This window comes from Lelliottia sp. AC1, assembly GCF_023278595.1.
Taxonomy (GTDB): domain Bacteria; phylum Pseudomonadota; class Gammaproteobacteria; order Enterobacterales; family Enterobacteriaceae; genus Enterobacter; species Enterobacter nimipressuralis.
The window spans coordinates 1821992-1876901 of the sequence record NZ_CP025699.1 but is presented as its reverse complement, the minus strand read 5'-3'; the positions used below and the strand labels follow the sequence as shown (position 1 = coordinate 1876901).

Sequence of the window (54910 nt, the reverse complement as noted above, 5' to 3'; positions counted from 1 at the left end):
CGATATACTTTTAAACTGCCCCTTTAAACTCATGCGGTCAATAAAACCACTCGTCGGCGCTTTCCCAAATCTCTTGGAGTATCTCTTCAACTTCTATCTTGTCTCCTCCAAAAACGGTAAGTCCATCATTGCTGGCGCGCCTAATAGTCAGCTTACAATCTGAAAACTGTTTGGTGAGGCGTCCCAGTAATTCTGTCTCAAAAGCTGGTATAGCTCCATCAGGAAGATTCTTTGTACGATCAATGGTTAACTCAACTTTCATAATTTACCTCGCGCCACATCACTGTATGTTTATACAGTGCATTTATAACCCTATCGCCCAGTTTTTGCAACGATTTAAAGGCACAAAATGTACATCAAGTCATTTAAACAGGTAGGTTGCTTTTTTGATAAAAGTCTTTAGCAGTGGATATTTATATCTTGCCTGCTCAAGGTATTTGAATGTAGTCACAAATTGCCAAGCCAAATTGTTAGAAATTTCCGCAATGATCACGTTATGTCAGTGGGCGATATCCCCTCCTCCGCGCTTATCACAACCAGACGGAGAGAACGAAATACTGTCTAGCGTAACCTCCGGTATGGTAATAACAATAATCAATGTTTTCCTTTGAACTGTGCCCAGCGTGCAGCTAAGCGAGCTTTATCTAAGCGATATCGTAATGGCGTGATCACAATTCCCTCATATTCTTCCCATTCAATGCCTGACGCAAAATGCACAGTCATAGATTCCGGATTTATGCCCATGAGATGGCGGTCATACAACTTATGAAAGGTAGGCGACAAGAGCACGCCATTGCTAGCGTTATAGCAGCCGTCTACAGCCGCACCTTCAATGTGCGCTGCCTCAAGTACGCCGCCTAAACGCTTACGTGACACCGCACAGCGCTCCCCAAAATTCTCTAATACCAGTTTACGGAAAACAGCTTGTGCACGGGGATCACGCAAGAATATTTCGGCCACGCGACCACTAGCCTTTAATTCAATGTCAATAAGATCCTGTTCTTCTTCCTGGATAGCGGTGATTTGTTGTGGCCGTTTGTTTTTCAGTTCAAAACGGTATTGCTCGCCCTCATATGTCCAAATTGCCTCCCCTTTAACCTTGATCTCACGACGGAAACGGCGGGCATCGGCATCTTCACCTATTGCGAGCGACTCCATTGCATGCCAGGTGCTGCGGTATTCGGTACCGTTCACGATCACTGGGTCAATAATATGCTGCGGGTCACTCTGATATCGGGCTTCTCGCGCCGCGTCTTGCGCTTTGTCGCGAGCATTCTGCTTCTCTTCTTTCGACCAGGTTCGTTTGACCGGTTCAGGGACAACCACTGCAGGAATTTTATCCGAATTCACATTACTAACATCAGGGAAGATAGCTGGATCATTGGCCGGATCTTGCGTAGCAACTGCCGGAGCAAATTGCTTCATAAAAATTTTTGCCTGTTCGAGTGCGTTCAGCCCATTGTCTTTATGATGGATATGATACTTAAGAAAATCAGCGTAACGCACTCCCACAAGCGCCCGCGCATCAGCAAGGCGAACCGTATTTATCCCTCTAGCATTATTGGGCATGTTCGGCAAATCATATGTACGTGGATTCTCGGTGCTGGTGGATGGTTTGCCACCCAGTAACCGTGCGCTTACCGTTCCCTTATATTGCAGCGGCTTGTCTGTCACACTTACCGTTTTGGGATGTTTGGTTTCAGGAATAGCTGGCGGGGTGTAGCTTCTTCCATTCTTCTCAGCCAGATACTTTAAGACGTCACGCATATCAACCCGCGTACGCAAGCGCTCCTCATGCTTTTCTGCAGCAATACGTTCGTGTTCTTCGCGGATTTCGCGGGTTCGGCTGCGGGACTCTTGAACTACAGGATGATCCTGCAACCGCTCAAGAATTTGAGTACTGGTATATTCGAGTTTAGCGAATCCTTTTGCCATATCCCAGATTTCAGTTCCTCGATGTTGCCTATGAGTAATGTTAAGCAAGTTAAAGGCTTTATTCGCTTCATTCATGCGCCGAGCATGTAGTCTTTGCTCCGTCAGTTTCTGTTGTATCTTCGCTTCCCCTTGGCGCGCCTCTTCCAAAAGGTTGCTATCTCTCACAGAGCTTTGAGTTTGTTCAAAACTTAAGCCTGCGCGAAGCTGGCGTAATATCAGATCATATATTACCCCTCCTTTGTAATGCCCCATCGTGAGATTTAAAGAAGACATAACTTTTTGAGCTTTCGCTCGTTCTTCCATCCGCGCAGCTTTCGCCAATAGGTTCTTTTTAGATTTACTTTTCTTTGCCATTACAGTTTCTTCGTACAAAGGTTTAAACGGTGCTATAGAGCAAACTGCATAATGGCACCACCACCATAAACTTTAAAAAGGATCGTAAGCACAGCCTAGATACATTCCGAAATATCATCCAGTGAAGAAAACACTTTCATAAATACGCTTTCCGGCTGGAAACATTATATTCGTCTCCCACCTAAAAGGCATCCGGTTGTAACTCTACAGCCTATACAAAAGAGATAGGTTTTCTTTAGCAACTCTTTGCAGGCTTAGCAAGAGTTACTGCGGTTTCTAAGAATTTTTCATGCGCTCATACTTCGCTTTAAGCAGCTCAGCTGGCGTTGGCCCTTTCGGGGTCAGTGGCGCTGCCAACGCGCGCCGTACCGGTGGGATTGGCTTACCTTCCAGCACACGCTTTTCCCACATATCCAGAATGTCACTGGCTTCGCGCTCAAGCTCTTTGTGACACAGCTGCCCATCAGTTCCGCGGCGCCGCAGCTCGAGGCAAATGTGGTAGTAAACCAGCTTCGGCCAAGGATACTGCTCGCTGCTCGGGTACCGAAACACCAGCTTGCGCCACTTCCAGTACTCAGCCATAACGTCAGCAGTGGTGATCCCCAGCACACAGTGCCCTTCCCTGCACCACTTGATAAACTGGCCAGGCGATGGCAGGAATGGTCGCTCCTGGCGCCGCACGATGCGCATGCCCGCTTCAACCTGTTCCAGGGTGGTGATCCCGTTTTCTTTGAAGGCCAGCACCCACTGTCGGCGGATCTCGTTCACATCCTCCTGGCTGCGATTAACCAGGCTTGCGGGGAACGCGGCCGCCAGCTGTACGAACAGCCCGTTGATAATCTGCGCCACCTGCTGCGTTTGTTCTCGCTCGGTGTACTGCTCAGGCATGTTGTGTGCCATGCGGCGGGCCTGTTCGCGGTCAAAATTGCGAATACCCTCGGCAAGGTTTTTCATTCCAGCACCCCGCAAATCCAGTCGGTGTTATGCAGGTCGATGCTGCCCCGGGATGGTTTTGCCGCTCCGGTTGCGCGCAGTCGTTTGGTGGTGAGCTGATCCCACTGCTTGCGCAAACTCGAAGGGCTCAGGATGTTGTCTTTCCAAAACTCGTCTCTGTTGGCCCACTGGAACAGGTCGCAGATTTCGTAGTGGGTACGATTGTCCTGGACACGCATCAGCCTGATGGTGTTTGCCCATTCAGCCCAGTTTGGTTCGGATAACGAGGCGTTAACGGTGAGAAGCTTGTCGTAAATCCAGTGACTGGCCTTGAGGTCGTCAGCCGTTCCCCATGATTTACCTGCCGGAGTGTATATCCCATCGGCAGCTTCAGGGTGGCGAGAGAGAAACTCTTGAGTTTTCTGGTTTCGGGATTCTTCAGAATTCCGAGACGAGGATCTTTTACTACTGTTCTTGTTATAGTCTTGGGTGTCTACCGTTTCCGGGAAGATTTTTCCCGTTTTCGGTAACATTTTTCCCGATTTCGGGAAGACTTTTCCCGTTTTCGGTTTGTCCAAAATCCAGGCGGAAAGGTCAGTATTTATACCGACAATTTTCATCATACCCTGCTTTTGACTGAAGATAATTTTGCGTTCTGCAAGCGATTTAAGCGCATCAGAAACATGGGAATCACTCAGCCCTGTAAGCTCGGCGATCACCGTGTTCGTAACTCGGTCCTGTTTCTTATTCCAGCCGTAGGTAAGCCAGATCACCGCTTCAAAACACTGCCACTCCCGGCCTGACATTCTCAGACGAGGCTTAAGCTGTTGGATCTCGTTAGCGACCTTGGTATACCCGTTCGACAGGTCGGCCATACGACCTCCCGGTTGTTCGGTTCTGTGGGGGAAATTGATAATTTCAGCTGTGTTTGACATACTTAGCTCCGCAATTACACTCCGTTTTTGCACCTGAAAGCCGTTGGTGTTCGAGCACCGCGGCTTTCGCCTTTTCTGAAGTCTTCACATTGCACCCAACATGGTGGTGACCATCGCCAGCAGCGGCGCCGTAAGGTCCGGATCGACACGGAACATTTCAAAAATCCCCTCGCCTAACTCCTTCAGTTTTTCCTTCTTCGGTGCATCGAGCATCAGAGCTTGCTTCACCTCACTTACTTCCTTTTCCAACCTGGCCATGCGGTAGGCAAACGAGTCGTTCTTTACAACACGATCGCGGTATCGAAGCGGTAATACGGACATGATCGCTGGCACCAGCCGTTCGACGTTCTTTCGGTACGATGCGGAGTCTTCTTTGTTGTCGAGCCAGCGGAACAGCTTCACGTTCCAGACATCGGCTTGGCCTGAGAAATCCACTCCATCAAGTTGAAATTCTTCCGCCGCTTTTTGAATCTGAAGTGCAACAACCACGCGCCCTTCTGCTGCTGCCCACGCCCGAACCGCAGAGCAGATATCGCGATGCTCTATCGTCCGATAAGTAGGCTCGCTTTCATGACATGGGAATATCAGTGGATTAGAGCAAGCTCTGCTACTCTGTTGAAATGAAACAGTTTGCATTGTTAAGGCTCCTGTTTAGGTAAACCGTCGGTGGGGTTTGGGTAGAGATCTGGGCGTAGTTCATGCGGAGTTACACCCGTCATTTTATAAATGAGAAATATGTAGCTTGGCGGAACGATTCCTTGGTCGCGATTCTTCCAATGACTTATCGACATACTCGTTACGCCAAGTGCAATGCTGAGTTTTCTAGCTGAACCAGCGACTTTAATTGCTTTATCTAGTGCGGACATGTATTTCTCCTACTTATCATCAATAAAAGTAAACCACAGATTTACATTTAATGCAAACCTTGGGTTTATTGTGTGTGTAAACCAAGTATTTACAATGACTATATGAGAAAAGAAGAACCCAACCTTGTTTTGGTAGAACGCCTAACTGAGATCAACAAGCGCGGCGTTACTAAAGCAGACATGGCACGCATAGCTGGAGTCACCCCTCAAGCCGTTAACGGCTGGTTCAAAAAAGGAGTGATTAGTAAAAAATCAGCACTGGCCATAGCCGACGCAGTTGGCATTTCTGTCGCCTGGCTACTAGGGGAAGGCGTTAGTGAAACAGACGGACTCAAGGCGAACGAACAACGCTTACTGGAGCTCTATCGACAATTCCCAGAAGATGAACAACAGAACATGCTACGGATTTTTGCCCTTCGCTTGAAAGAACTTGATGAAATGTATGAAAAATATATGAGCAAGCGAAACAAAGGTAGTGATTGAGGCTCGATATGGAGCACTACGACGCAACATTGTCTGCGCTTCTCTTGCCTAAGTCCTACAACAAGGATTGATATTCCTTTAGTTGTCACAATATGTAATTCATAACAATTATCCAAACTTGCTTTAACAAGCGTTCATACAGTAATGAGGATCCACATGTCAGAAAAAATGTCTCGACTGCCAAGAACAGAGTCTTTTCAGGAACATAGTGCTGAGTTCGGTAATATCATCCCCCATCCTGTCAACAAAGATATTGTCAGTATTCAATTTATGACTACAAGAGCTATACCTGTGATAAAAAGTGTAAACGACAAAAATCAAGGTAGTGTGCAAGTTGAGGTGGCCATGGAGACTGAACTTCAACACTCTTGTTCAGTAAATATGCACAAAAGTCAACTTGAAGGCCTTATACAAAACATTGAAGAGTTTTTAGAAAATCATAAAGCATAGGTAATACTATGGATCAAGAATGCAAAACTCTTCATGGCACTATTCGTCTGAGTTACTCGGAAGGTCAGGATGATAAGCCACTTACAGTGGTCATGCCTGAGTCAGACCGCGAAACCTTTATGATGGTTGCTCAGCAGGTATATAGTGTCACAGAACGAAATGCCAAAAAGAAAATGGGAGCAAGTGACGATTCTCGTGTAGACTCAAGTGGTGAAATACTCTATATCGATGTCCCAAGTGATGAAGATACCCAAGATGAGTCTTACATTGTCCCACAAGGAGAAAAGGAAGCTCCTCAAAAGGAGGCAATTACTATGTCTGGAATGAGCCGTGAAGAACTACAGGCACATTTGGATAAAAACAAGGCCGAAGTTTCCGCCATTGCTTCTGATCTGCGTAGCGAAATGGAAAAATGGAGTAAAGATAACTCCGAAAAAATTTCTCAGCTTACCATCTCTATCAACGCCCTGAATGCCAACATAGAAGGTAAAGCGGAAGCTACAAACGGAAGATTAGAAGGTGTTCAAAGCCAAATGAATGGCATGAACACTGCTATCGCAGGAGTAAGTACAGCTATATCTGGTATCCAGTCGGGGTTATCAACAAAACTGACGATATTTGGTGTAATCATAACTGTAGTCATAGCGCTGGTAGGATTTGGTGCCAACCTTATGTCTGGTAATACGTCGAAAGTGCAGCCGGATGCCCCGCAGCCTATAGTAATCCAAGTACCGCAGAGCATCTCGCCACCTGCACCTGCACCTGCACCTGCACCTGCACCTGCACCTGCACCTCAAACGAATACACAGCCCCATTCCAATTGAAATAACAAATTAAAACCGGCCTGTGTGCCGGTTTTTTTATAACTGCTCACAATCCACTCTATCTCCATCCTTCCTCCCCGCTAACCACTCTCTGATGCTTTAAAAAGTTACTTTTTTTGCCTACGTTTCGCTGGACACGTCGCTAAATCAGCTTTGTAAGCCATCGATTTACAACCAAACAAAACCCATGATTGACATAAATATAAACCAGTGATTTAATCATTATCACCAAGACGCACTACGAACCACTAAGGCAGGACGCCCACGAAGTAGCCGCCGACGGCATATGAAGAGTCGGATGAGGTGGAGAGATTAACGCGCATCAGGTGTAAACGTTCCGCTGGCCGGCGATAAGGCATAAGAAAAGCGCCCAGCAGGACGCTTCGCTCTTTAAAAATCTGGGTATCCCTGAATGTTAGCTAATCCAGCTGGCATCAAGAGTGTAGTTAGAGGTATTCATCGAGTAAGAGGCATTACAATTATGGCAAAAAGATTGGTGAAAATAGCATCTGGCATGAGCGTTATAGTACGGCTCTCCAGTAGGCTGAAGTATCGATACTATTCTCTTTGTAAAACACTGTGGGCAAAGATGCACTGTTACCTTCTTTTCACCCACAATCTGCTCCTTCGAATACACAAACGTACCAGATTCAAGTTGATTGAAAACATAACCTTCAGTCTGGGATTGAAAATCTTCGTACTCTGCAATTTTTGCTTTGAGAAGCATTGCTTCTTCTTCACGTTGACGGATCACATCACCGAGAGAGAAGCACTCCGCCTGAAGTGTAATTAACCTGTTCTGAAGTTCAATCGTGGCAGCTTTAACTTCCGCATCAGTTTTTGCGTCGTTGATGACTTTGGCTAAACCTGCGGTCTCTTTTATGGCGGCCATGGCAGCTGATAGTTCGGCAATCACTACGAATACTCTTCTTGTTGCTGGGGATATCCAGATTAAACGAATCCTTGTTGTTGGGGAATAGCAGGATCCACCGAGCCTGATGTGGTCAAAAGACAGGCATTACAAGGAGATCAAAGTGACTGATTACGCACGTAAGCCATCACGGCAACAGGCAGTAAAGCTGAATTTCTTCGAGGTGATTCTTCGCCGCCTGTGCTACCTGCTGGCGCAAAAGGGGAATCCAGATGTGTAACTCAACGAAATGCGGGTACTGCAGCAAGCCGGTTGAACCGGAGGAAGTAGTCAAAAGTACCCTTCTCTATCGCAACGGCGCACAGCTGGCGCGAAAAGAAAAAGAGTATTGCTCTGAACGCTGTGCTTCGTACGACCAGATGGCCCACGAAAGCTAACGTAAAAGCCGCGCAAGGCGGCCCGTACGTCCGGTGACACCGACCAAAGTTCCACCGGAAAACTACACAAAACCAAAGTTAACCCAATGGGCGCTATCTCTGGCCCGGGGATCTTACATCCAAAAAAGAGGATCTCACATGGAATTTTTCTATGTAGTTAAGGCTACGCAGAAATCCGGCAAAGAAGACGCAGTGATTTGGTTCACTGCTAAATCAGAAGCCCGTGCAAACCTGCAGCTCGATGTTGAGCTGGAAGATGCCGGTATTGAAACCGGACGCGGTAAGGATTACGCCAAACCGGTTCGCACCGATTTCCCGGTGTATAACGACCTCACGGAAGAAAGTACCGTGGATTACACCTGGTGCAAACGCTACGAACTGCAGGACGATGGACGCACTTGGTTGCCAAAGGCTGGTGCTGAGTCTACTGGACCCGTGGACAACTTTGCCGCACCGGAAACTACCGTTAAAGTCGAAACTACCGTCGAGAGTGTCCCGCTTGAAAACCGCACTCCAGCGGTTCGTTATGCCGTCCACCTGACCAGCGACAAATACCAGTCACACATCACTAAAGAGCAGCAGCTGGCTGCCAGCGAAATGTCACTGGATGAAGGCAACACTTATCTCCAGAACCTGCTGCTGGCGAAGAACGACATCCCTGAAATTGCCGAGCTCAGCCTGAACGCTGAGTGGAAACTCGTTCAGGCGATAAAGCAGGTCTTCGCGCCAGATGAAGCGCACGAAACTGAAATTATCGCTGCATTCATGGCTGACTGGGCGAGAGCAGATGCCGGCGACCGCAATCAGTTAGTTGAAGAGTGGAGAAGCGGCAAGCTTGCTCTTCTCAAATCAGAAAGCACCAGCGACGCCGACGTTACAACTGGTCATGATCTCAAACCTGATAACGGTATCCAGATTGACGAGAATGATGACGAAACCACACGTTATCCAGTCGTTCGTATGCCCTTCCGCAAGCAGCTACTCGCCCAGTTTACCGCCGACGAACTGCGCCACCACTTAACTCGCGAAGAATACGAAGGTATCAGCGCGCTGGAGATGGACACTGACAACGGCTACGTCCAGAACCTGCTGCTGGCGGCAGAAAACTGCGAAGAGGTTAAGGGTTACGATACCAAAGACCTGTGGCGCTATACCGATGCTATTCGCAAAGTGTTCAGCAAGGATAAGCGTCACGAACTCGCTTTGGTTCTCCGTTTCACCAGAATCTGGGCGGCGACTGATTATATCGATCGCGGCATTCTCGTTCGCGAATGGGGTACCGGTAATCGCATCAGTAATGTTCAGCGCACTGATTCTGGGACCAATGCAGACGGTAGCTATGTAACGGATCGCGGCGAAGGCGCGCATCACACTCTGGACACCCTCGATCTTGAGATCGCATGCGCCCTACTGCCTATGGACTTCCACCACTTCGAAATTCCTTCGAGCGTGTTACGACGTGCCAAAGAAATCGTGGCGAAGAAAGAAGAACCATGGAAATCATGGAGCGCCATCCTGCGTAATCAGCCCGGCATACTAGCGGTGAACCGTGCGGCAATCTTCAACCTGATCCGCATCGCGCCAGAAAACATCCACCACACGCCAGCGGCTCATCTTGAGTTTGTGAATAAAACCATGACGGCTGAATTTAACTCTGCTGTCGAGTTGCTGCCGCTTACTGCGCCAGTTATTGACCCTGATGTGCCTGTAAAACAGCCGCATGTTGAAAAGCTCGGCGATGGTATGTTCACCATCGATGGCTTGATGAACGAAAAACGACCAGAAAAAGATGGCCGTTCATCGGTTAACCTGGAGACCACCAGCAGTGTGCAGATGGAAAAGACTGAGCCAGAGAAAGTCGAAGTTATTGATGCGATATCACCAGGCGAAGGCGCTGATGCGGCTGATCAACAAACAAATACCGTAGCACCAACTGATATTCTGGCCGCCGCGGCCCCAAGCCTCGCGAGCGACACCGCATCAGAAATCAAGCTGGACGCGCCGGAGGTAGACCCCAGACAGCCAGAAGCGCAGCAGGATGAACCCACTGTCGAATACCCGGCATTCTTCGAGCCAGGTCGTTATGAAGGTCTGCCAAACAACGTTTACCACGCCGCGAACGGGATCAGCAGCACGCAGGTAAAAGATGCCCGTGTGAGCCTGATGTATTTCAACGCGCGCCACGTCGCCAAGACTATCCAGCGCGCGCCGTCAAAAGTACTGGATATGGGTAACCTGGTTCATGCTCTGGCGCTACAACCTGAAAATCTCGAAGAAGAATTCAGCGTGGAGCCGGAGATCCCAGCAGGTGCGTTCACTACCGCCTCTACTCTGCGTGAGTTTATCGATGCGCATAATGCCAGTCTTCCAGCATTGCTGAGTGCTGACGATATCAAAGTGCTGCTGGAAGAACATAACGCAACTCTACCCGCTCAGCTGCCGTTGGGCGCAAGCCTGGAGGAAACCGCACAGAGCTACATGGCGCTGCCGGCTGAGTTCCAGCGCATTGAACCTGAACAGAAGCAGACTGCAGCAGCGATGAAGGCCTGTATCAAAGAATACAACGCCACCCTACCTGCGCCGGTAAAAACCAGCGGTAGTCGCGATGCACTACTCGAGCAACTGGCACTGGTCAATCCCGATCTGGTTGCGCTGGAAGCACAGAAGCCTGTTCCGTTGAAAGTATCCGGTACCAAAGCCGACATGATCCAGGCGGTGAAATCCGTCAAACCCGATGCCGTATTCGCTGACGAACTGCTCGATGCATGGCGGGATAATCCGGGTGACAAAATCCTGGTTACGCGCCAGCAACTGGCAACCGCACTGGCTATTCAATCTTCGCTGCTGGCGCACCCGACCGCAGGAATGCTGCTCCAACACCCGAGCCGTGCCGTTGAGGTGAGCTACTTCGGCTTTGACGAGGAGACCGGTCTGGAAGTTCGTGTGCGCCCTGACCTCGAGATCGACCTGGACGGAGTGCGTATCGGTGCCGATCTGAAAACCATCAGCATGTGGAACGTTAAGCAGGAAGGTCTGCGTGCCAAACTTCATCGGGAAATCATCGAGCGCGATTACCACCTGAGCGCGGCCATGTACTGCGAAACCGCGGCGCTGGACCAGTTCTTCTGGATTTTCGTCAACAAAGACGAGAACTACCACTGGATCGCCATTATCGAGGCATCCGCAGAACTGTTGGAATTAGGCATGCTCGAGTATCGCAAAGCGATGCGAGCTATCGCCACCGGTTTCGACACTGGCGAGTGGCCAGCGCCGATCACTACCGATTACACCGACGAACTGAACGACTTCGATCTGCGTCGCCTTGAAGCGCTGCGTACTCAGGCATAAGGGGGAACTATGCAAAACACTAACGTGACCGTTACCGACCAGAATTCCGTTGTTAACTCCAACGTGGCCCTTTTCGACTCACAGTACCTTACCGCCATCAGTTCATTCGCGCAGATTATGGCTCAGGGTGCCGCGACGGTTCCCAAGCACCTGCAGGGCAATCAGGCTGATTGCATGGCTGTAGCGATGCAGGCGGCGCAGTGGCAAATGAATCCTTTCGCTGTAGCGCAGAAGACCCACCTGATTAACGGTGTCCTCGGATATGAAGCGCAACTTGTTAATGCCGTCATTTCGCGTAGTGGCGTGCTCACAAGCCGCTTTGAATATGAGTGGTACGGGCCATGGGAAAAAGTTGTTGGAAAATTCCATATCCGTAAAGGCGACAAAGGCGAGTACCGCGTCCCGGGCTGGACCATGGCTGATGAAGCTGGGATCGGCATCATTATCCGCGCAACCCTGAAAGGTGAAGATAAGCCTAGAGAACTTGATTTACTTCTGGCTCAGGCCCGTACCCGAAACTCCACCCTTTGGGCTGATGATCCTCGACAACAACTCGCGTATCTGGCCGTCAAGCGTTGGGCGAGACTGTTCTGCCCTGATGTAATCCTCGGTGTGTATACGCCTGATGAACTGGACGATCGCCGCGTTGAGCGCGAAGTAAATCCGGCCCCGGCCCAGCACGTAACCCTTGCTGATATCTCAGGTGACAACGTAACAACCACTCAAAGCGCGCAGGTGTCGGCTTCCAACATCGATACTCTAGCCGATGATTTCCGGGATCGCATCGAAGCAGCTCAGGATGTCGATAGTGCAAAAGCTCTTCGTGCCGACATCGAGAACGTAAAAGCAACACTGGGATCTGCCCTGTTCACCGAGCTGAAAAACAAAGCCGTGAAGCGTTACTACCTTGTGGATGCTCGCAATAAGGTTGAAGCGGCGATCAACTCCCTGCCCCAGCCCGACGAGCCGAATGCAGCAGAGCGGTTCGCGGAAGCCGAGCATGTCCTGGCATCTTCAAAGCGTCACCTGGGCGACGAACTGCATGACCAGTTCAGCATCACCCTGGCGGATATGAAACCGGAATACGTGGCCTAACGAGACTGGGAGGGGGCAACCCTCCCCTTAAGGAGACTACATGCGACTGATCAATCGAGGCAGTAAGCAATCCCCTTTAGCTCGCCAGGCATGTGACATCGCACTCGCCGCCCACCAGCAAAGGTACGGCAACTATGGGCGCAGCAAGATGAAAGAGACTTACACGGTGAAAGTTGAAGGCGTGAAGGTCTGGGTTGAGGTGGTGAATCGCAAGACGAGCTATGTGGCCACAGCAATGACCGGCATGCGTCGGCTCCGTTCCTTACCCGGTCAGGCCTCCTGATATCGGAATATCAATTATTTTTAACCGGCATCTTTATACTGATGCCGGTTACCTGAGGTGAACTATGTCACAGGTAATTTTTAACGAAGAGTGGATTGTTGAGGCCAAACTCACCGAAAGAACTGGGCTCTCAAGTGGGCAAATCAAGAGCTACCGTCTTAAATCATGGGTCAACGGCATCCATTTTAAATACGTTACCGCCGATGGCAGAACAGAGTCCGAGAAAGGACTTGCCTGGTACAACTACCCCAAAATAAACCATTTCATTAAGGACGCGTAATGGCAGGCTTTCCTACCGGTGTTGAAATCCACAACGGTAAACTGAGGATATCATTCAAGTATAAGAATATTCGCTGCAGGGAAGTTTTGCAGGGTTGGGCAGTGAACAATTCCAACATCAAAAAGGCCGGCAATCTTAGAGCACTGATATGCGCTGAAATTCAGCTGGGTACATTCAAATACGAAGAGCGTTTTCCGGAGAGCAAAGCACTTAAGAAGTTTTCGGCGCCCGTTAAGAGCGTCTTAACCTTTGGAGAGCTGTGCGATGCATATCACGCAGTGAAAGAGGTGGAGATCAACCCGGCAACGATGATGATTACTCGCTCGGTCAGTACTCTCTTCACGAAAATTATCGGAGAAAGCACTTCTCTTGAAGAAATTCAGCTAAACGATATGTTGTTGTACAGGAAGAAATTACTTGAAGGGGAATTTAAGGCCAGATCCGATGGGCAACGCACCGTCAGAACTGTTAACGCCTTCATGGGGCAATTATGCAGAATGCTCAGCTTCGCTCACCAGAGTAACTACATCCAGCACAAGCCGTTTGAGAACATAAAGAGTCTGAAGACATCTGAACTTGATCCAGACCCATTGCTGAAAGAAGAATTTCAGGAGCTATCTAAGCACTGGCAGGGTCAGCATTTAAACCTTTGGTCGTTTGCCGTCTATACCGGCCTACGTCATGGTGAATTGACCGGTCTGGCTTGGGAGGATGTCGATCTAAAAAATGGCGAGGTCCATGTTAAGCGTACAATGACGCTCACAAAGAAGTTTGGTCCACCGAAGACAAACGCCGGGGTGAGGACCGTAAAGCTGTTAAAACCGGCGCTGGAAGCGTTAACGAGGCAATTCGAACTTACTGGCAATAAGGTGCCCGCAGAGATCGACTTTTACCACCGCGAACGTGGGAAAATTGAAAAGCAAAGCCTGAGATTCTGCTTCGTGCCCAACCATGATGAAGGGGAAATGAGCAGACATTATTCACAGAGCACGATAAACCTGACATGGCCGGGCGCCATGAGAAAATCAGGCGTAAGGTATCGTAGTCCCTACCACACCCGGCATACATATGCCTGCTGGTTACTATCAGCTGGCGCAAATCCATCGTTCATTGCCAGCCAGATGGGGCATAAAAATGCGCGTATGGTTTACACCGTATATTCAAAATGGATCGTGCGGATGAACGATGACCAGATAGACATGTTAAACGGGAAAATTTAGCGGAGTGCCCCCACGGTGCCCCCGGCGTTATGCCAAATTGAATAATATTCAATTATTACAAAGAGTTCAGCGACTCGCCTTTAATAGTAGCCAGATAAATACGGGCGCGCCCAGTGTTGCGGTCACGACCCCAATCGGCAGCTCGGCGGCACTCATGGCCAGACGGGCAATAATATCGGCAATCAGCAGCGTTGCCGCGCCTGCAATGGCGGCGGCGGGCAGTAAAGTACGATGATCGGTAATCCCACCGAGGCGCAGCATATGGGGAATCACCAGGCCAATAAAACCTATGGCCCCGGCCAGCGCGACGCTGACACCAACCATCCAGCCGATAGCGACCACCAGCACATTGCGCCACAGGCCGATCGACAGGCCCAGCTGGCGGGCAGAGATCTCACCCAGCGCCAGCATGTTTAGCGGTTTCGCCTGGAAAGCGGCCCACAGAATCGCCGGCATCAGTATCGCCATCAGCCAGCCCTGCCGCCAGTCCACGCCGCCAAAACCGCCCATCATCCAGTACATCAGCTGGCGCAGGTCGAATGAGGTGGAGAAATAGACCGCCCAGGTCATTAAGGCGCTGCAGATAATCCCCAGCGCGACGCCGGCCAGCAGCAGACGGCTGGTCGATAAATGCCGTCTGGCGAAGCGCAGTAAAATCACGGTGATAAGCAGCGCACCGGCGATGGCGCTAAGGCTCACGCCCCAGCCAGAAAGGCTTCCACTGCCCAGCATCGTCGCGGCGATAAGGCCGACGCCTGCGCCATTGGAGACGCCGAGCAGCCCCGGTTCCGCCAGTGGGTTTTCAAATAAGGCCTGCATGATGGTGCCACACAGCCCCAGCGCCGCACCGACCAGCACGACAGCTACTGTGCGCGGCAGGCGAATTTGCCAGACAAACAGTTTGCCCTGATCGCTCAACCAGTGTTCTGGCCCGATCCACTGCTCTCCGGCGCACAGACTCACGGCAAAAATGGCGAGCAGAATTGTCATCAGTGCCAGCAGCCAGCGCAGATCGGAACGGTGTTGTTGACGGGCAAAATCGAGCATGGGTTCGGTTTTCGTGTGAGTGATGATGTTGATTTTACGGTGGGTATGCCTTCGCGCAAAGAAAAAAGGCCGCGATTGCGGCCTTTTTGGGTTAGTTCATATTACTCTGCTTTGGGCGTTGCGTTTTCGACACGGCTTTTTAACTTCTGGCCGGGTCTGAAGGTCACCACGCGGCGGGCTGTAATGGGAATATCTTCCCCCGTCTTCGGGTTACGACCCGGACGTTGGTTTTTGTCTCGCAAATCAAAATTGCCAAAACCGGAGAGTTTTACCTGCTCACCATTTTCCAGAGCACGACGGATCTCTTCGAAAAATAGCTCTACCAGCTCTTTGGCATCCCGTTTGCTAAGCCCAAGCTTATCAAACAGATATTCTGACATTTCAGCTTTTGTAAGCGCCATAGGTTCAATCCCTCAATGATGCCTGGAATCGCTCTTTTAATGCCTCTACACATCTGGCAACGGTAGCGGCAATCTCCTCTTCTTCGAGTGTACGGCTGGTATCCTGAAGGATAAGGCTAATAGCAAGGCTCTTAGAACCTTCTGCTACGCCCTTGCCGCGGTACACGTCAAATAAGTTTACGCCAACTACCTGATTTACGCCAACTTTCTTACATTCGGCCAAAATATCTGCTGCGGGCACATTTTCAGCGACCACAACGGCGATATCGCGGCGATTCGCCGGGAAGCGCGAAACGTCCTGAGCCTGAGGAACCACGCGGTCTGCGACCTTATTCCACTCCAGCTCAAACACCATGGTGCGGCCATTCAAGTCGAGTTTGCGTTCCAGCTCAGGATGAACAACACCAACGAAACCAACGCGTTCACCGTGTAAATAAATGGCAGCGCTCTGGCCCGGATGCAGGGCTGGAATGGCTTCTGCGCGGAACTCAATTTCAGAAAGTTTACCGGTCAGTTCGAGAACTGACTCCAGATCGCCTTTCACATCGTAGTAATCAACGCTGTTTTTGGTCAGATCCCAGTGCTCTTCATAGCGGTTGCCGCAGATAGCGCCAGCCAGCATCAGATCCTGACGGATACCAAGATTTGCCTGGGTATCAGGCACAAAGCGCAGACCAGTTTCGAAGATGCGCACGCGGCTTTGCTGACGATTCTGGTTATACACGATGGTGCCAAGCAGACCGGTCCACAGGGAGAGGCGCATCGCGGACATTTCGCTGGAGATCGGGCTTGGCAGAATCAGGGCTTCCTGGCCTGGGTGGATCAGCTGCTGCAGTTTCGGATCCACGAAGCTGTAGGTGATCACTTCCTGATAGCCTTTGTCATTCAGCATGGTTTTCACACGCTTCAGGGACAGATCGGCTTCGCGATGGGTGCCCATCATCAGGCCGGCCTGTACTGGCTCGTCAGGGATGTTGTTGTAGCCGTAAATACGAGCCACTTCTTCCACCAGGTCTTCTTCGATTTCCATATCGAAACGCCAGCTTGGTGCAACGGCCTGCCACTGGTCCTGGCCTTCGGTAACCTCACAGCCCAGACGGCGCAGGATATCGCTCACCTGCGCATCCGCAATGTGATGGCCAATCAGACGATCCAGCTTGCTACGACGCAGCGTGATGGTCGCACGCTGAGGCAGCGCAGACTCATTGGTCACATCAATCACTGGACCTGCTTCACCGCCGCAGATATCGATCAGCAGGCGAGTCGCACGTTCCATCGCTTTGTACTGCAGTGCCGGATCAACACCGCGCTCGTAGCGGTGAGAAGCGTCCGTATGCAGACCGTGGCGGCGTGCGCGGCCGGTAATAGACAGCGGGCTGAAGAATGCACACTCCAGCAGAACATTTTGCGTGTCGTCGTTAACGCCTGAGTGCTCGCCACCGAAGATGCCGCCCATGGCCAGCGCTTTGGTGTGGTCAGCAATGACCAGCGTATCGGCATTCAGTTTGGCTTCGCTGCCGTCCAGCAGAACCAGCGTTTCACCCTCTTTCGCCATACGCACGACGATCCCGCCTTCGATACGATCTTTATCGAATGCATGCATCGGCTGGCCGAGTTCAAGCAGAACGTAGTTGGTTACGTCAACCACCGCATCGATAGAACGAATTCCGCAGCGACGCAGTTTTTCTTTCATCCACAGCGGGGTTGGCGCTTTGACGTTAATGCCTTTAACCACACGACCAAGGTAGCGCGGGCAGGCGTCAGCGGCTTCGACCTGAATCGGCAGCGTGTCGGTAATGGTTGCCGCAACGGGTGCGATCTCCGGCACGTTCAGTTCGGTCTGGTTCAGCACCGCAACGTCGCGCGCCACGCCGATAATCCCTAAGCAATCGGCACGGTTTGGCGTCACGCTGATTTCAATGGTGTTGTCATCCAGCTTCAGGTATTCGCGGATGTCAGTGCCAATCGGCGCATCAACGGGCAGTTCGATAATGCCGTTGTGATCGTCGGAAATACCCAGCTCGGAGAACGAGCACAGCATGCCTTCTGACGGCTCGCCGCGCAGTTTGGCTGCTTTAATTTTGAAATCGCCCGGCAGAACCGCGCCGACAGTGGCGACAGCCACTTTCAGACCTTGTCGGCAGTTTGGTGCGCCGCAGACGATATCGAGCAGACGCTCGCCGCCAACGTTCACTTTTGTCACGCGCAGTTTGTCGGCGTTCGGGTGCTGGCCGCACTCGACCACTTCACCGACAACCACGCCGTTGAATGCGCCGGAAACCGGCTCAACGCCGTCCACTTCAAGGCCAGCCATGGTAATTTGGTTAGAGAGCGCTTCGCTGTCGAGCGTGGTGTTCACCCATTCGCGTAACCACAGTTCACTGAATTTCATTGTTCTGTCCTGCCCTTATTTAAACTGTTTGAGGAAACGCAGATCGTTTTCGAAGAATGCGCGCAAATCGGTCACGCCGTAACGCAGCATGGTCAGACGCTCCATGCCCATACCGAAGGCGAAGCCGGAATAGACTTCCGGATCGATACCGACATTACGCAGGACGTTTGGATGGACCATGCCGCAGCCAAGCACTTCGAGCCATTTGCCGTTTTTACCCATCACGTCCACTTCAGCAGAAGGTTCGGTGAACGGGAAGTAGGACGGACGGAAACGAATCTGCAGATCTTCTTCAAAGAAGTTACGCAGGAAGTCGTGCAGCGTGCCTTTCAGGTTGGTAAAGCTGATGTTCTTATCAACGATCAAGCCTTCCATCTGATGGAACATCGGGGTGTGCGTCTGGTCGTAATCGTTACGATAGACGCGGCCCGGCGCGATGATGCGGATCGGCGGCTCTTGCTCTTTCATCGTGCGGATCTGCACGCCAGAGGTCTGGGTGCGCAGCAGACGGGTGGCATCAAACCAGAAAGTGTCGTGGTCAGCACGTGCCGGATGATGACCAGGAATGTTCAGGGCATCGAAGTTATGGTAATCATCTTCGATTTCCGGGCCAGTCGCCACGGTAAAGCCGAGCTCACCGAAGAAACTTTCAATGCGGTCGATGGTACGCGTGACCGGGTGCAGACCGCCATTCTCAATGCGACGCCCCGGCAGGGAGACGTCAATGGTCTCTTCGGCCAGACGGGCATTCAGCGCGGCGCTTTCTAAATCGTATTTGCGCGCATTCAGTGCCTGTTGAACCTGCTCTTTGGCTTCGTTAATCACCGCACCCGCTGCCGGGCGCTCTTCTGGCGGCAATTCACGCAGGGTTGTCATTTGCAGGGTCAGATGCCCTTTCTTGCCCAGATATTCGACGCGTACATTGTCTAATGCGGCAACATCTGAGGCCTGATTAATGGCTGCCGTTGCACTGGCAACCAGCTCTGCGAGATGTGACATGGTTTTCCTCGTTATGTGGCGATATTCATAAGCGGTAGAAACAAAAAAAGCCTCCATCAGGAGGCTTTCTGGCGCTGTTTTTCGTTTCATCTTTCACGCGCAAGCCCCCTGAATTCAGGTGCTAAAGTAAAAGAAGAAGCGGAAAATAGCAGCATTCATGCTTGCGTTACCTTGTGTGTTCATTCATCCCGAAGGGGGTGGAAATGAAAGAGGGAGCAAAGCCCCCTCTCTCAACTGGCTTATGCCAGTGCTGCTTTCGCTTTTTCGACCAGAGCGGTGAACGCTAATTTGTCGAATACTGCGATGTCAGCCAGGATCTTACGGTCGATTTCAACAGAGGCTTTTTTCAGGCCGTTGATGAATTTGCTGTAAGAAATACCGTTCTGACGTGCTGCTGCGTTGATACGCGCAATCCACAGTTGACGGAACTGACGCTTACGTTGACGACGGTCACGGTAAGCATACTGACCAGCTTTGATAACAGCCTGGAAGGCAACGCGGTATACGCGAGAACGCGCACCGTAGTAGCCTTTAGCTTGTTTCAAAATTTTCTTGTGACGTGCACGGGCAACTACACCACGTTTTACGCGAGCCATATGTGCTCTCCTGTATCTATTCTAAGTTAAAAAAGGTTAATAAACGTTTACGACTTATGCGTACGGCAGGCACGCGATTACCAGGCCCAGATCGCCTTTGGAAACCATGGCTTTAGGACGCAGGTGACGTTTACGCTTGGTAGCTTTTTTAGTCAGAATGTGACGCAGGTTAGCGTGCTTGTGCTTAAAACCACCTTTACCGGTTTTTTTGAAGCGCTTAGCAGCACCGCGTACGGTCTTAATTTTTGGCATTTTAATAACTTCCACTTCGCATTGTTAATAAACGAAACATAGGCGAACAAAACCTGCGAAGCCCGTAGGCTCCACAGGAATTGCTACTTGAAGGCCTTACTGTTTCTTCTTAGGAGCGAGCACCATGATCATCTGGCGGCCTTCGATCTTCGATGGGAAGGATTCGACCACTGCCAGTTCACTCAGATCGTCACGGACGCGATTAAGCACTTCCATACCGATCTGCTGGTGAGCCATCTCACGACCGCGGAAACGCAGCGTGATCTTAGCTTTATCACCCTCTTCCAGAAAGCGTACCAGGCTGCGGAGTTTTACCTGGTAATCGCCATCGTCGGTGCCAGGTCGGAATTTAATTTCCTTAACCTGAATAACTTTTTGCTTTTTCTTCTGTTCCTTAGAAGACTTGCTCTTTTCATAGAGGAATTTGCCGTAATCCATAATACGACAAACTGGCGGCTCGGCGTTAGGGCTGATTTCGACCAAGTCTACTCCGGATTCTTCAGCTTTTTCCAGAGCTTCTCTCAGACTCACAATACCAAGCTGCTCGCCTTCCAGACCTGTTAAGCGAACTTCTTGCGCGCGAATTTCGCTGTTGATACGATTCGGGCGCGCCGTTTGAACTCGTTTTCCGCCTTTAATACCTTATTCCTCCAGTTGTTGAAGACTGCGGCTGCGAATCTCTTGTCGCAGCTTCTCAATCACTTCACTTACGTCCAGGCTACCCAGGTCTTTACCACGGCGGGTGCGAACGGCAACTTTGCCTGCTTCCACCTCTTTATCACCACAGACCAACATGTAAGGTACCCGACGTAAAGTGTGCTCGCGGATTTTAAAGCCAATCTTCTCATTTCTCAAGTCCGCTTTTACGCGAATGCCCGCATTTTGCAGTTTCTGCGTCAATTCTTTAACGTAATCGGCCTGAGAATCGGTGATATTCATGACCACGACCTGCACCGGCGCGAGCCAGGTTGGGAAGAAGCCTGCAAACTCTTCAGTCAGAATGCCGATAAAGCGTTCGATAGACCCAAGAATTGCACGGTGAATCATTACCGGCACCTGACGCTCGTTGTCTTCGCCCACATAGGAGGCGCTTAAACGCTGCGGCAAGGAGAAGTCCAGCTGGACTGTTCCGCACTGCCATGCGCGATCGAGGCAGTCATACAGTGTAAATTCAATTTTCGGACCGTAGAATGCGCCTTCACCCACCTGATACTCAAACGGGATATTGTTCTCTTCCAGCGCAACTGCCAGATCCGCCTCTGCACGATCCCAGGTCTCGTCGCTACCGATACGTTTTTCCGGACGAGTTGAGAGCTTGACGACGATTTTCTCGAAGCCAAAGGTGCTATACATATCGTAGACCATACGAATACAGGCGTTGACTTCATCACGCACCTGATCTTCGGTACAGAAAATGTGCGCATCATCCTGAGTAAAGCCACGAACACGCATCAGACCATGCAGTGCGCCTGATGGCTCATTACGATGGCAGCTACCGAACTCCGCCATACGCAGCGGCAGATCGCGGTAGGATTTCAGACCCTGGTTGAAGATCTGAACGTGGCCTGGGCAGTTCATTGGCTTGATGCAGTATTCACGGTTCTCAGAAGAGGTGGTGAACATCGCATCTTTGTAGTTGTCCCAGTGGCCTGTTTTTTCCCACAGTACACGGTCCATCATGAACGGGCCTTTCACTTCCTGATACTGGTACTCTTTCAGCTTGGAGCGCACGAAAGTTTCCAGTTCACGGAAGATAGTCCAGCCGTCGTTATGCCAGAAGACCATACCCGGCGCCTCTTCCTGCATATGATACAGGTCGAGCTGCTTACCGATTTTACGGTGGTCGCGTTTTGCGGCCTCTTCTAGACGCTGCAGGTAGGCGCTCAGGGCCTTCTTATCTGCCCACGCGGTACCATAAATACGCTGCAACATCTTGTTGTTGCTGTCGCCGCGCCAGTAAGCGCCAGCGGTTTTCATCAGTTTGAAGTGATGACAGAAACGCATGTTCGGCACGTGCGGTCCACGGCACATGTCGACGTATTCTTCGTGATGATACAAGCCAGGCTTGTCATCATGCGCGATGTTCTCATCAAGAATAGAAACTTTATAGTTCTCGCCACGCTTCACGAAGGTTTCACGCGCTTCGTGCCAGCTGACTTTTTTCTTGATGACATCGTAGTTGGTCTCGGCGAGCTCGTGCATACGTTTTTCGAGCGCGTCGATATCTTCCTGGGTCAGGGTGTGGTCAAGGTCAACGTCATAATAGAAGCCGTTGTCGATCACCGGGCCGATCGCCATTTTGGTGTTTGGCCAGAGCTGTTTGATGGCATGGCCTAACAGGTGCGCACAAGAGTGACGAATGATCTCAAGACCTTCATCGTTCTTCGCGGTAATGATGGAAAGCTGAGCGTCGTTTTCAATCAGATCGGAGGCATCAACCAGTTCACCATTAACACGGCCAGCGATGGTCGCTTTTGCGAGTCCAGGACCAATGTCCAGGGCAACATCCATCGGGCTAACGGCGTGGTCGTAATGGCGTTGGCTGCCATCAGGAAGAGTAATTACAGGCATTTTATATCCTTATTTGCAGTGATGCCCCACACATAAGAGCATATACAAAGAAAATAATCGTATTTTATCAATAGATTGCAACACCATCTGACCAACAATCGTCAAATTGGCTCGCAGTCTGGAACAGTGACGAATCAGACAAAGGCTGATTTACGTTCTGCACCCTGATGGTAACACTAAAAAAAGGGTGAATGCACCCTCTGCGACCAGATTGATGTCTCTCATACATTTGTATGAGTTTTAGGGGGTAGCGCTCGCAATCCCATTTTGCTGAGCTAATCTTGAACTGGTCCTGACAACGTAAGGGGCGTTACATGAATGTTTCCAGTAGAACTGTAGTGGTACTGAATATTGTTTCAGCAGCGGCGCTGGTCATGATCCTGGCTGATAAGTTTCACTGGTTTTGACCCCCAAGGCTGACACTGCATAACAGCTTTTGATAGACTCACGTTATCAACTGACGAGGGAACGGGTTATGCCAACAAAACGCTTTGCACAAAAACACTGGAAAATGGTGGTGGTATTACTCGCCATCTGCGGTGCGATGCTTTTATTACGCTGGGCAGCAATGATCTGGGGCGTGTAGTGTGCTGGGGTATTAATTCACGTTTATGACGTGTAGTGAGTAACATGCAGTGGTGCGGCATTTATTAATATGACAGCAATATTGTCCATTCGCCTGTAAGCGCTGTTTCCGACATAAAATAATTTTCAGGTTCGCATAATGCGAAAAACCGGTACATCATCATCCGGTTTTTTCACTGCTGGTGTGATCCAATAATATTAAGACCACTCACCCGCAACCAGTTTGTGCACATCAAAGGCGTCATTCATTGACTGACCGGTAGACTGAGAGCCCGGCGCGATGTTAGAACCCGCTTCAACATCAGAAGCGCGGGTGATACCGATTTGATTGGTGGTGTCACTGGCAGGTTGGGTTACTGAATCAGCAGCAAATACACCAAATGACAGTGCGGAAAGCACCATTGCTGCTGCAGCATTTTTGATTTTATTCATAATGATTCTTCTCTATATCTGAATTAATGCAGTACAACGTGAGGCAATTAATGCCTGTACTCACAGTGTAGATCTGGATCACACTTTTGCCTAGTCAATTTATTTATCAAATCGTGTCAAATAAATTGAATGTATATCGCCGAGGGGAATTATGAAGAAATTATGGAGAATAACGCGGAGGTATTAATTTAAAACGCTGTTCAATATTTAATAGCACGCTTTGTTAAAATAAAAATACGGGCCGATAATATATCGGCCCGCGAATATTACATTTTATAGCCTAAAGAAACGGTCGTTCTGCGATCGGTATGTTCTGGTGCGGAAGCCGGTGGCTCCGAGTTCCAGGTCACGTTGTACGCCACTTTTAAACCAAAGTGTTCGTTGATCGCCACGTTCAGCGCGGTTTCAGAGTTCAGTGTCGTATCATCAGCCCCAAACACGGAGACGCCCTGGGTAAATTTAGCGTTATCGGTGAACTGCCAGGCATAAGTGCCGGATGCATAACCCAGCGGCTGCGTTTTGGTATCGCCGTCAGTGTACTCGTCGTAACGTACACCCGGACCGAATTCAAAACGGAAGCTGTGGACCGGGCCATTCAGGAACTGACGACCATAACCCGCAGTGAAGACGTCACGCTGGCGATAGCCATTGTAGCGGTCAGTTAACCAGCTTGCCTGGCCGAAAAGATAGTCATAATCCGTCATGTTGTAACGGCTACGGCCACCCACTGCATATTTCTCAGAGGAGCGCTCGTCATTAGATGAGGTGTTACTGGCGTTACCCCACAGGGACCAGGCGGTGGTATTGCCGTACCAGGTCATTGTGGTGTCTGCGGTCAGGGAGGAGCTTTTGGTGTTACCTGATTGCGCCAGATAGCCCGCGTTAAGGTTACCTTCAAACGGTTTCTGCGCAGTGGATGGGTCATCCATGACAGTAAAAACGGTATCGTCAGCGGCTGCGTACATCGAGGCAAACACGCCACCCGCCAGCATCAATGCGGCAGGTACTGTCTTCAAGAGCTTCATTTATAAAGGAGTCCGTACAACAAAAAAAGAGACCATCACGGTCTCGGAAACTTTCTTGAGGATCAATGACAAGGCATCCATAGAAAGGTAACAAATTATAAAAAGGCTCATATAACATAGCAATGATTTCTTATTTCATTTTTTGAATAAGAACGATCTCAAATCGTTAATTAATTCATATTAAAAACGCACAGAACGTCTAAACATTTATATTTAAAATCATACTGTTATTTACTTTCCCTTCTCGCCTTTTGTGCCATGCTTACCTGAGCCAATGCTAAAAGGAGGTCACAATGGTCAAGATTTATACACTGACGCTCTCCCCTTCCCTCGACAGCGCCACCCTCACGCCGCAGATTTATCCTGAAGGTAAACTCCGCTGTAGCACGCCCGTCTTCGAGCCTGGCGGCGGGGGGATTAATGTGGCGCGCGCCATTACCCATCTTGGTGGTCAAGCCACGGCGATCTTCCCGGCGGGCGGTGCCACCGGTGAACATCTGGTGGCGCTGCTGGCGGATGAACAGGTGGCTGTCGATACCGTCGACGCAAAAGACTGGACGCGCCAGAACCTGCATGTCCACGTCGAATCCAGCGGCGAGCAGTACCGTTTCGTCATGCCCGGCGCCATGCTGGATGACGATGAATTCCGCCAGCTGGAACAGAAAGTGCTCGCCATTGAAAGCGGTGCCCTGCTGGTGATTAGCGGCAGCCTGCCCCCTGGCGTGCAATGTGAAAAACTGACCCAGCTGATTCGCGCGGCGAAAGACAAAGGCCTGCGCTGCATCGTCGACAGTTCGGGCGATGCGCTGACTGCCGCTCTGGAATCCGGCGGTCTGGAACTGATCAAACCGAACCAAAAAGAGTTGAGCGCGCTGGTCAAGCGCCCGTTAACGCAGCCCGATGATGTTCGCTCCGCCGCCCAGGAGCTGGTGCGCAGCGGGAAAGCGCATCGCGTGGTGGTCTCATTGGGGCCGCAGGGTGCCCTCGCCGTCGATGAAACCGGTTCGGTGCAGGTCGTTCCACCGCCGATGAAAAGCCAGAGCACCGTCGGTGCCGGTGACAGTATGGTCGGTGCGATGACCTTAAAACTGGCGCAAGGCGCATCGCTGCTGGAGATGACGCGCTACGGCGTCGCGGCGGGTAGCGCGGCCACCATTAATCACGGCACGCGCCTGTGCTCCCTCGAAGACACGCAAAAAATCGTGAATTACCTTTCCCAGAGCTAAAAATGGCTTCCCTCCATAACGGAGGGAAGCGCATTAAGTCGCCAAACTGGCGCGATCGGCTATGCTAAGAAAACTTTCAAGATAACAAAGAGGTGAAATATGAGCAGTGGTGACATCACCCGCTACGTCGTGACCATCAAATTTCATGAAGACTCGCTGACAGAACTCAACGAGATCACTAACCACCTGACGCGTGGCGGCTTCCTGCTGACGCTGACGGATGACGAAGGCAACGTCCACGATCTGGGCACGAATACATTCGGGCTGATCAGTCCCCTCAGCGTTGATGAAGTGAAAGCGCTGGCAAGTGGTCTGATTGAGAGTTCGATCGCTAAACAAGCAGATATTGACGTGAAAACCTGGGAAGAGTGGCAAAAAAGAGAACAATAAATGCCCTAAAGTGATCCTGACGGCTCAGGTGTGCGTTAGCTCGTATTATTGAACAGCGTTTATGCGCTAACTTTATGATCTGGCGGACAACATGGGAGAATCATCATGTGGCAGGCTATCAGTCATCTTTTAAACGAGCAACTGGGCGGCGGGGAGATCGAGCAGCGTAACGAGCTGCCAGGCGGTGAGATCCACGCTGCATGGCATCTGCGCTTCGCGGGACGCGATTTCTTCGTGAAATGTGATGAACGGGAATTGCTTCCCATCTTCACCGCCGAAGCCGATCAGCTGGAATTACTGTCGCGCAGCAAAACCGTCTCCGTGCCGCAGGTCTGGGCGCTGGGCAGCGATCGCGATTACAGCTTTCTGGTGATGGATTATCTCCCTGCCCGTCCGCTGGACGCGCACAACGCCTTTTTATTAGGCCAGCAGATTGCCCGCCTGCATCAGTGGAGCGATCAGCCACAGTTTGGTCTCGATTTTGACAACGACCTGTCGACGACCCCTCAGCCCAACGCCTGGCAGCGTCGCTGGTCCACCTTCTTTGCCGAGCAGCGCATCGGCTGGCAGCTGGAGCTTGCGGCGGAGAAAGGGCTAGAGTTTGGCAATATTGATGCGATTGTGGAGCATGTCCAGCAGCGCCTGGCTTCTCACCAGCCGCAACCGTCGCTGTTACATGGCGATCTGTGGTCAGAAAACTGTGCGCTGGGGCCGAACGGGCCTTATATCTTTGATCCTGCCTGCTACTGGGGCGACCGCGAATGCGATCTGGCTATGCTGCCGCTGCATCCGGAACAGCCTCCGCAAATCTACGATGGCTATCAGTCCGTTTCGCCCCTGCCGTCAGGCTTCCTCGAAAGACAGCCCCTTTACCAGCTCTATACCCTGCTGAACCGTGCGATATTGTTTGGCGGCGAACATCTGGTGAATGCGCAACGTGCGCTGGAGCGTGTTTTAGCGGCGTAACAGCGTAAACGGGTGGCCAAGGCCACCCGCAGCGCGTTACAGAAAACCGAGTAACGAGAAGAAGAAGTAACCGCAGACGATGATAATCACCGGCAGTACGTATAGCGGGAAAATCTGCAGCAAAATGGTGTGATGCGGAACCACGATTCGCGATTCAATCTGCTCGCGGGTCAGCCCTTCAGTGCCCTTCGCCTGTTCCAGTATCAGCTGATCTTCCACCCCTTCACGCAGAAAACGCGTTTGACGGCTCATTCGCGCGCCGGATGCCTGCAGAGCGAGCGCGATAAAGATCAGCGCAAAGATTATCCAGAACGCGATGTTCAGGCTTTGGTGAAAATTGGGCGTCGGCGAGTTGTACCAGAAGAAGTTAAGAAATGGCGTGTTAAAGCGCATCATCTCAATCATAACATGAGCAAAATCAAGCATAACCGCATTGATACCTGCCTGCTTTTCGCTGTGCTCATACATGAATTTCAGCACGGAGATTAGCGTGGAAATCACCGCCGGAATAAAAATTACCCATCCGGCAATACGTTTTAGCACCGCGATGCGTCCAGCTTGTTGATACGTCATCAGTTCCCCTTCAGTAAGACGCTCACTTAGAGCCTAAGTTTACCTTCTGCTTACGAATTTCGCCCGTTCTTTAAGGCCAATTATGCTAAATTGCTGCTTAACTTTAGAGTGACTTTATGCTGAAAACGTATGAATGGAGATAGCGTTATGACGACCCCGCGCCAGATTGTTGCTGCCATTTTCGATATGGATGGATTGTTAATCGATTCCGAACCGCTTTGGGATCGTGCCGAACTGGATGTTATGGCCAGCATTGGCGTGGATATTAGCCGCCGTAACGAGCTGCCGGATACGCTGGGGCTGCGCATTGATATGGTTGTTGAGCTGTGGTTTGCCCACCAGCCGTGGAATGGCCCAAGCCGTCAGGACGTCACCGACCGCATTATCACCCGCGCCATCACCCTCGTTGAAGAGAGCCGCCCCCTGCTGCCGGGCGCGCGCGAAGCCGTCGCATTGTGTAAAGCTCAGGGGCTGAAAGTGGGCCTGGCGTCCGCATCACCGCTGCACATGCTGGAAAAAGTGCTGGAGATGTTCGACCTGCGCGAAAGCTTCGACGCGCTGGCCTCGGCGGAAAAACTGCCCTACAGCAAGCCCCATCCGCAGGTTTATATGGACTGCGCTGCAAAACTGGGCGTCGACACACTCGCGTGCGTGGCGCTGGAAGATTCTGTTAACGGCATGATTGCCTCGAAAGCAGCCCGTATGCGCTCCATTGTGGTCCCTGCCGAAGAAGGCCAGCACGATCCACGCTTTGCACTGGCGGACGTCAAACTGGCCACCCTTGCCGATTTGACCGCAGAGCATCTGCGCGGGTAATCCCTCTGGTTCGGGCAACGCCCTGTTGCCCGAAAACATGACCACCATAATATTTTTGAAACATCATTTCATTTTTATTTGTAATTCCTGCCAGCGGCTCCTATTCTTATCTTCAGAATGACAATAACCCTACACTCTGAGGTTGATATGATACTGGATGCCTTTAATCTGGCGGGAAAAGTAGCCATCGTCACCGGCTGCGATACCGGTTTAGGCCAGGGAATGACGCTGGGACTGGCGCAGGCGGGATGTGACATCGTGGGGGTGAACCGTAAAATCCCCGAAGAGACCGCAAAAAAAGTCAAAGCCCTGGGCCGCCGCTTTATGGCGATTCAGGCCGATCTTAGCCAGAAGGACGCGATTGAAACGATTGTGACAAAAGCGGTCGCCGAAATGGGCCGTGTCGATATTCTGGTCAACAACGCCGGAACCATCCGTCGGGAAGATGCCCTGTCATTCAGCGAAAAAAACTGGGATGACGTAATGAACCTGAACCTGAAATCGGTCTTTTTCCTCTCTCAGGCGGTTGCGCGTCAGTTTATTGCTCAGGGCGAAGGCGGCAAAATTGTGAATATCGCCTCGATGCTCTCCTTCCAGGGCGGGATCCGCGTCCCGTCTTATACCTCCTCGAAAAGCGGTGTAGTAGGGATTACGCGCCTGCTGGCAAACGAGTGGGCAGCGCACGGGATCAATGTCAATGCGATTGCACCGGGGTACATGGCGACCAACAATACCCAAGAGTTACGTGACGACGACCAGCGCAGTAAAGAGATTTTGGATCGTATCCCTGCTGCGCGCTGGGGAAATCCTGAAGACCTGCAAGGCCCGGTGGTTTTCCTTGCCTCAAACGCCTCTGACTATATCAATGGCTATACGCTCGCCGTCGATGGGGGTTGGCTGGCGCGCTAGCGCCAGTTTGTGACAAAGAGTTACACCGTAACCTCTTCCGCCTACTGTACAAAAACCCTATACTGTATGAATTGACAGTTTCGTGGGTTTTATCATGACGGCGGAAGGCCACCTCCTTTTTTCTATTGCCTGCGCAGTGTTTGCCAAAAACGCTGAGCTTACCCCTGTTCTGGCACAGGGCGACTGGTGGCATATTGTTCCTTCTGCGGTCCTCACCTGTTTACTGCCAGATATTGATCATCCCAAGTCATTTCTCGGCCAGCGCCTGAAATGGATCGCCAAACCCATCGCCAGAGCCTTCGGTCATCGCGGGTTCACCCACAGCCTGCTGGCGGTCTTTATTCTGCTGACCTTTTTCTATCTTAAGATCCCCGAAAGCTGGATTGTTCCCGCCGACGCGATTCAGGGGATGGTGCTCGGCTACCTAAGCCATATTCTGGCCGATATGTTAACCCCCGCCGGCGTTCCGCTGCTCTGGCCCTGCCGCTGGCGTTTCCGTTTTCCGATTCTGGCCCCGCAAAAAGGCAACCAGCTGGAGCGCGTCTTGTGCATGGCGCTCTTCGCCTATTCCGTCTGGATGCCTCAGACCCTGCCCGAAAATGGTGCAGTTCGCTGGTCTTCACACATGATCAATTCCCTGCAATTTCAGTTCAATCGCTTTATTCATCACCAGATTGAACAATAAACAGACAAAATAGTTGCATTTGTCATAATCCATTCCATTTGGATATAAGCGCCACATCACACTTCTGATAATCTTGCGCCAACATGATCGGAATATACTGGTCGGATTATAAATCAGGAGAACGGGGATGAATTTTCCACTTATCGCGAACATTGTGGTGTTCGTTGTCTTGCTATTGCTGCTGGCGCAGACGCGTCACAAGCAGTGGAGCCTGGCAAAAAAAGTACTCGTCGGTCTGGGAATGGGTGTGGTATTTGGTCTGGCACTGCAGGCGATCTACGGCTCTGATAACCCGGTTCTGAAAGATTCTATTCAGTGGTTTAACGTGGTCGGTAACGGCTATGTACAGCTGCTGCAAATGATCGTCATGCCGCTGGTCTTCGCCTCTATTCTGAGCGCGGTTGCCCGTCTGCATAACGCCTCTCAGCTGGGTAAAATCAGCTTCCTGACTATCGGCACTCTGCTGTTCACCACGCTTATTTCCGCGCTGGTCGGTGTGCTGGTCACCAATCTGTTTGGCCTGACCGCAGAAGGGCTTGTACAGGGCACCGCGGAAACCGCGCGCCTGGCCGCTATTCAGACCAACTACGCCGGTAAAGTGGCCGATCTGAGCGTGCCTCAGCTGCTGCTCTCCTTCGTGCCGAAAAACCCGTTTGCCGACCTGACAGGCGCAAATCCGACGTCCATTATTAGCGTCGTGATTTTTGCTGCCTTCCTGGGTGTGGCCGCGCTGAAACTGCTGAAAGACGATGCGCCAAAAGGCCAGCGCGTACTGACCGCCATCGACACCCTGCAGAGCTGGGTGATGAAGCTGGTGCGTCTGGTTATGCAGCTGACGCCGTACGGTGTGCTGGCTCTGATGACCAAAGTGGTTGCCGGTTCTAACCTGCAGGACATCATCAAACTGGGCAGCTTCGTGGTCGCTTCTTACCTCGGCCTGATGATCATGTTTGTCGTCCACGGCATTCTGCTGGGTGTGAACGGTGTTAGCCCACTGAAATTCTTCCGCAAAGTGTGGCCGGTGCTGACGTTTGCCTTCACCAGCCGCTCCAGCGCCGCGTCTATTCCGCTGAACGTTGAAGCGCAGACCCGTCGTCTGGGTGTACCAGAGTCAATCGCCAGCTTCTCCGCCTCATTTGGCGCGACCATTGGTCAGAACGGCTGTGCGGGTCTGTACCCGGCAATGCTGGCCGTCATGGTTGCTCCTACCGTCGGGATTAACCCGCTCGACCCAATGTGGATTGCAACGCTGGTCGGTATTGTCACCGTAAGCTCCGCTGGTGTGGCAGGTGTTGGCGGTGGTGCCACCTTCGCCGCGCTGATCGTGCTGCCTGCGATGGGCCTGCCGGTGACGTTGGTCGCGCTGCTGATCTCCGTCGAACCGCTGATCGACATGGGCCGTACCGCGCTCAACGTCAACGGTTCTATGACTGCCGGGACGCTCACCAGCCAGTGGCTGAAGCAGACCGACAAAGCGATCCTCGATAGCGATGAGAACGCCGAACTGGCGCATCGTTAATCGTTTACCGCACCCAATAAAAAAACCGCCTCTGGCGGTTTTTTTTATCTCTGCGTTTACTCAATATCCCCATCCTGGCGGATTTGCATGGCCCAGCGCTGGGCCGATTCCGGAACCGTAAACGTCGGGGAACGGCGAAAATGCTCCCCCATCAGGACAAAGGCCACGTATTTTCCCCGCAGTTGCCAGACGTCGCGAAAGCCATCCACTTTTAGGGCATGGTCTGGCGGCGCTGGTTCGACGCGGGGTACGTAGCTGATGACACGACGGTTTTGTTGACGAAATGGTTTCATAAGCACTGGTTCACTAAAGCAAATTCTGGAAGCAGGAAATTCCTATCATAGCCGATTCCCCCCTGACGCGTCGCGCTTTGGATGCGGTATGCCCGCTCTCGCGGTGCCTTTAACCCGAAAAGTCTCAGTCTGGCAGGTTGTTTGTCACATTGTTCTATAGTTAATGGGGCTTTTCGCCACAACGACCGTATTTCAGCAATGAAACCCAGGAGACGAGTGCAATGTCGCATCAAAAAGACAAGACCGATAAACATCATCAGTCACCGATCCACGGCGACGAAGAATCAAAACCTGGTATGGACTCGCTGGCCCCGGAAGATGGCTCCCATCGCCCTTCGCCGTCGCCGTCAGCCCCAGGAGAGCAACCTACCGCGCCGGGTAGCCTCAAATCCCCGGATACGGGCAACGAAAAACTGCATTCACTGGAGCCGCATCGCAAAGGCGGCGAGAGTTTCCCGCTCACCACCAATCAGGGCGTGCGCATCGCCGATGACCAGAACTCCCTGCGTGCAGGAAGCCGTGGCCCGACCCTACTGGAAGATTTTATCCTGCGGGAGAAAATCACCCACTTTGACCACGAGCGAATCCCGGAACGTATCGTTCACGCACGCGGTTCTGCCGCCCATGGCTATTTCCAGCCCTACAAAAACCTGAGCGATATTACCAAAGCGGATTTCCTCTCCGACCCGGATAAAGTGACCCCGGTCTTCGTGCGATTCTCCACGGTACAGGGCGGCGCCGGTTCAGCCGACACCGTGCGCGATATCCGTGGTTTCGCCACCAAATTCTATACGGAAGAAGGTATTTTTGACCTTGTCGGCAACAATACCCCGGTGTTCTTCATTCAGGACGCCCACAAGTTCCCGGACTTCGTCCATGCGGTCAAACCTGAGCCGCACTGGGCTATTCCTCAGGGGCAAAGTGCCCACGACACCTTCTGGGACTATGTTTCGCTCCAGCCGGAAACGCTGCACAACGTGATTTGGGCAATGTCCGATCGCGGTATCCCCCGCAGCTACCGCACCATGGAAGGCTTCGGCATTCACACCTTCCGTTTGATTAATGCCGAAGGCAAAGCAACGTTCGTGCGTTTCCACTGGAAGCCGGTAGCGGGTAAAGCCTCTCTGGTGTGGGACGAAGCGCAAAAGCTGACCGGGCGCGATCCCGATTTCCATCGTCGTGAACTGTGGGAAGCCATCGAAGCGGGCGATTTCCCGGAATACGAACTGGGGTTACAGCTCATTCCGGAAGAGGATGAATTCAAGTTTGATTTTGATCTGCTCGACCCTACCAAACTGATCCCCGAAGAATTGGTGCCCGTGCAGCTGGTGGGCAAAATGGTGCTCAACCGTAATCCGGATAACTTCTTTGCGGAAAACGAACAGGTGGCGTTCCATCCAGGGCATATCGTCCCAGGGCTGGATTTCACCAACGATCCTCTGCTGCAGGGGCGTTTGTTCTCCTATACCGACACGCAAATCAGCCGTCTCGGTGGGCCGAACTTCCACGAAATTCCGATTAACCGCCCGACCTGTCCGTACCATAACTTCCAGCGCGACGGGATGCACCGCCAGGATATCGACACCAACCCGGCGAACTATGAACCGAACTCGATCAACGATAACTGGCCGCGCGAAACCCCGCCAGGGCCAAAACGCGGTGGCTTCGAGTCCTATCAGGAGCGTGTGGAAGGGACCAAAATCCGCGAGCGCAGTCCATCGTTTGCCGAGTATTACGCCCATCCTCGCCTGTTCTGGAACAGTCAGACGCCCGTTGAGCAGGAACATATCATCGGCAGCTTTAGCTTTGAGTTAAGCAAAGTGGTGCGTGAATACATTCGTGAACGGGTGGTCGATCACCTGGCGCATATCGACATTAAGCTCGCCCAGGGCGTGGCGGATAATTTAGGGCTAACCCTCACCGATGAGCAGCGCAATACGGCGCCGCCGAAAGAGGTCAACGGCCTGAAAAAAGATGCCTCCCTGAGTCTTTATGCCGTGCCGGGCGGTACGATTAAGGGCCGCGTGGTGGCGGTACTGCTTAACGACAAACCCATTGCCAAAGATGTGCTGGCGATCCTGAAAGCGCTGAAGTCGAAAGGCGTGCACGCGAAACTGCTCTACTCCCGCATGGGCGAAGTGAAGGCTGACGATGGCTCTGTCCTGCCCATCGCCGCAACGTTCGCCGGATCACCGTCCCTCACCGTGGATGCCGTGATTGTGCCGGGCGGCGATATTAAGAGCCTGCTCACCAATGGCGATGCGGCCTACTATCTGCTGGAGGCCTATAAACACCTGAAACCTGTCGCGCTGGCGGGCGATGCGCGTCAGTTTAAATCGCTGCTGAAAGTGGCAGAAAAAGGTGAGGAAGGGATTGTCGAGGGAGATAAAGTCGGCGCACCGTTTATGGATCAGCTGTTCGATCTGATGGCGGCGCACCGGGTGTGGTCACGAAGCGCTAAAATTTCAGCGATTCCGGCATAACAAACTACCGGGTAGGCTGATGCCTACCCGGCTATTCTTACAAATCGCTAAACGTCCCTAAACGATACCCACGTTCCGCAATCGCATACTTCAGCGAGGGCGACGTCAGCACGTCCAGTTCCGCCAGACGCGGCCAGCAATAGGCGCTTTTGCGCACCGTATTATCGACAAACGCCGGATGCGCCATGATCTCTAGCGAACGTTCACCGCGCGAAGCCGAGCCATCCAGTACCTGCAACAGCAGCGCTTCGCTGATCGCATCGCCATAAAACTCGCTGCTGAAACCCTCGGTAGTCGGCGCACGGCCGAGCGGCAAATCGTGCAGGGCCAGCACCTGACGGTCCACACGCATCGCCACACCTTTACGCGCCGCAAATTCGGCCACCAGCGGGAAAATCGCCGGGATCATATGCACATGATGATGGCTGTCGAGGTGCGTCGGTTCGCGGCCAAAGAGATCGACGAAGCGATTAAACTGACAATCCAGTTCGCGGGCGATTTCGTCGAGCGGCAGCGCGCCCTGCTCCGCCATCTCCCAAATCCATTTACCCAGCACCCCGTCGCGCGTTAGCCCCGGCATGGGGGAAAGCGGCATCCCGAGCGTCAGCACGAAATGCATCCCTACGCCCAGCTTCGGCAGATCGCGGCTTAATGCTGCGGCATGTTCAATCGCCTCGCCGTTGACCAGCGCGGTGGTCGATGTGACCACCCCGTGGCGACAGGCTTCGATGATGCCGTAGTTTTGCCCTTTGGAGAGTCCAAAATCATCGGCATTCACGATCAACAGATTTTCCATCTCTGTTCCTCTCAGCGTTGTTTAAGCTTCTCAGCCGTGGCCGCAAAGTTTGGCAGCCATTTTTCATGGGCGAGAATCATTTCGCGGGCCAGGGATTCTGCGTCGCGGTCGGAGTGGACCAGCGGACTCAGGTTCAGGGCCAGCAACACGTCGTTAAATTCCCCGCTCAGCGCCGCATGGCTGGCTGCGATTTCGAAACCTTTGATGGTGTGAATCAGGCCCATCACTTTGTCGTCGAAATGGGTGATGCGAGAGTGCGGTTTCGCCCCGTCGCGCCCAAGAATACAGGTCATTTCAACCGCCCAGTCTGCCGGGATGTTGTCGATATGCCCGTGGTGCGGCACGTTCACGTAATGCTCAGCCTGTTTGTCATTGTAAATGGCGTTAATGACTTCACAGGCCGCATCGGAGTAATACGCCCCGCCGCGCTGCTCAAGCTCTTTCGGTTTGACGTTAAGATGAGGATCTTTATACAAATCAAAGAGCTGTTTTTCGACTTTCTGCACGACCTGCGCGCGAGCCCCGCCTTTATAATACTCGCCCATTTCGATGGCCAGCATCTCTTTCTGCTTGAAGTAGTAGAGCAGATACGAGCACGGCAGCAAATTCAGGGAGCGAATCAGCCCTTCGCTGAACGGCAAATCGAAGATGTTTTTCACCGAGCCAGCGGTCAGTCGGCCCGAGGCCACGCCGTCCAGCAGTTTGGCAAAGCGTGACTCTCCGTTGACAATCACATCTTTGATAAAGACCATGTGGTTCAGGCCGAACAGATCGATGGAGAGATCGTCGCTGTCGGTCAATTTCAGCACATCGCGGATAAACATTTTCATGCCAATCGGAATGTTGCACACGCCGATGAACCGTTTGAATCCGGTGTGGCGATAAACCGCTTCCGTGACCATCCCGGCCGGGTTGGTGAAGTTGATCACCCACGCCTGCGGGCAGATCTCTTCCACATCTTTGATGATGTCAAAAATCACCGGAATGGTGCGCAGGCCTTTAAACAGACCGCCCGCACCGTTGGTTTCCTGCCCCAGATAACCGTGGCTCAGCGGAATACGCTCATCCAGTTCGCGGGCTTTCAGCTGGCCCACGCGCAGCTGGGTGGTCACGAAGTCGGCATCTTTCAGCGCCTGACGACGATCTAACGTTTTATGTACGGTTAACGGGACACCGGCTTTCTGCACCATGCGCTGGCACAGCTCGAAAATAATATCGAGTTTCTCCTGCCCTTCTTCCACATCCACCAGCCATAATTCGCTGACCGGCAGTTCATGATAACGTTTCAGAAAACCTTCGAGCAATTCCGGGGTATAACTGCTGCCGCCGCCGATGGTTACGACTTTCAATTTCTTTTGCATAATATCTCCCTTAGCGTATCAGGTTAACCGCCTGCAAAGTATAGCGTGGCATTCCCGCTATTTTGGGCAAGCGTTTAAGTCAATATTCCTGGCGAGCTACTTCGCCGTGAGTCAATTAATTATTCATTACCGTTAAATTTTTACGGTAGCTGTTAGGCGTGAATGAAGTGAATTTCTTAAAGGTTTTAATAAACAGGCTCGGGCTACTGTAACCCGATTCATAAGCAATATCGGTGACCGAATAATTGGTTATTTCCAGCTGCTTTTTGGCGAAATTAATACGAATACCGTTAATGATTTGCACCGGTGTTTTTTGGTAATAACGCTGGGTGGCGCGGGTGAGATATTCCTGCGATTTACCCGACAGGGCAATCATGTTCTCCAGCGCATTATCGCCAAACTGATGTTTGTCGTGCATTAACTCTACGGTAGTCCGCAGCCACTGCGGAATATCATCGATCACCTGCTGCTCATCGCGATGGTGGCGCAGGCGGTTCATCACATAAAACGTGACCGTTTCAATAAACTCATCGAATTCGCTGTCCCGGAAGTTCAGCGAGGCGATAACCGTTTCGATCCAGGTCATAAACTCGTTTTTAATGCGATACACCTGCGATGCCACGAAGCAGAATGGCACCAGGGGTAAGTAGTGTTTCTCGAAGAAACGTCTGCTCACACCGACGTTCAGAATGCGCGTCGCCCCGAATTCATAAAAGCTCTGGTGATACGACCCCATCGGTAGAAAGACAAAGTCGCCGCGCTCCAGCAGCACGCGCTTGCCGTTGATCTCCTGGTAGTAGCGCCCGGTCAGAACAATCGTGAACTCGTAGTAGTCATGCTGATGCAGACCGCTCACGCTTTCCGTTTTGTTATAGATAACCACGTGAAAATTCTTGCCGTTAAACAGTTGCTGCTCAAGTGCGGTTTTAATTTCCATCGTGTTTACCTCCGGCGGCCTGACTTATTGCATTTTCTCGTGAAGCTCAATGAGCTCAGCCACCAGCTCGCGAGCCAGCATTGAGGTCATCAAATGATCCTGGGCGTGAACCAGCACCAGACTCACCTTCATTTTACCTTCTCCCTGGTCGCCTTCAATCAGCTTAGTTTGTACCAGGTGTGCTTCGTTCAGCGCCGTGCGCGACTGATCCATCATGCGTTTCGCTGCGGCGAAATCGCCCTGCTTGGCTTGTTTGAGTGCGCTGTACGCCAGGCTGCGTGCCTGTCCGGAGTTAATGATAAGCCCCATCACTACTTCTTCAAGATCGTTCTCAACGGCCTCGTCTGCCACGATAGTATCCAAATCAAACATCATTTCTCTCCTTTTACAGGCGCGGGTTTCCCCGCGCCGGACCTCTTAGAATTTCAGTGCGTTAGCGATGTCTTCTTCGCTTTCCTGCTCATCAATGACCGCCTGAGCCTTGTTCGACACCGCCACGAATGGCAGGTAAACCAGCGTCGATACACCCAGGTTGAACAGTGCCACGCAGAGTGCGGCGATGCTGCCGTTACTGTTGAAGAAGGCGCCAAGACCGGTTGGCATCGTCCACGGTGCCAGGTTCGTTACCGGCGGGATAATGCCCATCGAGTAAGCAGCCAGCGTAATGGCGGCCAGAATCGGCTGAATCAGCACGAACGGAATAAACATGACCGGGTTCATGATGATTGGCAAACCAAACAGAATCGGTTCGTTAATCTGGAAGATACCTGATGGCAGTGCCAGTTTCGCCACCTGACGATGATCCGCGCGGCGTGAGCCGATGAAGATAGCGATAATCAGACCGAGCGTCGCCCCTGAACCACCCAGCAGGATGTAGGAATCCAGCATCGGTTTCGCCCAGAAGTGGAACTCTTTACCGGCAGCAATCGCCGCTTCTACGGAACCGTACTGGTTATACAGTGCGATGTTTTCCAGCGCCCATGGGGTCATGATGCCGTTATCCAGCGCGGTGAGCGCCAGTGAGCCGTGCACGCCGAAGAACCACAGCAGGGAGTTAAAGATAACGTAAGCCCAGCCCACTACGCTGCCCATTGATGCCAGCGGCGTGGAGATAGAGTCCATGATGATCTGGTGGAAGTTGCTGCCGTGGTTTGCCAGCAGCCAGGAGAGCACACCGAAAATGGACAGGATCAGGAAGCCTGGGATTAATGCCGAGAAAGAGCGCGATACGGAAGACGGCACGCTATCTGGCAGGGTAATGACCCAGTTGCGACGAATCACGAAGGTGAACATTTCCGCCACGATCAGGCCAATCACCATCCCGGAAATAATATTCTGACCGCCCAGCCAGTTTGCACCGACGGCATAGGCTTCACCAACGCTGTAAGGTGTCACAGTCATAAAGGCCGCCACAGCCAACAGACCGGCTGCCATTGGGTCGACTTTACGCTCTTCCGCTAACGCAGAACCAATGAAAAAAGGCGCCATCAGCGACATAATGCCCAACGTACCGTTGTACACGTTGCCACCGATGGCTTTAAAGCCATTCAGGGTTTCAATGGTGGAAGCGTCTAACCGAATGCCCATAGAATAGAAAAACGAGCCTTCGCCAAAACTTAAAAAGACGTTATTAATTAATACGAACATGGCGCCGGCCAGGGTCAACGGCATTAATTTAATAAAGCCATTTTTAATCGCATTAATGTGGGGCTGCTTTCCTATTTTAACAGCAAAAGGAAGGAGTACCTTTTCAAGAGAGCTAATAACTTGACTCATAGAAATTACCCTTAAATGCCGCAACAAATATTGCGGCGTAAGTGTGTGAAATAACTCTTTGACGGGAAAAATTTAAATTTTAATTAGCGGCAGCTTTTTTAATTGAGGCGACTGCAGCTTTAAGTACACCTAAACCATCAATTTTGCCGTACAGCACAGAATCGATCACTTCTACAGGTTTGTTCGGTAATAAACGCTGGATTTCTGGCAACATATACGCAATCTGTGGACCCAGTAAAATCACGTCCGCGGCCTGACCTTTTTCGCCTGCCAGCGTTTCGGGAAACGCTTCGATAACGACAGGAACTTCATACTTTTCTGCCTGCGCACGCATCTTGGAAACCAGTAGTGACGTTGACATGCCCGCAGAGCAGAACAGGTAGATATGTTTCTTTTCCATAGCAACTTCCCTCTTGTATGACCCTCACCATCGCCCTTCAGCCCGCTGGTGAGTGTTACTGTTGTTTGTCATTGAATGGAGTATACGGCAAGGCATAGGGAGCGGATAATTCAGCACGAGTCACAATTGTCTCTCCTTGACCTGTCGTTTTGACTGCCCTCACAGTTTAGGCAAATAATTCGCGCAAAGAAATAAGATTATTGCAGGCATAAAAAAACCGGCACATTGGCCGGTTTGTTACATTGCTCAGGCAAGCAGGTTATTGCGCCTTAGGTGCCTGTGGGTCGGTGTCGTACTCAGCACAGGTCTGATAACCTGAGTTGATCACGTGTCCTGTATCGTCCAGAGCCACAAAGTAGGTCTCTGCTTTACCATCACGTTGACCCAGAATATAGGTCTGGCAGGTCCCACGTGCGTGGATCATAGTGACTTCGGAAGAAGGTTTGCCAGCCACCTGCGCTACCTGCGCACGGCTCATCCCTTTCTTCACATCTTTAACTACCGGCTGTGTGAACTGATCGGTTGTACGATCGTAAGCTGTACAGCCCGCCAGCATAGTCAATACCGCCGCTGCACTTAAAATTCCCGCTACATTCTTGTTCATTTTCCGTCCTCTTGTTTATCAGCGTGTTATCTAAGCATGGGATAAAAAATTCGATTCTTCAACTTTGTCTGCGAAGCGGGATGTTTTTCGGAAAATTCTAATAAAACAACGATAACCTGCTAAATCGTCGCAATTTGCCTCACTCGTAACTGTGATCCTTGTCGTTTTACGCCCAAAAGGTTAGTTTTAACGGATACTCATTCTGCTTCGTTTTTGCTAATGGAGGGCGTAATGGCTCTGCAACAAGAGATTATTCATGCGCTTGGCGTAACGCCTGCGATAGATGCTCATCAAGAAATCCGCCGCAGCGTCGATTTTTTGAAATCCTATCTGAAAACGTATCCGTTCCTGAAGTCACTGGTACTTGGCATCAGCGGCGGTCAGGACTCTACCCTGACCGGCAAACTGTGCCAGCAGGCGATCTCAGAATTACGTCAGGAAACGGGTGACGACGCGCTGCAGTTTATCGCCGTGCGCCTGCCTTATGGCGTCCAGGCCGACGAGCAGGATTGCCAGGATGCAATCTCCTTTATCCAGCCCGATCGCGTGCTCACCGTGAACATCAAAGGCGCGGTATTAGCCAGCGAACAGGCGCTGCGCGAGGCCGGCATTGAGCTGAGCGATTTCATTCGCGGCAACGAAAAAGCCCGCGAGCGCATGAAAGCCCAGTACAGCATCGCCGGTATGACCAAAGGCGTTGTGGTCGGCACCGATCATGCGGCGGAAGCGGTCACCGGTTTCTTCACAAAATACGGCGATGGCGGTACCGATATCAACCCGATTTTCCGCCTCAATAAACGCCAGGGTAAGCAACTTCTTGCCGCGCTGGGCTGCCCGGAGCACCTCTATAAGAAAGCGCCGACCGCCGATCTGGAAGACGATCGCCCTTCCCTGCCGGATGAAGCGGCGCTGGGAGTGACGTACGACAATATCGACGATTATCTGGAAGGCAAAACGCTTGATGAGAGTATCGCCCGCACTATTGAAGGCTGGTATCTGAAAACCGAGCACAAGCGACGCACGCCGATTACCATCTTCGACGACTTCTGGAAGCGCTGATTCCCCCAGCAAAATGCCGGGTGGCGCTACGCTTACCCGGCCTATTTTTACCCCTGCGATGGCCGCAAGCCCTACGCACACAGCCCGCCAGACGAAGCCGCCTCTTTTTTAACCACTAACTCTTTGCTACACTGTATGCCTGAACAGTATCAGGAGTCTTTTGTGAGCAGGCGTCAATCTGCCCCGCGTCTTGAATTTGAAGCGGGGGCTATCTACGAATATCCCGAACATCTTCGCCCCTGGCTTGAGGCACTGCCGAAACAGCCTGGCGTCTATTTCTTTCATGGCGAAAGCGAAGCGATGCCGCTCTATATCGGTAAAAGCGTCAATATCCGCAGCCGGGTGTTATCGCATTTACGCACGCCCGACGAGGCCGCGATGCTGCGCCAGTCGCGGCGCATCACCTGGACGCAAACCGCCGGGGAGCTGGGCGCGCTGCTGCTCGAAGCCCGGTTGATCAAAGAACAGCAGCCGCTGTTCAATAAACGTCTACGTCGCAACCGCCAGCTGTGCTCGCTGCAAATCACCGACGGCAAACCGCAGGTGGTTTACGCCCGTGAGATTGATTTCTCCCACGCGCCGAATTTATACGGCCTGTTTGCCAACCGCCGCGCGGCGTTGCAGGCGCTGCAATCTCTCGCTGATGCAGAGAAACTTTGCTACGGGTTATTAGGTCTGGAGTCGCTTACGCGCGGGCGCGCCTGTTTTCGTTCCGCGCTGAAACGCTGCGCCGGGGCGTGCTGCGGCAAGGAGAGTGTGGAAGATCATCAGATGAGATTAAAGGCCGGGCTGGCGGCGATCAGCGTAACCTGCTGGCCGTGGCAAGGCGCCATTGCGCTGAAAGAGACCAGCAACGCCATCACCCACTACCACATTATTCACAACTGGCTGTGGCTGGGGGCCGTCGACACGTTAAACGACGCCGCGGCCCTGCTGCGCACGCCTGCCGGGTTTGATCAGGACGGCTACAAAATTCTCTGTAAGCCGCTGCTCTCCGGGCAGTATGAAATCATTGAACTGAGTGACCCGGCAGCCACGTAATCTCACTGAACAGCAGCGTTCCTTCTGATTCCAGTAAGCGCAGGGTGTGAATGCCATCCTGCCAGCTGGCGCCCTGATCGGCGGTGAGGAATTTGTCACCCAACTGCCAGGCACCGCTCAGAACGAATACCACGCCGCCGCGCGAGGCGAAGGTGGTAAAGGTGCGATCCGCCACCCGCACGTTGGCCTTGCAGCGATCGCGCTTCGTCATGATATTGAAATCCATCGACATCTGCCCTTCCGTGAGCTTCGCTTTCACCGGATGGTCGCCCGCAAAACTGAATGGCTGGTGACGCTTCAGGGTATGGCAAAAGGTCTGGCCCGCATCGAGAGTCACTTCGCCGCCCTCAATCAGGGTAATCACCCGATCGACGCCGGGAAAGAGAGAGAATTCGCCGTTGCTGGCGATAGAAGCAATACTGGCGCGCCAGTGAAAATCACGGGTCGCAGTGGGAAAGCAACAAATCTCACGGGTTTCACCCGCCCCATTACGCCAGAGATTCACCGGCATTTTGCGGATATCAAAAAACTCCATCACCACTCCTGAAAGGCGCAATCGCACCAGAGCGACAATATCAATAGCGTCGCTGTCTTGATTGTTATCGTTAGGTAATCACAGACGTATTATCGGCAGCAATGCAAAGGGGCCTTAGGCTCATGGTGAAAAAAACTCTAACGCCCTGACTCTGTTAAGCATTCTCTGAACCGACTACAGGAGCATACCGTGATGGCAGCGCGAGACAAGAGGGTGTGAAAGAAAAAACCGCCGGACCTGTCCACAGCGAATGCGCTTTTGTGAACAGGTTTCCGGCGGTCTTAATATGTTGTGCTGTTATTCAGCAGGCGGAGCCATTTTACCTTCTGGCGCCGGACGTTCTGTCAGACGCTTCTCAAAATTGGCATTAAATTGCTTTTTCTGTTCCGGGGTCAGAATGTTGTAGATCTTGTTCTGAGTTTCCATGCGGGCCAGCATACCGGCTTTGTGCTGCTCGGCCATTTTGTCGATCTGCGCTTCGGCTTTCGCTTTATCGAAGCTGTCGCTGGCAATGATGTCATGCATTGCGCGGCGTTCTTCCAGCGGCGGACGTTTCATCTGGTCGCGCTGGCTTTTCATGATGTCACGTACCTGCTGTTTCTGTGCATCCGTCAGGTTCAGGTCTTTAAACATCATGTCGTGATGCATACCCGGCTTGCCTTTGTGATGCATCATTTTGCCTTCAGCAGGTGCAGCGGTCGTGGTCGCGGTATCCGCAGCGAACGCCATGCTGGTAGCGCCCAGAGCCAGGGTAGAAGCAACAAACAGTGCAGTTAATTTACGCATAATTGTTTTCCTTACTTTCAGTTATTCTTCGGCGCTATGCCGTGTTGACGAGATTAACTTTACGGGGTTTATCGTCAATTAGTCAGAGCAACGGTAAAACAATGAAAGTGTAAAAAACAATTTATAACCAAATGTGGAGGAATTAAGGATAAAGCGTGGAGAGTTGAAACAAAAATATTCAATTAGCTGATTTTAAAGAGATTGTGAAAGAGTATAGCGAACTGGAGATTAATAATAAAGCAGGTATCCAGGAATAATCTGTAAACTTTACGCGATCGCCATAATAGATAATTTCCCGCCCCCTGTCAGACGCGGGAAATTATGGCTCAGCCTATTTTTTCTAGCATCAATCCCGCCCTCAAACCAAAGGCCACAGCCGGATTGGGGAACAGCACGTACTCCGTCGTTTTCTCCACCTCGTAACGTTCATCGCCATCTTCTGCCAGCAAAATCCCCTGGCGGAACGGCGTGAAGTTTAGGGTATGCGCCGCCATGTGCAGCCGGAACGCATCGCTGCGACGGGTGATTTGCTGCACCACCCGATAGCGCTCAACCGCTTCGGTATGCGGCTCAGGCTCAACGCCCGCGAGCAGCGCCCGCAGCGCCAGATGCGTTGGGGCAAATCGCGTCAGATCGTTATGCCCAAACGGCAGCGCTTTGCCCAGCTCCAGCGTGCAGGCCAACGCGCCGAAATGCTCACAGGAGAAATGGGTAAAGGTGCCGCCCGGCGACTGATGGAACACCAGCGCTTCGAGTCCTGCATCGCCCAGCCAATCCAGGAACCGTTCATCCCAGGGCTGCTCGCGCTGGGGCAACACGCCAAAGCGCACGTGATACGACGCCCGAATAGCAGTGTGCAGATCCAGATGCCAGCGGTCCGGGCCGGCTGTCGCATAGAATTCCCTGACGGCGTTTTCCAGCACCGGCACGCGTGCCGTCTCCTCACAGGGTGCAAACTGCGCCGCGCGACCGCCAAACATCCGGTTGATATCACTCTCCAGATAGCGTTTGTTGTGCGCCAGCGCCGCAGGGTTCCCGAGCACCACCAGCACACGGCAGCGCAGGGGGATATCCCCGTGATACAGCGCGCGGATCAGCAGATCGACAATCTCCACCGGCGCGGTTTCGTTGCCGTGAACACCTGCCGAGAGCACCAGCGCGCGGCCACTCTCTTCAAACGGGGTCATTTCCAGCAGCCCGCGCCCATGCCATTTCCAGTGAAACGACGCCCCTTCCCCCTCTTTTTCAGCGGGTGTTTCATCGGCCAGCGTCAGCGCCAGTAAATTCTCCATGCTCTCTCCTTAGCGCTGGAACGGATAAACCGAACCGAGCTGCAGGATCGTGGTCAGGTCATCCAGCGCTTCGCGCCCTTCGCGCAGCAGCTGCGGATCGACCAGATCCGCCTGCGTCAGCTGGTCGCGATAATAGCGGTCCACCCAGTTATTCAGCGTGTTAAACAGCGTGTCATTCATCATTACTGCGGGGTTTACTGCCTGCATCTCTGCCTGTGTCAGGACGACGCGCAGACGTAAACAGGCTGGCCCTCCGCCGTTAGCCATACTTTCACGCAGATCGAAAACCTTCAGCTCGCTGATGGGATTATCAGCCTTCACCAGCTCGCTCAAATAGCGCCATACAACCTGATGGTTGTGCGACTCTTGCGGCAGCACCAGCATCATGCTGCCATCCTCACGGCTCAACAGCTGGCTGTTAAAGAGATAGGTTTCCACCGCATCCTGCACGCTCACGGCGTGCGTCGGAACCTGAATCGGCGTAAAGCCCGGAACGCGCTCCGCGAGATTTGCCAGCAATTTATCCTGCTGAGCAAACGCCTGTTCATGACAGAATAGCACCTGACGGTTCGACACGGCGATCACGTCATTGTGGAACACACCCTGATCGATCACCTGAGGATTCTGCTGGGCAAACACCACCTGCCCCGGATTCACCTGATTGAGCCGTGCCACCGCCTGGCTTGCCGCCAGCGTCTGCCGCGCCGGATAGCGCACGGGGGCATGGTGACCGCTCTCGTCGCGGCCATAGATAAACAGCTGCGTTGCCGGATCGCCATAATCGCCGCCCAGACGGTTATGGTTGGCCGCCCCTTCATCGCCAAACATGGCGACCTGCGGCAGTGCCTCGTGGACGCTAAAACGTTCCGCATCGCTGAAAATGGCGCGCAGCACGCGCTCGGTGGTCACCGCCTCCGTCGCGCGATGGAATTTGTTATTGAGGTTGGCGACGGTGAGATGCACTTTGCCATCCAGGGTATCCGCCGAGGGTGCGACGGTGGCCGCGTTCGCGACCCACATCGACGACGCCGAACTGGCCGCCGACAGCAGATGCGGCACCTGAGTACCGGCTTTTTCCACCACCTGTTCATCGCTGCCGCTAAACCCAAGCTGGCGCAGGACCTCGACGTTCGGGCGCTCCTGCGGCGGGATCACCGCCTGCGGGAAACCGGCATCGGCCAGGGCTTTCATCTTTTGCAGCCCCTGCTTCGCCGCAAGCTTTGGGTTCGACATCTGGAAGCGGTGTTTCGTCGAGGCTTCGTTACCAAACGACAGCCCGGCATAGTGGTGGGTCAGCCCCACCAGCCCATCAAAGTTGACCTCACGCGCTTTCATGGCCATCCCCTTTACTAAAATCAAGCCCCGGATTGAGGGTTTCTGGCAGAGTCAGCGCAGGAGTTTCGAGGCTCGCCATCGGCCACGCGCAGTAATCTGCCGCATACCAGGCGCTGGCGCGATGGTTGCCGGAGGCGCCCACGCCGCCAAACGGCGCAGTGCTCGCCGCACCGGTCAGGGGTTTATTCCAGTTCACAATCCCGGCGCGCGCTTCAATCAGCAGCGTGTCGAATTTCTCGCGATCCGGTGAAATCAGGCCGCTCGACAGGCCATAGCGCGTATTGTTCGCAAGCGCAATCGCGCTGTCGAAATCGTCATAGCGCCAGACGCACAGCAGCGGCCCAAAGGTCTCTTCATCCGGCACATCGCTCGCCGCGCTCATTTCCACAATCCCCGGCGTCAGTAGCGACGTGCCTGGCTGGACAAGCATCGGCTCAAGCAGGCTTTTCCCGCCGCGCGCCACGTGATCGCGCCAGGCGTTGACCACGTTCTGCGCCGCCTGTTCGGAGATCAGGCCGCCGATAAACGGCTGCGGCTCGGCGTCCCACGCATCAGGTTTTAGCCGCGCGCTCACTTCCACTAAGCGCGCCAGAAACGCATCGCCCTGCGCGCCGCGTTTAACCAGCAGGCGGCGCGCACAGGTACAGCGCTGCCCGGCGGTGACAAACGCCGACTGAATAGCCAGATGCACGGCGGCGTCGATATCATCAGGATCTTCAACGATCAGCGGATTATTGCCGCCCATTTCAAGTGCCAGAATTTTTTCCGGCTGGCCCGCCAGCTGGCGATGCAGCTGATAGCCGGTCCCCGCGCTGCCGGTAAACAGCAGCCCGTCGATATCGCTCAGCGCGCTCAGCGCCTGACCGGTTTCACGCCCGCCCTGCACCAGGTTCAGCACGCCCGGCGGCAGACCCGCCTGTTCCCACAGTTTGACCACCGCTTCGCCACTCCAGGGCGTCAGCTCGCTCGGTTTGAAGATCACGGCGTTTCCCGCCAGCAGCGCAGGCACAATGTGGCCATTCGGCAGATGGCCGGGGAAATTATAGGGGCCGAAGACTGCCAGCACGCCGTGCGGGCGATGGCGCAGAGTGGCCGCACCGTCGGCCATCTCCGTGTGCTGCTCGCCGGTGCGGGTGTGATACGCCTTCACCGAAATCGCGATTTTGTTAATCATCGCCGTGATTTCCGTCGCCGCTTCCCAGCGCGGTTTGCCGGTTTCACGGGCGATAATGCTGGTCAGTTCGACTTTATTGGTCTCCAGCAGTGACGCGAATTTCTCAACGACCGCCTGACGCAGGCTAAACGGCTGTTTGGCCCACGCCGGGAACGCAGCGCGTGCGGCTTTGCAGGCCTGTTCCACCTGCGCAGCGCTGGCATCTGCACCCGTCCACAGCGCCTCTTTACCCACCGGGTTGGTTTTCACGCGGCGTTCGCCTTCACCCGTCACCCAGTCGCCATTAATCCATAAACTCATGCTGTTTTCTCCTCGGGGCAGAGTCGCACCAGGCGCACTGTGTCGCCTGCGCTACATTTCAGGGCATCCAGCTGGGCTGCGGTCAGCACCAGTCGTTCACATTTTGGATTCGCGTGGACCAGCATGGCGCGAAAATGATCGTACTGTTCATTCGCCACCAGGCAGGCTGGTAATTCACCTGGCGCAGGCTGCCCTTCGACGACCGTCACCAGACGGCTTTTGCGGATGGCGCGAACGCGATCGATATCGCACTCCAGCGTCGGGCCACCGTCAAAAATATCGACATAGTTCCGATAGCGGAAACCCTCTTTCTCCAGCACCGCGCGCGCGGGTGCCGTCTGCGGATGGACTTCGCCAATCACGGCCTGCGCTTCGGGGGTGAGGAAATGGGTGTAGATCGGATGTTTCGGCATCAGCTCGGCGATAAACGCCTTCTGCCCAGTGCCGCACAGATAGTCCGCGCGGCTGAACTCCATCGAGAAGAAGCGCTCGCCGAGGCTTTCCCAGAACGGGGAGTAGCCGGTTTCGTCGATCACGCCGCGCATCTCCGCCACCACTTTTTCATTAAAGCGGTCGCGGAAGGCAGCCATAAACATAAAGCGCGATTTAGAGAGCAGATAACCATTGCCCTCTTTGCGCCAGGCCGGATCGAGAAACAGGGTGCAGAGTTCGCTGCTGCCGGTGTGATCGTTGCTCAGTGAAAGCGTCGGCAGCGCGTTATAAATGTTCAGCTCTTTCGACGCGTGAACCAGCGTCCCCACGCGATAGTTGTACCAGGGTTCATTCAGGCCGACCGCCACTTCAATGGCGCAGATCCCGGCCACGGTTCCTGTATCCGTCTCTTCCAGAACAAAGACGTATCCTTGTTCGCTTTTCGGCACCGTCCCTTGCCAGGTATGGATGGCGCGCTCGATGCGCGCCGACAGCGTTTTTTCGTCGGCAGGAAGCGAGGTCAGCCCGCCTCCCGTCTTACCGGCAAGCTGCATAAGCCCGGCGAGATCGCCGCGCTCAACGGGACGGATGACCATCATGATGACACCCCGGATTTCACCTGTTCACAGGCCAGCGCAAAGCGATCCAGACCGGTGGTGATCTCTTCTTCACTGACGATCAGCGCCGGGGCAAAACGCACCACGTTCGCGCCTGCAATCAGCACCATCACACCCGCTTTTGCTGCTTCCTGTGAAATAAGTTTAGCTTTTCCGGCAAATTCAGCGGTCAGTTCGCAGCCAATTAACAGCCCCAGCCCACGAATTTCTTTGAACATGCCGACCTTGCTGTTGATCGCATTCAGGCGCTCAACAAACCAATCGTGACGCTGCTTCACGCCGTTTAACACCGCTGGCGTATTGATGATATCCAGCACCTGGCCCGCCACTGCGGATGCCAGCGGGTTACCGCCGTAAGTAGTGCCGTGGGTGCCAACGATCATCACGCTGGCACATTTATCGGTGGTGAGCAGCGCGCCAATCGGGAAGCCGCCGCCCAGCGCTTTCGCCGTCGACAGCACATCCGGCGTGACGCCGTAGTGCATGTAGGCGTAAAGCTCGCCCGTACGGCCAACGCCCGTTTGCACTTCATCAAAAATCAGCAGCGCGTTGTGCTGATCGCACAGCTCGCGAAGCCCCTGCAGGAATGCTTTATCTGCCGGAACCACACCGCCCTCGCCCTGCATCGGCTCGACGATCACCGCACAGGTGTCGTCATTAATCAGCGCTTTGGCGGACTGAAGATCGTTAAACACCGCGTGACGAATGTCCGGCGGTAACGGGGCAAAATCCTGGGAGTAAGCGGGCTGCCCACCGGCGCTGACGGTAAACAGCGTGCGACCGTGGAAGGCATTTTTGAACGCCACGATCCCGCTTTTCTGCGCGCCGAAATGGTCGTGGGCATATTTGCGTGCCAGCTTCAGGGCCGCTTCGTTGGCCTCAGCACCGGAGTTACAGAAGAAAATTTTCTCGGCAAAGGTCGCGTCGATCAGCTTTTTCGCCAGACGCAGCGCAGGCTCGTTGGTGTAGCCGTTACCGGTATGCCAGAACTTCGCCGCCTGATCGTTGAGGGTCTGGCGCAGCGCCGGGTGTGCGTGCCCCAGCGCGTTCACGGCAATACCGCCTGCAAAATCAATGTACTCTTTACCCTGCTGATCCCACAGGCGTGAGCCTTCCCCGCGTACCGGAATAAAAGCCGCCGGAGCGTAAACCGGCATCATCCATTCATCAAAATTTTCACGCGTAATTGACAGAGACATAGCGACCTCATCCGGTAAATAATAAGTTGTTTAAATGTTAAATATTTGAGTGTTTGCACTGTGAATGTAGATTGCAGAGTTCGTGCCAGCCAGCGATAAAAATGCATAAACGGATTGCCGGGACAGAATATCAATGAGTTAGGATATGGAGTTATTCACTGTTAATGCATATTAAGTGAATATTTTTACGATAAGCGGCGGTTCGCGGGACGAAAACGAGAAATATTATTCACAAGCAAAATATAATTCTGGAATTGTGATCGCTCGCGAAATTTATTGACCGTTTACGCCCCTTTTGAGGGCAAGGCGCGTCGAAATGGTGCAAAAATTGCACCGTCGGCAGGATCTGTTGCAGTTATTGGTCTAACCCGGTAACAGGCGGCGCAAATTCTGCTACCATCCATGCACTATTCACCTTGCACTGGCAGCGACTATGAAATTTGTCTCTTTTAATATCAACGGCCTGCGCGCCCGCCCTCACCAACTGGAAGCCATTGTTGAACAACATCAACCTGACGTGATCGGCCTGCAGGAGACAAAAGTTCACGACGATATGTTCCCGCTGGAAGACGTTACGAAGCTGGGTTACAACGTCTTTTATCACGGTCAGAAAGGCCATTACGGCGTGGCGCTGTTAACCAAAGAGACGCCTGTCTCGGTCCGCCGCGGCTTCCCTGGCGATGACGGTGAAGCACAGCGCCGCATTATCATGGCCGAGATCCCGTCCCCGCTGGGTAATATCACCGTTATCAATGGCTACTTCCCGCAGGGCGAAAGCCGCGACCACCCAACCAAATTCCCGGCAAAAGCGAAGTTCTATCAGGATCTGCAGGATTACCTGAACACCGAGCTGAACAAAGAGAATCCGGTATTGATTATGGGCGACGTGAATATCAGCCCGACGGACCTGGATATTGGCATTGGCGAAGACAACCGCAAGCGCTGGCTGCGCACCGGTAAATGCTCCTTCCTGCCGGAAGAGCGCGAGTGGATGGATCGCCTGATGAGTTGGGGCCTGGTCGACACCTTCCGCACCGCCAACCCGGAGACACAGGATCGCTTCTCATGGTTTGATTACCGCTCAAAAGGCTTCGACGATAACCGTGGCCTGCGCATCGACCTGCTGCTGGCAAGCCAGCCTCTGGCCGAGCGCTGCATCGAAACCGGGATCGACTACGATATTCGCAGCATGGAAAAACCGTCCGATCACGCGCCGGTCTGGGCGAAATTCAAGCTGTAAGTGCCGGTGAACGCGTCAAAAATCCTCTTCCTGTGCGCCCTGTTGGGCGCATTTGCTTTGCTCATCACGCAACTGCCGCCGGGATTTCTCTCCCTGGATGCGATCCGCGCCCATCGGCTGATGCTGCTGGATAACGTCGACCGCGCCCCGGTGCAAAGTGCCGCGCTCTATTTCGCCCTGTATGTGCTGATTTCCGCCTTTTCGATTCCTGGTGCGGCGCTGTTAACGCTGCTTGGTGGCGCATTATTCAGCTTCTGGGAGGGGATGGTGCTGGTCTCTTTTGCCTCGACGCTGGGGGCGACACTGGCAATGCTCGCCAGCCGCTATGTGCTGCGCGACTGGGTGCAACGCCGCTTTGCGAAACCGATGCAGACGGTGAATGAAGGGGTGAAACGCGATGGCGCGTTTTATCTTTTTGCCCTGCGCCTGATGCCGGTGTTCCCGTTTTTTCTGGTCAATCTGCTCTGCGGGCTGACCTCTCTCGGCGTGGCGCGTTACTGGTGGGTTAGCCAGCTGGCGATGCTGCCCGCGACCGTGGTTTTCCTCAATGCCGGGCGCGAGTTGGGGCAACTGACCTCTCTGCGCGATATTCTGTCGCCGGGAGTGCTGATCGCCTTTACACTGTTAGGGTTATTGCCGCTGATCGCTCGCTGGCTGTTTTCTCGCTTCACCCCTTCATCTCATTAACAGGGAGGCATTATGCGCCGTGTGCGTTATTGCGTGTTTCTGACCGGGCTGCTGCTGGCAACCCCGGCGCTCGCCGCCAGCGACTGGCAAACCGTTCAACAGGAAGCCAAAGGGCAGACCGTCTGGTTTAACGCCTGGGGTGGCGATCCGGCGGTGAATCGATATCTCGACTGGGTAAGCGATGAGATGAAAACTCACTACGCCATTACCCTCAACATTGTGCATCTGGCGGATGCCGCCGATGCGGTCAAACGTATCCAGACGGAATCCCGCGCCGGGCGGACCACCCAAGGTTCGGTCGATTTATTGTGGGTCAACGGCGAGAACTTCCGCACGCTGAAACAGGCGAATCTGCTGCAAAGCGGCTGGGCGCAAATGCTCCCCAACTGGCGGTATGTCGATACCACCAAACCAGTGACTGAGGATTTTGCCATCGCCACCGACGGTGCCGAATCCCCGTGGGGCGCGGCGCAACTGACGTTTATCTCGCGACAGACTTTGTTGCCTGAGCCACTGCGCGATCCTTCCGCCCTGCTCGGATACGCGAAACAGCATCCCGGTAAAGTGACCTATCCACGCCCGCCCGATTTTACTGGCACCGCGTTTCTGGAACAGCTGTTACTGAACCTGACGGCAACACCTGATGCGCTAAAAACCGCGCCCGATCCCCAAACATTTGACGCGGTAACCGCCCCTCTGTGGCGCTATCTCGACCAGCTTCATCCCCTGCTTTGGCGCGAAGGGAAAGATTTCCCGCCGTCACCGGCACGAATGGATGCTCTACTCGCCAGCGGCAATCTGAATCTCTCCCTGACCTTTAACCCGGCGCATGCCCGGCAGAAGGTGGACAGCGGCGAGTTACCTGCAGACAGCATAAGTTTCGGCTTTGCCAGCGGAATGATTGGCAATGTTCATTTCGTGGCGATTCCTGCCAACAGCAGCGCCAGCGCCGGAGCAAAAGTGGTGGCGAATTTCCTGCTGTCTCCACCCGCACAACGTCGTAAAGCCGACCCGAAAATCTGGGGCGATCCGAGTGTGCTGGACCCGCAAAAACTGCCCGCTGATCAGGCTCACGCCCTGCGCCAGTTTATCCCGGTCGGTTTACCCGTCATGCTGCCTGAGCCGCACGCGGCATGGGTGAATGCTCTGGAGCAGGAATGGCTGCGTCGCTACGGCACCCGCTAGGCTGGCTGGTGTGGCTGGCAATGGCGGCCATTTACGCGCCGCTGTTGCCCGCCACCGCCATGCTCCTGTCCCCTGCATTTTCAGCCGCCGGGTGGCAGTCCCTGTTTCGCGATCCGCAGCTGCCGCAGGCGCTGATCGCTACCCTGGTCTCAACGACCCTCGCCACCCTCGGTTCGCTTTTTATTGCGCTCTGTATCCTGTCTGCGCTCTGGCCCGGCAAGCGCTGGCAGCAGATGAATGGCCGCCTGCCATGGTTACTCGCCGTGCCGCATGTCGCCTTCGCCACCAGCGTGCTGCTGCTTTTTGCCGAAGGCGGTGCCGTTTATCAGCTTTGTAGCGCCTGTTCGCCAGTGTTTGATCCCTATGGAATAGGCCTTGGTGCGACAATGGCGGTGAAAGAGAGTGCCTTCGTGCTGTGGGCGATTTATGCAGTGCTGCCGGAAAAGATCCTGGCGCAGAAAATGGTGGTGCTGCAAAGCCTCGGTTATTCCCGCATTCAGGGGCTGTTCTGGCTGGTTCTGCCGACCATTGCCCCGGCACTGGGCGCAGTGATGCTGGCGGTGGTGGCCTGGTCTCTGTCGGTGGTAGATATCGCCATCATTCTCGGGCCGGGCAATCCGCCGACACTGGCGGTGCTGGCCTGGCAGTGGCTGAGCCAGGGCGATACGGAGCAGCAAATCAAAGGCACGCTGTTGTGTCTGGTTTTACTGCTCCTGCTGACGCTGTTTGCCGCGGTGGGGTCTGCGCTCTGGAAAGCCTGGCGACGCACGTTGCCCGCCACGTCCGGTCACCGCCACAACGCCGGTCCGCCCGTCACGGGAATGGCGCTTGGCTGGCTGCTGCCACTCAGCGGGCTGCTGTGTGCCGGAGCGCTGCTCCTGCTGGCGCAGTACCGTGAATTTGATCTCGCGCCGTTTCACGCCAGCCTCTCGTTTGCTCTGTTTTCCGCCCTGATTGCACTGGCGATTATTTTGCTCTGGCTGGAGTGGGGTCCGTCGCACGGAGCGGTCTGGCTGTGGCTGCCGCTGGCATTGCCCGCCCTGCCCCTCGTCGCCGGGCAATACCGTCTGGCGCTCGCGCTGGGCGTTGACGGCGGCTTTCTGGCGGTGCTGTGGGGGCATCTGCTGTGGGTAGTGCCCTGGACGCTGCTGGTGCTGCAGCCGGCCTGGCGCAGGCTCGATCCGCGCCTGATCCTGATCGCTAAAACCCTCGGGCTGTCGCGCAGTCAGCTGTTTTTTAAAATCAAATGCCCGCTGCTGGTGCGCCCGATCCTGATTGCTTTTGCCACCGGGTTTTCCGTGAGCATGGCGCAGTATCTGCCGACGCTGTGGCTCGGCGCCGGACGATTTGCCACGCTGACCACCGAAGCGGTGGCCCTTAGCAGCGGCGGCAGCAGCGCCATTCTGGCGAGCCAGGCCTTATGGCTACTGGCGCTTACCGCCGCCGCGTTTGGGCTGGCGGCCGGTTTATCGCGGCTCGCTGGCTACTATCGACAGGGGTTACGGTAATGTTGACGGTCAAAAATCTCACCCTCGAACCGCTGCTGCGCAATGCCAATTTCAGCGTTGCGCGCGGGGAAATTCTGACGCTGATGGGTCCCTCCGGCAGCGGAAAATCGACCCTTTTTGCCTGGCTGGTGGGCGCACTCTCCACCGATTTTCACGCTCATGGCGAGCTGTG

General features: G+C 53.3%; 59 protein-coding genes, 2 pseudogenes and 1 other annotated feature (1 of these 62 only partly in view). Of the genes and pseudogenes, 27 read left to right on the top strand and 34 right to left on the bottom strand.

What is annotated here, in order from left to right; genetic code table 11:
• Positions 1–37: 37 nt before the first annotated feature.
• The 6 genes from C0560_RS08800 to C0560_RS08775 form a co-directional block, all read right to left on the bottom strand.
• On the bottom strand, positions 38–262 hold the full coding sequence (locus C0560_RS08800) for a DinI family protein (RefSeq protein ID WP_248860015.1): 225 nt from the start codon (positions 260–262) through the stop codon (positions 38–40).
• Positions 263–594: 332 nt separating this feature from the next.
• Positions 595–2289 carry an HNH endonuclease gene (locus tag C0560_RS08795; RefSeq protein ID WP_248860013.1) on the bottom strand — a complete coding sequence of 565 codons (1695 nt, stop codon included), beginning with the start codon at positions 2287–2289 and terminating at the stop codon, positions 595–597.
• Positions 2290–2565: 276 nt separating this feature from the next.
• Positions 2566–3243 carry a replication protein P gene (locus C0560_RS08790; protein ID WP_248860011.1) on the bottom strand — a complete coding sequence of 226 codons (678 nt, stop codon included), beginning with the start codon at positions 3241–3243 and terminating at the stop codon, positions 2566–2568.
• A complete protein-coding gene (locus C0560_RS08785) occupies positions 3240–4157 on the bottom strand; it encodes a replication protein (RefSeq protein WP_248860010.1) in 918 nt (305 codons plus the stop codon). The genes C0560_RS08790 and C0560_RS08785 overlap by 4 nt, the downstream gene beginning before the upstream one ends.
• An 84-nt stretch (positions 4158–4241) precedes the next feature.
• Positions 4242–4793: a toxin YdaT family protein gene (locus tag C0560_RS08780; protein ID WP_248860009.1), complete on the bottom strand. Its 552-nt coding sequence runs from the start codon at positions 4791–4793 to the stop codon at positions 4242–4244.
• A 2-nt stretch (positions 4794–4795) separates the two neighbouring features.
• The gene (locus tag C0560_RS08775) at positions 4796–5023 is read right to left on the bottom strand and encodes a YdaS family helix-turn-helix protein (protein WP_072056838.1); all 228 of its coding nucleotides are present in this window, start codon (positions 5021–5023) and stop codon (positions 4796–4798) included.
• 102 nt (positions 5024–5125) lie between these two features.
• On the opposite strand from C0560_RS08775, the gene C0560_RS08770 reads away from it, so the two are divergent.
• The 3 genes from C0560_RS08770 to C0560_RS08760 all read left to right on the top strand — a co-directional run bounded on the left by C0560_RS08770 (position 5126) and on the right by C0560_RS08760 (position 6780).
• Positions 5126–5506 (top strand): helix-turn-helix domain-containing protein, encoded by a 381-nt coding sequence (locus tag C0560_RS08770; protein WP_047057724.1) that lies wholly within the window; start codon positions 5126–5128, stop codon positions 5504–5506.
• A gap of 156 nt (positions 5507–5662) precedes the next feature.
• The gene (locus C0560_RS08765) at positions 5663–5956 is read left to right on the top strand and encodes a hypothetical protein (RefSeq protein ID WP_248860008.1); all 294 of its coding nucleotides are present in this window, start codon (positions 5663–5665) and stop codon (positions 5954–5956) included.
• Between the two features lie 8 nt (positions 5957–5964).
• A complete protein-coding gene (locus C0560_RS08760) occupies positions 5965–6780 on the top strand; it encodes a hypothetical protein (protein WP_248860007.1) in 816 nt (271 codons plus the stop codon).
• Positions 6781–7195: 415 nt separating this feature from the next.
• Here the strand turns inward: C0560_RS08760 and C0560_RS08755 are convergent, their stop codons facing one another.
• On the bottom strand, positions 7196–7696 hold the full coding sequence (locus tag C0560_RS08755) for a hypothetical protein (RefSeq protein ID WP_248860006.1): 501 nt from the start codon (positions 7694–7696) through the stop codon (positions 7196–7198).
• A 124-nt stretch (positions 7697–7820) separates the two neighbouring features.
• Between C0560_RS08755 and C0560_RS21015 the strand changes: the two are divergent.
• The 7 genes and pseudogenes from C0560_RS21015 to C0560_RS08725 all read left to right on the top strand — a co-directional run.
• Positions 7821–7931, top strand: a pseudogene (locus C0560_RS21015) (hypothetical protein); the annotation flags it as partial.
• A complete protein-coding gene (locus tag C0560_RS08750) occupies positions 7924–8088 on the top strand; it encodes a YdaE family protein (RefSeq protein ID WP_202673653.1) in 165 nt (54 codons plus the stop codon). The pseudogene C0560_RS21015 and the gene C0560_RS08750, both read left to right, overlap by 8 nt.
• 138 nt (positions 8089–8226) lie before the next feature.
• Positions 8227–11436 carry a RecE family exodeoxyribonuclease gene (locus tag C0560_RS08745; RefSeq protein ID WP_248860005.1) on the top strand — a complete coding sequence of 1070 codons (3210 nt, stop codon included), beginning with the start codon at positions 8227–8229 and terminating at the stop codon, positions 11434–11436.
• 9 nt (positions 11437–11445) lie between these two features.
• Entirely contained in the window at positions 11446–12531 is a 1086-nt protein-coding gene (locus tag C0560_RS08740) for a RecT family recombinase (protein WP_248860004.1), read from the top strand.
• A gap of 40 nt (positions 12532–12571) precedes the next feature.
• The gene (locus C0560_RS08735) at positions 12572–12814 is read left to right on the top strand and encodes a DUF4060 family protein (RefSeq protein WP_248860003.1); all 243 of its coding nucleotides are present in this window, start codon (positions 12572–12574) and stop codon (positions 12812–12814) included.
• A gap of 64 nt (positions 12815–12878) precedes the next feature.
• Entirely contained in the window at positions 12879–13094 is a 216-nt protein-coding gene (xisR, locus tag C0560_RS08730) for an excisionase family protein (protein WP_103947548.1), read from the top strand.
• Positions 13094–14314 carry a site-specific integrase gene (locus C0560_RS08725; RefSeq protein WP_248860002.1) on the top strand — a complete coding sequence of 407 codons (1221 nt, stop codon included), beginning with the start codon at positions 13094–13096 and terminating at the stop codon, positions 14312–14314. Before xisR ends, C0560_RS08725 begins: the two co-directional genes overlap by 1 nt.
• A gap of 66 nt (positions 14315–14380) precedes the next feature.
• Here the strand turns inward: C0560_RS08725 and btuC are convergent, their stop codons facing one another.
• From btuC to thrS, 9 genes are all read right to left on the bottom strand, one after another.
• Positions 14381–15361 carry a vitamin B12 ABC transporter permease BtuC gene (gene btuC, locus C0560_RS08720; RefSeq protein WP_123429045.1) on the bottom strand — a complete coding sequence of 327 codons (981 nt, stop codon included), beginning with the start codon at positions 15359–15361 and terminating at the stop codon, positions 14381–14383.
• Between the two features lie 101 nt (positions 15362–15462).
• Positions 15463–15762 (bottom strand): integration host factor subunit alpha, encoded by a 300-nt coding sequence (gene ihfA, locus C0560_RS08715; protein ID WP_003857805.1) that lies wholly within the window; start codon positions 15760–15762, stop codon positions 15463–15465.
• Between the two features lie 4 nt (positions 15763–15766).
• Positions 15767–18154, bottom strand: coding sequence for a phenylalanine--tRNA ligase subunit beta (gene pheT / locus C0560_RS08710; protein ID WP_248860000.1), 2388 nt, complete (start codon positions 18152–18154; stop codon positions 15767–15769).
• A gap of 15 nt (positions 18155–18169) precedes the next feature.
• On the bottom strand, positions 18170–19153 hold the full coding sequence (gene pheS / locus C0560_RS08705) for a phenylalanine--tRNA ligase subunit alpha (RefSeq protein WP_100780476.1): 984 nt from the start codon (positions 19151–19153) through the stop codon (positions 18170–18172).
• A gap of 40 nt (positions 19154–19193) precedes the next feature.
• Positions 19194–19317, bottom strand: a sequence feature (Phe leader region).
• A complete protein-coding gene (gene pheM / locus C0560_RS08700; protein WP_001386830.1) occupies positions 19268–19312 on the bottom strand; it encodes a pheST operon leader peptide PheM in 45 nt (14 codons plus the stop codon). (Overlaps the previous feature by 45 nt.)
• Positions 19318–19392: 75 nt before the next feature.
• The gene (gene rplT, locus C0560_RS08695) at positions 19393–19749 is read right to left on the bottom strand and encodes a 50S ribosomal protein L20 (RefSeq protein ID WP_012017122.1); all 357 of its coding nucleotides are present in this window, start codon (positions 19747–19749) and stop codon (positions 19393–19395) included.
• Between the two features lie 54 nt (positions 19750–19803).
• On the bottom strand, positions 19804–20001 hold the full coding sequence (gene rpmI / locus C0560_RS08690; RefSeq protein WP_001124225.1) for a 50S ribosomal protein L35: 198 nt from the start codon (positions 19999–20001) through the stop codon (positions 19804–19806).
• A 96-nt stretch (positions 20002–20097) separates the two neighbouring features.
• Entirely contained in the window at positions 20098–20640 is a 543-nt protein-coding gene (infC, locus tag C0560_RS08685) for a translation initiation factor IF-3 (RefSeq protein WP_071818735.1), read from the bottom strand.
• 3 nt (positions 20641–20643) lie between these two features.
• The gene (gene thrS, locus C0560_RS08680; protein ID WP_100780477.1) at positions 20644–22572 is read right to left on the bottom strand and encodes a threonine--tRNA ligase; all 1929 of its coding nucleotides are present in this window, start codon (positions 22570–22572) and stop codon (positions 20644–20646) included.
• 314 nt (positions 22573–22886) lie between these two features.
• On the opposite strand from thrS, the gene yncL reads away from it, so the two are divergent.
• Both yncL and yniD read left to right on the top strand, forming a co-directional pair.
• A complete protein-coding gene (gene yncL / locus C0560_RS08675; RefSeq protein ID WP_102103511.1) occupies positions 22887–22979 on the top strand; it encodes a stress response membrane protein YncL in 93 nt (30 codons plus the stop codon).
• A 68-nt stretch (positions 22980–23047) separates the two neighbouring features.
• Positions 23048–23158: a small membrane protein YniD gene (gene yniD, locus C0560_RS08670; protein WP_181827711.1), complete on the top strand. Its 111-nt coding sequence runs from the start codon at positions 23048–23050 to the stop codon at positions 23156–23158.
• A gap of 197 nt (positions 23159–23355) precedes the next feature.
• Here the strand turns inward: yniD and C0560_RS08665 are convergent, their stop codons facing one another.
• A complete protein-coding gene (locus tag C0560_RS08665; RefSeq protein WP_100780480.1) occupies positions 23356–23589 on the bottom strand; it encodes a hypothetical protein in 234 nt (77 codons plus the stop codon).
• A gap of 266 nt (positions 23590–23855) precedes the next feature.
• Positions 23856–24614 carry a YdiY family protein gene (locus tag C0560_RS08660; protein ID WP_100780481.1) on the bottom strand — a complete coding sequence of 253 codons (759 nt, stop codon included), beginning with the start codon at positions 24612–24614 and terminating at the stop codon, positions 23856–23858.
• Between the two features lie 293 nt (positions 24615–24907).
• On the opposite strand from C0560_RS08660, the gene pfkB reads away from it, so the two are divergent.
• The 3 genes from pfkB (at position 24908) to C0560_RS08645 (ending at position 27196) form a co-directional block, all read left to right on the top strand.
• Positions 24908–25840 carry a 6-phosphofructokinase II gene (gene pfkB / locus C0560_RS08655; RefSeq protein ID WP_129034417.1) on the top strand — a complete coding sequence of 311 codons (933 nt, stop codon included), beginning with the start codon at positions 24908–24910 and terminating at the stop codon, positions 25838–25840.
• Between the two features lie 99 nt (positions 25841–25939).
• Positions 25940–26230, top strand: a complete 291-nt coding sequence (gene ghoS, locus C0560_RS08650) for a type V toxin-antitoxin system endoribonuclease antitoxin GhoS (RefSeq protein ID WP_248859998.1) — start codon at positions 25940–25942, stop codon at positions 26228–26230.
• Between the two features lie 105 nt (positions 26231–26335).
• Positions 26336–27196, top strand: coding sequence for a fructosamine kinase family protein (locus tag C0560_RS08645; protein ID WP_248859997.1), 861 nt, complete (start codon positions 26336–26338; stop codon positions 27194–27196).
• Between the two features lie 36 nt (positions 27197–27232).
• On the opposite strand, the gene C0560_RS08640 is transcribed toward C0560_RS08645, so the two are convergent.
• Positions 27233–27769, bottom strand: coding sequence for a YniB family protein (locus C0560_RS08640; protein WP_100780485.1), 537 nt, complete (start codon positions 27767–27769; stop codon positions 27233–27235).
• A gap of 147 nt (positions 27770–27916) precedes the next feature.
• Here C0560_RS08640 and hxpB point away from each other — a divergent pair, with 147 nt between their 5' ends.
• The 4 genes from hxpB to C0560_RS08620 all read left to right on the top strand — a co-directional run bounded on the left by hxpB (position 27917) and on the right by C0560_RS08620 (position 31698).
• Positions 27917–28585: a hexitol phosphatase HxpB gene (hxpB, locus tag C0560_RS08635; protein WP_248859995.1), complete on the top strand. Its 669-nt coding sequence runs from the start codon at positions 27917–27919 to the stop codon at positions 28583–28585.
• Between the two features lie 147 nt (positions 28586–28732).
• Positions 28733–29494, top strand: coding sequence for a 2-dehydro-3-deoxy-D-gluconate 5-dehydrogenase KduD (gene kduD / locus C0560_RS08630; protein WP_248859994.1), 762 nt, complete (start codon positions 28733–28735; stop codon positions 29492–29494).
• Positions 29495–29588: 94 nt separating this feature from the next.
• On the top strand, positions 29589–30179 hold the full coding sequence (locus tag C0560_RS08625) for a metal-dependent hydrolase (protein WP_100780488.1): 591 nt from the start codon (positions 29589–29591) through the stop codon (positions 30177–30179).
• Between the two features lie 127 nt (positions 30180–30306).
• Positions 30307–31698 (top strand): L-cystine transporter, encoded by a 1392-nt coding sequence (locus C0560_RS08620; protein ID WP_248859992.1) that lies wholly within the window; start codon positions 30307–30309, stop codon positions 31696–31698.
• Between the two features lie 56 nt (positions 31699–31754).
• On the opposite strand, the gene cedA is transcribed toward C0560_RS08620, so the two are convergent.
• Positions 31755–32015, bottom strand: coding sequence for a cell division activator CedA (cedA, locus tag C0560_RS08615; RefSeq protein WP_181827932.1), 261 nt, complete (start codon positions 32013–32015; stop codon positions 31755–31757).
• 197 nt (positions 32016–32212) lie between these two features.
• On the opposite strand from cedA, the gene katE reads away from it, so the two are divergent.
• On the top strand, positions 32213–34474 hold the full coding sequence (gene katE / locus C0560_RS08610) for a catalase HPII (RefSeq protein WP_100780491.1): 2262 nt from the start codon (positions 32213–32215) through the stop codon (positions 34472–34474).
• Positions 34475–34511: 37 nt separating this feature from the next.
• Here katE and chbG read toward each other — a convergent pair whose 3' ends face one another.
• The 7 genes and pseudogenes from chbG to osmE all read right to left on the bottom strand — a co-directional run bounded on the left by chbG (position 34512) and on the right by osmE (position 40348).
• Positions 34512–35270 carry a chitin disaccharide deacetylase gene (gene chbG / locus C0560_RS08605; RefSeq protein WP_129034414.1) on the bottom strand — a complete coding sequence of 253 codons (759 nt, stop codon included), beginning with the start codon at positions 35268–35270 and terminating at the stop codon, positions 34512–34514.
• A gap of 11 nt (positions 35271–35281) precedes the next feature.
• Positions 35282–36631 (bottom strand): 6-phospho-beta-glucosidase, encoded by a 1350-nt coding sequence (locus tag C0560_RS08600; protein ID WP_248859990.1) that lies wholly within the window; start codon positions 36629–36631, stop codon positions 35282–35284.
• A gap of 115 nt (positions 36632–36746) precedes the next feature.
• Positions 36747–37580: pseudogene (gene chbR, locus C0560_RS08595) on the bottom strand (transcriptional regulator ChbR); the annotation flags it as partial.
• Positions 37581–37592: 12 nt separating this feature from the next.
• On the bottom strand, positions 37593–37940 hold the full coding sequence (gene chbA, locus C0560_RS08590; protein ID WP_248860264.1) for a PTS N,N'-diacetylchitobiose transporter subunit IIA: 348 nt from the start codon (positions 37938–37940) through the stop codon (positions 37593–37595).
• A 45-nt stretch (positions 37941–37985) separates the two neighbouring features.
• Positions 37986–39344, bottom strand: coding sequence for a PTS N,N'-diacetylchitobiose transporter subunit IIC (chbC, locus tag C0560_RS08585; RefSeq protein WP_100780496.1), 1359 nt, complete (start codon positions 39342–39344; stop codon positions 37986–37988).
• A gap of 79 nt (positions 39345–39423) precedes the next feature.
• The gene (gene chbB, locus C0560_RS08580) at positions 39424–39744 is read right to left on the bottom strand and encodes a PTS N,N'-diacetylchitobiose transporter subunit IIB (RefSeq protein ID WP_100780497.1); all 321 of its coding nucleotides are present in this window, start codon (positions 39742–39744) and stop codon (positions 39424–39426) included.
• A gap of 259 nt (positions 39745–40003) precedes the next feature.
• Entirely contained in the window at positions 40004–40348 is a 345-nt protein-coding gene (gene osmE / locus C0560_RS08575) for an osmotically-inducible lipoprotein OsmE (RefSeq protein ID WP_100780498.1), read from the bottom strand.
• Positions 40349–40579: 231 nt separating this feature from the next.
• Between osmE and nadE the strand changes: the two genes are divergently transcribed.
• Together nadE and cho are read left to right on the top strand one after the other, a co-directional pair.
• Positions 40580–41407, top strand: coding sequence for an ammonia-dependent NAD(+) synthetase (nadE, locus tag C0560_RS08570; protein ID WP_100780499.1), 828 nt, complete (start codon positions 40580–40582; stop codon positions 41405–41407).
• A gap of 162 nt (positions 41408–41569) precedes the next feature.
• On the top strand, positions 41570–42448 hold the full coding sequence (gene cho / locus C0560_RS08565; RefSeq protein WP_198520741.1) for an excinuclease Cho: 879 nt from the start codon (positions 41570–41572) through the stop codon (positions 42446–42448).
• Here the strand turns inward: cho and ves are convergent.
• The 7 genes from ves to C0560_RS08530 form a co-directional block, all read right to left on the bottom strand.
• Positions 42417–42983 (bottom strand): environmental stress-induced protein Ves, encoded by a 567-nt coding sequence (gene ves / locus C0560_RS08560; RefSeq protein ID WP_123429059.1) that lies wholly within the window; start codon positions 42981–42983, stop codon positions 42417–42419. The two genes, cho and ves, sit on opposite strands and share 32 nt — an antisense overlap.
• A gap of 297 nt (positions 42984–43280) precedes the next feature.
• Positions 43281–43769 carry an ATP-independent periplasmic protein-refolding chaperone Spy gene (gene spy, locus C0560_RS08555; protein WP_123429060.1) on the bottom strand — a complete coding sequence of 163 codons (489 nt, stop codon included), beginning with the start codon at positions 43767–43769 and terminating at the stop codon, positions 43281–43283.
• A 326-nt stretch (positions 43770–44095) separates the two neighbouring features.
• Entirely contained in the window at positions 44096–45061 is a 966-nt protein-coding gene (astE, locus tag C0560_RS08550; RefSeq protein ID WP_248859989.1) for a succinylglutamate desuccinylase, read from the bottom strand.
• Between the two features lie 9 nt (positions 45062–45070).
• Positions 45071–46396 (bottom strand): N-succinylarginine dihydrolase, encoded by a 1326-nt coding sequence (gene astB / locus C0560_RS08545; protein ID WP_248859988.1) that lies wholly within the window; start codon positions 46394–46396, stop codon positions 45071–45073.
• The gene (gene astD, locus C0560_RS08540) at positions 46383–47870 is read right to left on the bottom strand and encodes a succinylglutamate-semialdehyde dehydrogenase (RefSeq protein ID WP_248859987.1); all 1488 of its coding nucleotides are present in this window, start codon (positions 47868–47870) and stop codon (positions 46383–46385) included. The genes astB and astD overlap by 14 nt, the downstream gene beginning before the upstream one ends.
• Positions 47867–48901, bottom strand: a complete 1035-nt coding sequence (gene astA / locus C0560_RS08535) for an arginine N-succinyltransferase (protein ID WP_123429064.1) — start codon at positions 48899–48901, stop codon at positions 47867–47869. Before astA ends, astD begins: the two co-directional genes overlap by 4 nt.
• Positions 48898–50118: an aspartate aminotransferase family protein gene (locus C0560_RS08530; protein ID WP_181827702.1), complete on the bottom strand. Its 1221-nt coding sequence runs from the start codon at positions 50116–50118 to the stop codon at positions 48898–48900. The genes astA and C0560_RS08530 overlap by 4 nt, the downstream gene beginning before the upstream one ends.
• Positions 50119–50551: 433 nt before the next feature.
• Here C0560_RS08530 and xthA point away from each other — a divergent pair, with 433 nt between their 5' ends.
• The 5 genes in view from xthA to C0560_RS08505 are tightly spaced (at most 21 nt apart) and all read left to right on the top strand, a layout consistent with a single transcriptional unit that may run on beyond the window.
• Entirely contained in the window at positions 50552–51358 is an 807-nt protein-coding gene (xthA, locus tag C0560_RS08525) for an exodeoxyribonuclease III (protein ID WP_248859986.1), read from the top strand.
• Positions 51359–51364: 6 nt separating this feature from the next.
• Positions 51365–52045 carry a TVP38/TMEM64 family protein gene (locus C0560_RS08520; RefSeq protein ID WP_248859985.1) on the top strand — a complete coding sequence of 227 codons (681 nt, stop codon included), beginning with the start codon at positions 51365–51367 and terminating at the stop codon, positions 52043–52045.
• A 21-nt stretch (positions 52046–52066) separates the two neighbouring features.
• The gene (locus C0560_RS08515; RefSeq protein ID WP_248860263.1) at positions 52067–53230 is read left to right on the top strand and encodes an ABC transporter substrate-binding protein; all 1164 of its coding nucleotides are present in this window, start codon (positions 52067–52069) and stop codon (positions 53228–53230) included.
• On the top strand, positions 53203–54738 hold the full coding sequence (locus C0560_RS08510; protein WP_248859984.1) for a thiamine ABC transporter permease: 1536 nt from the start codon (positions 53203–53205) through the stop codon (positions 54736–54738). Before C0560_RS08515 ends, C0560_RS08510 begins: the two co-directional genes overlap by 28 nt.
• Positions 54738–54910 carry the start of an ATP-binding cassette domain-containing protein gene (locus C0560_RS08505; protein WP_248859983.1) on the top strand. It continues 445 nt past the right edge of the window, so the window shows 173 of its 618 coding nt (coding positions 1–173); it begins with the start codon at positions 54738–54740; the stop codon falls past the right edge of the window. The genes C0560_RS08510 and C0560_RS08505 overlap by 1 nt, the downstream gene beginning before the upstream one ends.

What these genes read in the sequence shown, in the direction of transcription:
- katE (WP_100780491.1), top strand. Translation starts at nt 32,213, where the DNA reads ATGTCGCATCAAAAAGACAAGACCGATAAACATCATCAGTCACCGATC.
- C0560_RS08760 (WP_248860007.1), top strand. Translation starts at nt 5,965, where the DNA reads ATGGATCAAGAATGCAAAACTCTTCATGGCACTATTCGTCTGAGTTAC.
- thrS (WP_100780477.1), bottom strand. Translation starts at nt 22,572, where the DNA reads ATGCCTGTAATTACTCTTCCTGATGGCAGCCAACGCCATTACGACCAC.
- C0560_RS08780 (WP_248860009.1), bottom strand. Translation starts at nt 4,793, where the DNA reads ATGCAAACTGTTTCATTTCAACAGAGTAGCAGAGCTTGCTCTAATCCA.
- C0560_RS08785 (WP_248860010.1), bottom strand. Translation starts at nt 4,157, where the DNA reads ATGTCAAACACAGCTGAAATTATCAATTTCCCCCACAGAACCGAACAA.
- C0560_RS08510 (WP_248859984.1), top strand. Translation starts at nt 53,203, where the DNA reads ATGGCTGCGTCGCTACGGCACCCGCTAGGCTGGCTGGTGTGGCTGGCA.
- rplT (WP_012017122.1), bottom strand. Translation starts at nt 19,749, where the DNA reads ATGGCTCGCGTAAAACGTGGTGTAGTTGCCCGTGCACGTCACAAGAAA.
- nadE (WP_100780499.1), top strand. Translation starts at nt 40,580, where the DNA reads ATGGCTCTGCAACAAGAGATTATTCATGCGCTTGGCGTAACGCCTGCG.
- chbC (WP_100780496.1), bottom strand. Translation starts at nt 39,344, where the DNA reads ATGAGTCAAGTTATTAGCTCTCTTGAAAAGGTACTCCTTCCTTTTGCT.
- xisR (WP_103947548.1), top strand. Translation starts at nt 12,879, where the DNA reads ATGTCACAGGTAATTTTTAACGAAGAGTGGATTGTTGAGGCCAAACTC.
- C0560_RS08640 (WP_100780485.1), bottom strand. Translation starts at nt 27,769, where the DNA reads ATGACGTATCAACAAGCTGGACGCATCGCGGTGCTAAAACGTATTGCC.
- C0560_RS08735 (WP_248860003.1), top strand. Translation starts at nt 12,572, where the DNA reads ATGCGACTGATCAATCGAGGCAGTAAGCAATCCCCTTTAGCTCGCCAG.
- yniD (WP_181827711.1), top strand. Translation starts at nt 23,048, where the DNA reads ATGCCAACAAAACGCTTTGCACAAAAACACTGGAAAATGGTGGTGGTA.
- chbB (WP_100780497.1), bottom strand. Translation starts at nt 39,744, where the DNA reads ATGGAAAAGAAACATATCTACCTGTTCTGCTCTGCGGGCATGTCAACG.
- btuC (WP_123429045.1), bottom strand. Translation starts at nt 15,361, where the DNA reads ATGCTCGATTTTGCCCGTCAACAACACCGTTCCGATCTGCGCTGGCTG.
- astB (WP_248859988.1), bottom strand. Translation starts at nt 46,396, where the DNA reads ATGAAAGCGCGTGAGGTCAACTTTGATGGGCTGGTGGGGCTGACCCAC.
- C0560_RS08530 (WP_181827702.1), bottom strand. Translation starts at nt 50,118, where the DNA reads ATGTCTCTGTCAATTACGCGTGAAAATTTTGATGAATGGATGATGCCG.
- C0560_RS08665 (WP_100780480.1), bottom strand. Translation starts at nt 23,589, where the DNA reads ATGAATAAAATCAAAAATGCTGCAGCAGCAATGGTGCTTTCCGCACTG.
- ves (WP_123429059.1), bottom strand. Translation starts at nt 42,983, where the DNA reads ATGGAGTTTTTTGATATCCGCAAAATGCCGGTGAATCTCTGGCGTAAT.
- xthA (WP_248859986.1), top strand. Translation starts at nt 50,552, where the DNA reads ATGAAATTTGTCTCTTTTAATATCAACGGCCTGCGCGCCCGCCCTCAC.
- C0560_RS08620 (WP_248859992.1), top strand. Translation starts at nt 30,307, where the DNA reads ATGAATTTTCCACTTATCGCGAACATTGTGGTGTTCGTTGTCTTGCTA.
- C0560_RS08790 (WP_248860011.1), bottom strand. Translation starts at nt 3,243, where the DNA reads ATGAAAAACCTTGCCGAGGGTATTCGCAATTTTGACCGCGAACAGGCC.
- astD (WP_248859987.1), bottom strand. Translation starts at nt 47,870, where the DNA reads ATGAGTTTATGGATTAATGGCGACTGGGTGACGGGTGAAGGCGAACGC.
- pfkB (WP_129034417.1), top strand. Translation starts at nt 24,908, where the DNA reads ATGGTCAAGATTTATACACTGACGCTCTCCCCTTCCCTCGACAGCGCC.
- C0560_RS08800 (WP_248860015.1), bottom strand. Translation starts at nt 262, where the DNA reads ATGAAAGTTGAGTTAACCATTGATCGTACAAAGAATCTTCCTGATGGA.
- spy (WP_123429060.1), bottom strand. Translation starts at nt 43,769, where the DNA reads ATGCGTAAATTAACTGCACTGTTTGTTGCTTCTACCCTGGCTCTGGGC.
- ghoS (WP_248859998.1), top strand. Translation starts at nt 25,940, where the DNA reads ATGAGCAGTGGTGACATCACCCGCTACGTCGTGACCATCAAATTTCAT.
- astA (WP_123429064.1), bottom strand. Translation starts at nt 48,901, where the DNA reads ATGATGGTCATCCGTCCCGTTGAGCGCGGCGATCTCGCCGGGCTTATG.
- yncL (WP_102103511.1), top strand. Translation starts at nt 22,887, where the DNA reads ATGAATGTTTCCAGTAGAACTGTAGTGGTACTGAATATTGTTTCAGCA.
- kduD (WP_248859994.1), top strand. Translation starts at nt 28,733, where the DNA reads ATGATACTGGATGCCTTTAATCTGGCGGGAAAAGTAGCCATCGTCACC.
- osmE (WP_100780498.1), bottom strand. Translation starts at nt 40,348, where the DNA reads ATGAACAAGAATGTAGCGGGAATTTTAAGTGCAGCGGCGGTATTGACT.
- astE (WP_248859989.1), bottom strand. Translation starts at nt 45,061, where the DNA reads ATGGAGAATTTACTGGCGCTGACGCTGGCCGATGAAACACCCGCTGAA.
- pheT (WP_248860000.1), bottom strand. Translation starts at nt 18,154, where the DNA reads ATGAAATTCAGTGAACTGTGGTTACGCGAATGGGTGAACACCACGCTC.
- C0560_RS08745 (WP_248860005.1), top strand. Translation starts at nt 8,227, where the DNA reads ATGGAATTTTTCTATGTAGTTAAGGCTACGCAGAAATCCGGCAAAGAA.
- C0560_RS08750 (WP_202673653.1), top strand. Translation starts at nt 7,924, where the DNA reads ATGTGTAACTCAACGAAATGCGGGTACTGCAGCAAGCCGGTTGAACCG.
- C0560_RS08765 (WP_248860008.1), top strand. Translation starts at nt 5,663, where the DNA reads ATGTCAGAAAAAATGTCTCGACTGCCAAGAACAGAGTCTTTTCAGGAA.
- C0560_RS08725 (WP_248860002.1), top strand. Translation starts at nt 13,094, where the DNA reads ATGGCAGGCTTTCCTACCGGTGTTGAAATCCACAACGGTAAACTGAGG.
- C0560_RS08625 (WP_100780488.1), top strand. Translation starts at nt 29,589, where the DNA reads ATGACGGCGGAAGGCCACCTCCTTTTTTCTATTGCCTGCGCAGTGTTT.
- C0560_RS08600 (WP_248859990.1), bottom strand. Translation starts at nt 36,631, where the DNA reads ATGCAAAAGAAATTGAAAGTCGTAACCATCGGCGGCGGCAGCAGTTAT.
- rpmI (WP_001124225.1), bottom strand. Translation starts at nt 20,001, where the DNA reads ATGCCAAAAATTAAGACCGTACGCGGTGCTGCTAAGCGCTTCAAAAAA.
- C0560_RS08795 (WP_248860013.1), bottom strand. Translation starts at nt 2,289, where the DNA reads ATGGCAAAGAAAAGTAAATCTAAAAAGAACCTATTGGCGAAAGCTGCG.
- chbA (WP_248860264.1), bottom strand. Translation starts at nt 37,940, where the DNA reads ATGTTTGATTTGGATACTATCGTGGCAGACGAGGCCGTTGAGAACGAT.
- C0560_RS08645 (WP_248859997.1), top strand. Translation starts at nt 26,336, where the DNA reads ATGTGGCAGGCTATCAGTCATCTTTTAAACGAGCAACTGGGCGGCGGG.
- ihfA (WP_003857805.1), bottom strand. Translation starts at nt 15,762, where the DNA reads ATGGCGCTTACAAAAGCTGAAATGTCAGAATATCTGTTTGATAAGCTT.
- chbG (WP_129034414.1), bottom strand. Translation starts at nt 35,270, where the DNA reads ATGGAAAATCTGTTGATCGTGAATGCCGATGATTTTGGACTCTCCAAA.
- C0560_RS08660 (WP_100780481.1), bottom strand. Translation starts at nt 24,614, where the DNA reads ATGAAGCTCTTGAAGACAGTACCTGCCGCATTGATGCTGGCGGGTGGC.
- C0560_RS08770 (WP_047057724.1), top strand. Translation starts at nt 5,126, where the DNA reads ATGAGAAAAGAAGAACCCAACCTTGTTTTGGTAGAACGCCTAACTGAG.
- C0560_RS08740 (WP_248860004.1), top strand. Translation starts at nt 11,446, where the DNA reads ATGCAAAACACTAACGTGACCGTTACCGACCAGAATTCCGTTGTTAAC.
- pheS (WP_100780476.1), bottom strand. Translation starts at nt 19,153, where the DNA reads ATGTCACATCTCGCAGAGCTGGTTGCCAGTGCAACGGCAGCCATTAAT.
- hxpB (WP_248859995.1), top strand. Translation starts at nt 27,917, where the DNA reads ATGACGACCCCGCGCCAGATTGTTGCTGCCATTTTCGATATGGATGGA.
- C0560_RS08775 (WP_072056838.1), bottom strand. Translation starts at nt 5,023, where the DNA reads ATGTCCGCACTAGATAAAGCAATTAAAGTCGCTGGTTCAGCTAGAAAA.